The organism is Cellulophaga omnivescoria (assembly GCF_001999725.1).
GTDB classification, from domain to species: domain Bacteria; phylum Bacteroidota; class Bacteroidia; order Flavobacteriales; family Flavobacteriaceae; genus Cellulophaga; species Cellulophaga omnivescoria.
In genome coordinates this window covers 115343-172788 of the sequence record NZ_MDDP01000034.1, presented here as the reverse complement: position 1 = coordinate 172788, position 57446 = coordinate 115343, and the positions used below count along the sequence as shown (strand labels likewise).

50 protein-coding genes (1 of these 50 cut by a window edge) are annotated in these 57446 nt (G+C 32.8%); 28 read left to right on the top strand and 22 right to left on the bottom strand.

The window, feature by feature from the left end:
• Positions 1 to 161: 161 nt before the first annotated feature.
• The 6 genes from BFJ87_RS12935 to BFJ87_RS12910 all read left to right on the top strand — a co-directional run bounded on the left by BFJ87_RS12935 (position 162) and on the right by BFJ87_RS12910 (position 4944).
• Entirely contained in the window at positions 162 to 371 is a 210-nt protein-coding gene (locus tag BFJ87_RS12935) for a hypothetical protein (protein WP_171974511.1), read from the top strand.
• A 95-nt stretch (positions 372 to 466) separates the two neighbouring features.
• Positions 467 to 2059: a SulP family inorganic anion transporter gene (locus BFJ87_RS12930; RefSeq protein WP_077405308.1), complete on the top strand. Its 1593-nt coding sequence runs from the start codon at positions 467 to 469 to the stop codon at positions 2057 to 2059.
• A 5-nt stretch (positions 2060 to 2064) separates the two neighbouring features.
• On the top strand, positions 2065 to 2838 hold the full coding sequence (locus BFJ87_RS12925; RefSeq protein ID WP_077405305.1) for a universal stress protein: 774 nt from the start codon (positions 2065 to 2067) through the stop codon (positions 2836 to 2838).
• A gap of 34 nt (positions 2839 to 2872) precedes the next feature.
• On the top strand, positions 2873 to 3502 hold the full coding sequence (locus BFJ87_RS12920) for a carbonic anhydrase family protein (protein WP_077405302.1): 630 nt from the start codon (positions 2873 to 2875) through the stop codon (positions 3500 to 3502).
• Between the two features lie 195 nt (positions 3503 to 3697).
• Entirely contained in the window at positions 3698 to 4147 is a 450-nt protein-coding gene (locus BFJ87_RS12915) for a 6-pyruvoyl trahydropterin synthase family protein (RefSeq protein ID WP_077405299.1), read from the top strand.
• 29 nt (positions 4148 to 4176) lie between these two features.
• Positions 4177 to 4944, top strand: a complete 768-nt coding sequence (locus tag BFJ87_RS12910; protein WP_077405296.1) for a UDP-2,3-diacylglucosamine diphosphatase — start codon at positions 4177 to 4179, stop codon at positions 4942 to 4944.
• On the opposite strand, the gene BFJ87_RS12905 is transcribed toward BFJ87_RS12910, so the two are convergent.
• The 5 genes from BFJ87_RS12905 to BFJ87_RS12885 all read right to left on the bottom strand — a co-directional run bounded on the left by BFJ87_RS12905 (position 4941) and on the right by BFJ87_RS12885 (position 9304).
• On the bottom strand, positions 4941 to 6062 hold the full coding sequence (locus BFJ87_RS12905) for an OmpA family protein (RefSeq protein ID WP_077405293.1): 1122 nt from the start codon (positions 6060 to 6062) through the stop codon (positions 4941 to 4943). The genes BFJ87_RS12910 and BFJ87_RS12905 overlap by 4 nt on opposite strands.
• A gap of 127 nt (positions 6063 to 6189) precedes the next feature.
• Entirely contained in the window at positions 6190 to 7449 is a 1260-nt protein-coding gene (locus tag BFJ87_RS12900; protein WP_077405290.1) for an MFS transporter, read from the bottom strand.
• A 55-nt stretch (positions 7450 to 7504) separates the two neighbouring features.
• Entirely contained in the window at positions 7505 to 7861 is a 357-nt protein-coding gene (locus tag BFJ87_RS12895; RefSeq protein ID WP_077405287.1) for a hypothetical protein, read from the bottom strand.
• Between the two features lie 11 nt (positions 7862 to 7872).
• Positions 7873 to 8397, bottom strand: a complete 525-nt coding sequence (locus BFJ87_RS12890; RefSeq protein WP_077405284.1) for an FMN-binding protein — start codon at positions 8395 to 8397, stop codon at positions 7873 to 7875.
• Positions 8381 to 9304, bottom strand: a complete 924-nt coding sequence (locus BFJ87_RS12885) for a DUF6607 family protein (protein WP_077405281.1) — start codon at positions 9302 to 9304, stop codon at positions 8381 to 8383. Before BFJ87_RS12885 ends, BFJ87_RS12890 begins: the two co-directional genes overlap by 17 nt.
• A 102-nt stretch (positions 9305 to 9406) precedes the next feature.
• Here BFJ87_RS12885 and BFJ87_RS12880 point away from each other — a divergent pair, with 102 nt between their 5' ends.
• Together BFJ87_RS12880 and BFJ87_RS12875 are read left to right on the top strand one after the other, a co-directional pair.
• Complete coding sequence (locus tag BFJ87_RS12880) at positions 9407 to 11539, top strand: TonB-dependent receptor plug domain-containing protein (protein WP_077405278.1); 2133 nt, start codon at positions 9407 to 9409, stop codon at positions 11537 to 11539.
• Between the two features lie 10 nt (positions 11540 to 11549).
• Positions 11550 to 12635: an HmuY family protein gene (locus BFJ87_RS12875; RefSeq protein ID WP_077405275.1), complete on the top strand. Its 1086-nt coding sequence runs from the start codon at positions 11550 to 11552 to the stop codon at positions 12633 to 12635.
• A 106-nt stretch (positions 12636 to 12741) separates the two neighbouring features.
• Here the strand turns inward: BFJ87_RS12875 and recJ are convergent, their stop codons facing one another.
• Positions 12742 to 14430: a single-stranded-DNA-specific exonuclease RecJ gene (gene recJ, locus BFJ87_RS12870; protein WP_077405272.1), complete on the bottom strand. Its 1689-nt coding sequence runs from the start codon at positions 14428 to 14430 to the stop codon at positions 12742 to 12744.
• A gap of 81 nt (positions 14431 to 14511) precedes the next feature.
• A complete protein-coding gene (locus BFJ87_RS12865; RefSeq protein WP_077405269.1) occupies positions 14512 to 14940 on the bottom strand; it encodes an OsmC family protein in 429 nt (142 codons plus the stop codon).
• A gap of 54 nt (positions 14941 to 14994) precedes the next feature.
• Between BFJ87_RS12865 and BFJ87_RS12860 the strand changes: the two genes are divergently transcribed.
• A complete protein-coding gene (locus tag BFJ87_RS12860) occupies positions 14995 to 15597 on the top strand; it encodes a carboxymuconolactone decarboxylase family protein (RefSeq protein WP_013620767.1) in 603 nt (200 codons plus the stop codon).
• Positions 15598 to 15668: 71 nt separating this feature from the next.
• Here the strand turns inward: BFJ87_RS12860 and BFJ87_RS12855 are convergent, their stop codons facing one another.
• The 6 genes from BFJ87_RS12855 to BFJ87_RS12830 form a co-directional block, all read right to left on the bottom strand.
• The gene (locus BFJ87_RS12855) at positions 15669 to 16217 is read right to left on the bottom strand and encodes a hypothetical protein (RefSeq protein ID WP_077405266.1); all 549 of its coding nucleotides are present in this window, start codon (positions 16215 to 16217) and stop codon (positions 15669 to 15671) included.
• 2 nt (positions 16218 to 16219) lie between these two features.
• Positions 16220 to 16564, bottom strand: a complete 345-nt coding sequence (locus tag BFJ87_RS12850; RefSeq protein WP_077405262.1) for a HopJ type III effector protein — start codon at positions 16562 to 16564, stop codon at positions 16220 to 16222.
• Positions 16565 to 16634: 70 nt separating this feature from the next.
• Positions 16635 to 18389: a M28 family peptidase gene (locus tag BFJ87_RS12845; protein WP_077405259.1), complete on the bottom strand. Its 1755-nt coding sequence runs from the start codon at positions 18387 to 18389 to the stop codon at positions 16635 to 16637.
• A 28-nt stretch (positions 18390 to 18417) separates the two neighbouring features.
• The gene (gene rsmI / locus BFJ87_RS12840; RefSeq protein WP_077405256.1) at positions 18418 to 19089 is read right to left on the bottom strand and encodes a 16S rRNA (cytidine(1402)-2'-O)-methyltransferase; all 672 of its coding nucleotides are present in this window, start codon (positions 19087 to 19089) and stop codon (positions 18418 to 18420) included.
• A 14-nt stretch (positions 19090 to 19103) separates the two neighbouring features.
• Positions 19104 to 19460 carry a DoxX family protein gene (locus BFJ87_RS12835; protein WP_077405253.1) on the bottom strand — a complete coding sequence of 119 codons (357 nt, stop codon included), beginning with the start codon at positions 19458 to 19460 and terminating at the stop codon, positions 19104 to 19106.
• A 9-nt stretch (positions 19461 to 19469) separates the two neighbouring features.
• Positions 19470 to 20147 (bottom strand): hypothetical protein, encoded by a 678-nt coding sequence (locus BFJ87_RS12830; RefSeq protein ID WP_077405250.1) that lies wholly within the window; start codon positions 20145 to 20147, stop codon positions 19470 to 19472.
• Between the two features lie 103 nt (positions 20148 to 20250).
• Between BFJ87_RS12830 and BFJ87_RS12825 the strand changes: the two genes are divergently transcribed.
• The 7 genes from BFJ87_RS12825 to arfB all read left to right on the top strand — a co-directional run bounded on the left by BFJ87_RS12825 (position 20251) and on the right by arfB (position 27429).
• Positions 20251 to 20895, top strand: coding sequence for a thymidine kinase (locus tag BFJ87_RS12825; protein WP_077405247.1), 645 nt, complete (start codon positions 20251 to 20253; stop codon positions 20893 to 20895).
• Positions 20888 to 21994 carry an alanine racemase gene (gene alr / locus BFJ87_RS12820; protein ID WP_077405244.1) on the top strand — a complete coding sequence of 369 codons (1107 nt, stop codon included), beginning with the start codon at positions 20888 to 20890 and terminating at the stop codon, positions 21992 to 21994. The genes BFJ87_RS12825 and alr overlap by 8 nt, the downstream gene beginning before the upstream one ends.
• Before the next feature lie 64 nt (positions 21995 to 22058).
• Complete coding sequence (gene mscL, locus BFJ87_RS12815; protein WP_077405241.1) at positions 22059 to 22460, top strand: large conductance mechanosensitive channel protein MscL; 402 nt, start codon at positions 22059 to 22061, stop codon at positions 22458 to 22460.
• 173 nt (positions 22461 to 22633) lie between these two features.
• Complete coding sequence (locus BFJ87_RS12810; protein WP_077405238.1) at positions 22634 to 23623, top strand: aspartate-semialdehyde dehydrogenase; 990 nt, start codon at positions 22634 to 22636, stop codon at positions 23621 to 23623.
• A 219-nt stretch (positions 23624 to 23842) separates the two neighbouring features.
• Complete coding sequence (locus tag BFJ87_RS12805; protein ID WP_077405235.1) at positions 23843 to 25990, top strand: prolyl oligopeptidase family serine peptidase; 2148 nt, start codon at positions 23843 to 23845, stop codon at positions 25988 to 25990.
• A gap of 58 nt (positions 25991 to 26048) precedes the next feature.
• Complete coding sequence (locus tag BFJ87_RS12800) at positions 26049 to 27020, top strand: ABC transporter ATP-binding protein (RefSeq protein ID WP_077405232.1); 972 nt, start codon at positions 26049 to 26051, stop codon at positions 27018 to 27020.
• Between the two features lie 4 nt (positions 27021 to 27024).
• Positions 27025 to 27429, top strand: a complete 405-nt coding sequence (arfB, locus tag BFJ87_RS12795) for an alternative ribosome rescue aminoacyl-tRNA hydrolase ArfB (protein ID WP_077405228.1) — start codon at positions 27025 to 27027, stop codon at positions 27427 to 27429.
• 6 nt (positions 27430 to 27435) lie between these two features.
• Here the strand turns inward: arfB and BFJ87_RS12790 are convergent, their stop codons facing one another.
• Positions 27436 to 28785: a sensor histidine kinase gene (locus BFJ87_RS12790; protein WP_077405225.1), complete on the bottom strand. Its 1350-nt coding sequence runs from the start codon at positions 28783 to 28785 to the stop codon at positions 27436 to 27438.
• Entirely contained in the window at positions 28775 to 30145 is a 1371-nt protein-coding gene (locus tag BFJ87_RS12785; protein ID WP_077405222.1) for a sigma-54-dependent transcriptional regulator, read from the bottom strand. Before BFJ87_RS12785 ends, BFJ87_RS12790 begins: the two co-directional genes overlap by 11 nt.
• A gap of 214 nt (positions 30146 to 30359) precedes the next feature.
• Between BFJ87_RS12785 and BFJ87_RS12775 the strand changes: the two genes are divergently transcribed.
• From BFJ87_RS12775 to BFJ87_RS12725, 11 genes are all read left to right on the top strand, one after another.
• Positions 30360 to 31706, top strand: a complete 1347-nt coding sequence (locus BFJ87_RS12775; protein ID WP_077405216.1) for a TolC family protein — start codon at positions 30360 to 30362, stop codon at positions 31704 to 31706.
• A 14-nt stretch (positions 31707 to 31720) separates the two neighbouring features.
• Positions 31721 to 32971 (top strand): efflux RND transporter periplasmic adaptor subunit, encoded by a 1251-nt coding sequence (locus tag BFJ87_RS12770; protein ID WP_077405213.1) that lies wholly within the window; start codon positions 31721 to 31723, stop codon positions 32969 to 32971.
• A gap of 115 nt (positions 32972 to 33086) precedes the next feature.
• Entirely contained in the window at positions 33087 to 33788 is a 702-nt protein-coding gene (locus tag BFJ87_RS12765; RefSeq protein ID WP_077405210.1) for an ABC transporter ATP-binding protein, read from the top strand.
• A gap of 52 nt (positions 33789 to 33840) precedes the next feature.
• Positions 33841 to 36198: an ABC transporter permease gene (locus BFJ87_RS12760; protein WP_077405207.1), complete on the top strand. Its 2358-nt coding sequence runs from the start codon at positions 33841 to 33843 to the stop codon at positions 36196 to 36198.
• A gap of 29 nt (positions 36199 to 36227) precedes the next feature.
• A complete protein-coding gene (locus BFJ87_RS12755; protein ID WP_077405204.1) occupies positions 36228 to 38660 on the top strand; it encodes an ABC transporter permease in 2433 nt (810 codons plus the stop codon).
• A gap of 172 nt (positions 38661 to 38832) precedes the next feature.
• Positions 38833 to 41262 carry an ABC transporter permease gene (locus BFJ87_RS12750; protein ID WP_077405201.1) on the top strand — a complete coding sequence of 810 codons (2430 nt, stop codon included), beginning with the start codon at positions 38833 to 38835 and terminating at the stop codon, positions 41260 to 41262.
• 28 nt (positions 41263 to 41290) lie between these two features.
• Positions 41291 to 42043 (top strand): head GIN domain-containing protein, encoded by a 753-nt coding sequence (locus BFJ87_RS12745; protein ID WP_077405198.1) that lies wholly within the window; start codon positions 41291 to 41293, stop codon positions 42041 to 42043.
• A 12-nt stretch (positions 42044 to 42055) separates the two neighbouring features.
• Positions 42056 to 44470 (top strand): ABC transporter permease, encoded by a 2415-nt coding sequence (locus BFJ87_RS12740; protein WP_077405195.1) that lies wholly within the window; start codon positions 42056 to 42058, stop codon positions 44468 to 44470.
• A gap of 176 nt (positions 44471 to 44646) precedes the next feature.
• Positions 44647 to 47034: an ABC transporter permease gene (locus BFJ87_RS12735; protein WP_077405191.1), complete on the top strand. Its 2388-nt coding sequence runs from the start codon at positions 44647 to 44649 to the stop codon at positions 47032 to 47034.
• A gap of 23 nt (positions 47035 to 47057) precedes the next feature.
• On the top strand, positions 47058 to 49502 hold the full coding sequence (locus BFJ87_RS12730; RefSeq protein WP_077405188.1) for an FtsX-like permease family protein: 2445 nt from the start codon (positions 47058 to 47060) through the stop codon (positions 49500 to 49502).
• 11 nt (positions 49503 to 49513) lie between these two features.
• A complete protein-coding gene (locus BFJ87_RS12725) occupies positions 49514 to 50176 on the top strand; it encodes an ABC transporter ATP-binding protein (protein ID WP_077405185.1) in 663 nt (220 codons plus the stop codon).
• 114 nt (positions 50177 to 50290) lie between these two features.
• Here BFJ87_RS12725 and BFJ87_RS12720 read toward each other — a convergent pair whose 3' ends face one another.
• The 7 genes from BFJ87_RS12720 to dinB all read right to left on the bottom strand — a co-directional run bounded on the left by BFJ87_RS12720 (position 50291) and on the right by dinB (position 57213).
• Positions 50291 to 50677, bottom strand: a complete 387-nt coding sequence (locus BFJ87_RS12720) for a hypothetical protein (RefSeq protein WP_077405182.1) — start codon at positions 50675 to 50677, stop codon at positions 50291 to 50293.
• On the bottom strand, positions 50674 to 51093 hold the full coding sequence (locus BFJ87_RS12715) for a GreA/GreB family elongation factor (protein ID WP_077405179.1): 420 nt from the start codon (positions 51091 to 51093) through the stop codon (positions 50674 to 50676). Before BFJ87_RS12715 ends, BFJ87_RS12720 begins: the two co-directional genes overlap by 4 nt.
• Before the next feature lie 17 nt (positions 51094 to 51110).
• Entirely contained in the window at positions 51111 to 52394 is a 1284-nt protein-coding gene (locus BFJ87_RS12710) for a Glu/Leu/Phe/Val family dehydrogenase (RefSeq protein ID WP_077405176.1), read from the bottom strand.
• Positions 52395 to 52862: 468 nt separating this feature from the next.
• Positions 52863 to 54185, bottom strand: a complete 1323-nt coding sequence (locus BFJ87_RS12705) for a sigma-54-dependent transcriptional regulator (RefSeq protein ID WP_077405173.1) — start codon at positions 54183 to 54185, stop codon at positions 52863 to 52865.
• Positions 54186 to 54188: 3 nt separating this feature from the next.
• Entirely contained in the window at positions 54189 to 55280 is a 1092-nt protein-coding gene (locus tag BFJ87_RS12700; protein WP_077405170.1) for a sensor histidine kinase, read from the bottom strand.
• A gap of 94 nt (positions 55281 to 55374) precedes the next feature.
• A complete protein-coding gene (locus tag BFJ87_RS12695; protein WP_077405167.1) occupies positions 55375 to 56013 on the bottom strand; it encodes a peroxiredoxin in 639 nt (212 codons plus the stop codon).
• A gap of 102 nt (positions 56014 to 56115) precedes the next feature.
• Positions 56116 to 57213, bottom strand: coding sequence for a DNA polymerase IV (gene dinB / locus BFJ87_RS12690; protein ID WP_077405164.1), 1098 nt, complete (start codon positions 57211 to 57213; stop codon positions 56116 to 56118).
• 27 nt (positions 57214 to 57240) lie between these two features.
• On the opposite strand from dinB, the gene BFJ87_RS12685 reads away from it, so the two are divergent.
• Positions 57241 to 57446, top strand: the start of a protein-coding gene (locus tag BFJ87_RS12685) for an NAD-dependent epimerase/dehydratase family protein (protein ID WP_077405160.1). The gene runs 463 nt beyond the window's last position; only the first 206 of its 669 coding nucleotides appear in the window; it begins with the start codon at positions 57241 to 57243; its stop codon lies off the right edge, out of view.

Sequence of the window (57446 nt, the reverse complement as noted above, 5' to 3'; positions counted from 1 at the left end):
ATTTTTATTAACATTTTTTTTAGGATTAGCTATTTTTATATAGTACCTTTTAATTTATATTTGTATACTTCAGATTTTTAAAATAAATGTATAAAAAGATAATATCTATATTTTTTACTCTATTATTCTTGGCGTTTTTATCTGCGCCAACAATAATTACTATGGTAAACGATACTATAGATATTTCTGCATTTTATTCGTTTTCTGAAGAAGAAGATAATTGCGCTAAAAAGTATTTAAGCGTAGATAATTTTTCTGAAACAAACGTGTCTTACGTTTTAAAAAGGGAAACTCAAGGATATTCAGATAAAAAATATCCTAGACCACTAATTAACCTTGTTTCACCTCCTCCCGAGTTTCACGTAGCATAAGTAAACTTTAACTACGCGCCGCAGTGTAGTTGTCATTAATTTAATTAATACCCTCTTGACAAAAATAAACTCAAGAGGCAAAAAGTACTATGTATATGTTTAAAAATTTAAAAAGCGACTTACCAGCTAGTATTGTCGTATTCTTTGTTGCATTACCATTATGTTTAGGTATTGCATTAGCAAGTGGAGCGCCACTTTTTTCAGGTTTAATTGCCGGTATAATTGGTGGTATTATAGTAGGAGGCCTAAGTGGTTCTAGAGTTGGAGTTAGTGGTCCTGCTGCAGGTTTAGCAGCTATTGTATTAACTGCAATTGGCTCATTAGGAGGTTATGAAAACTTTTTGGTAGCAGTTGTTTTAGGAGGTGTAATACAATTGGTTTTTGGGTTTTTAAAAGCTGGTATTATTGGGTATTACTTTCCTTCTTCTGTAATTAAAGGGATGCTTACAGGTATTGGTATCATTATTATTTTAAAACAAATTCCGCACTTTTTTGGTTATGACGCAGAACCAGAAGGTGCAGATAGTTTTATAGAGGCTTCTGGTGAAAATACATTTTCTGCTATATTCAATATTTTTGATAATATAGCAGTTGGTCCTACAGTAGTAGGTCTTATAAGTTTAGGTATATTATTACTTTGGAGTAATGTTCTTGTTAAAAAAGGAAAGTTTTTTGAGGTAATACAAGGTCCACTAGTAGCTGTTGCCGTTGGTATTATATTTTACGCAGTAACACAAACTAACGATGCTTTAGCAATTTCAACTGCACATTTAGTAAGTGTGCCTGTGCCAGATAGTTTTGATTCTTTTCTTGGGCAGTTTAGTTTTCCAAACTTTTCGGCAATTACTAATCCTGCAATTTGGGTTACGGCTTTTACTATTGCTTTAGTTGCCAGTTTAGAAACTTTGTTGTGTGTAGAAGCTACAGATAAACTAGACCCAGAAAAAAGCGTAACTCCTACAAACAGAGAGTTGTTGGCGCAAGGTACAGGTAATATCATTTCCGGTTTAATTGGTGGTTTGCCAATTACACAAGTAATTGTAAGGAGTTCTGCAAACATACAGTCTAATGCAAAAACAAAAATGTCTGCCATTTTACACGGATTTTTGTTATTAATATCTGTAGTGCTTATTCCTAAGTTGTTAAATATGATTCCATTATCTGTATTAGCAGCAATTTTATTAATTGTAGGCTATAAGTTGGCTAAACCAGCATTGTTTGCTAAAATGTACAAATTAGGTTGGAAACAGTCTATCCCATTTTTTGTAACAGTAGCAGGTATTGTTTTTACAGATTTATTAATAGGTATAGGCTTAGGTTTAGCTGTTGGTATAGTTGTAATTTTACTTAAAAGTTACCAAAACTCTCACTTTTTGCACATAGAAGATAATAGTAATGGCAGGAACAAAATTAAAATGTCTCTTGCAGAAGAAGTTACCTTTTTTAACAAAGGAGCTATTTTAAAAGAGTTAGATAGTTTACCTGAAAACACCTATTTAGAATTTGATGTTACTAAAACCAGGTATTTAGATTATGATATTATTGAAATTTTAGAAGATTTTGCCTTTAAAGCAAAAGAACGTAATATTGATATTAAACTAATATCTAAAAGGGGTATAGTAGAAAACCCAGATAGTTTCATAGAATTTTTTAAACTAAGACCAAAATCTAAAATTAGTTTAAGCTAGTTACTATGTTAAAAAAGAAATATAAAATTCTTGTATTATCAGATTTAAAAAAGTCAACAGTATCTACTGTAAAAAGTACTGTTAACCTTGCAAAAATGATAAACGGAGATGTCTCTTTTTTCCATGTAAAAAAAGCATCTGATGTAGTTGTTAGAGACAACCAACTGTCTGCTATGCGTGCTATTAATGAGCAGTACAATAGTACAGACCGTATTATTAGTGCTATAACTAAACCAATTTCTAAAATACAAAACATTAAAATTAATCATAGTTTTGCCTTTGGGAACGTTAAAAACGAAATTGCCAGACAAATAGAAGAGCAACAACCAGATATTATTGTTTTAGGAAAAAGAAAGCCGAAAATGATAAATATTATTGGTGATCACATCACAGAGTTTGTTCTTAAAAATTACAAAGGTATAATTATGATTGCTGCTAATGATGGTGCCGTTAAGCCTATAGATACATTAGCATTAGGGGTTTTAAATAAAAATAAAGAAGAATTAAATTTAAAATTTACCCAGGATTTAATTAAACATAGTAAACAACCATTAACCTCTTTTTCTGTAGTAGAAAAAGGATACAATGTAGCGCATACACAAAGCGCTAATGATGAAGTAACCTATGTTTTTGAGCAAGGAGACAATGAAATTCAAAAGATATCTAATTGTTTGGTAAAAAGCAATGTAAACTTATTGTGCGTAAATAGGGCTACTAAAGGTTTGCATAACGTAATAGATAAAACAAATGTATCTTTAATCCTATATGCCAATACATAGTAAAAACATAAATTTTAATAAAAAAATATAATATATGAAAGCACATACTAAAGAAACGCAAGCAACAATGACCCCAGAGAAGTCTTTGCAATTTTTAAAAGAAGGAAACCAAAGATTTCAGAGTAATTTAAAGGCAAACCGTAATTTATTAGAACAAGTTAATGATACTAGTGAAGGTCAGTTTCCGTTTGCTACTATTTTAAGTTGTATAGACTCTAGAGTATCTGCAGAATTGGTTTTTGATCAAGGTTTAGGAGATATTTTTAGTGTGCGTATTGCTGGTAACTTTGTAAACGAAGATATTTTAGGTAGTATGGAGTTTGGCTGTAAATTAGCTGGTACAAAGCTAATTGTAGTTTTAGGTCATACTAGCTGTGGCGCAGTAAAAGGAGCTTGTGATAATGCAGAATTAGGTAATTTAACAGCAATGTTAAGTAAAATTAAGCCTGCAGTAGAAGCAGTATCAGAACCTGCAGATGAAAGCTTACGTAACTCTAAAAACTTAGAGTTTGTAGATAATGTAGCAGCTAAAAACGTACAACTTACTATAGACAGGATTGTTGCAGAAAGTGAAGTTTTAGCAGAAATGCAAAGCAAAGGCGAAATTAAAATAGTGGGTGCAATGTATGATATTAATTCTGGTGCCGTTACTTTTTTTGAATAGAAAATCAGAAACAAATAGCTTTATAACAGCGTTTTTTAAGCGCTAAACTAGTTGTAAAGTAAGCTTATAAATCTCTATCATTAGAAAAAAAGACAATTGTTATGGTCTTAATTAACTATTTGGTAGAGATTTTATTTGTTCTTAAGTAAAAACATCTGCCGTAAAATAATACCTTTGCAGTGCAAATAAGTAACTATGAGTAATATTAGAATAACAAAACAGTTTAGTTTTGAAACCGGTCATGCATTATATGGTTATGATGGTAAATGTAGAAATGTACACGGACATAGTTATAAATTATCTGTTACCGTTATAGGTTCTCCAATAGCAGACAATACAAATGTAAAATGGGGAATGGTTATAGATTTTGGCGATCTTAAAAAGATAGTTAAAGAAGAAATTGTAGATGTGTATGACCATGCTACGGTTTTTAATAAAAACACACCACATATAGAGTTGGCAAATGAGTTAATGCAAAGAGGACACAGTGTAATACTTGCAGATTACCAACCAACTAGTGAAAATATGGTGATAGATTTTGCAGCAAAAATTAAAGCCAGATTGCCAGAAAATATTAGTTTACACTCTTTAAAACTGCAAGAAACAGACTCTTCTTTTGCAGAATGGTACGCGGCAGATAACTAAAAAAATCTGTTTACGTATCTTTACTAGCAATGAAAAAAATTACAATTCCTAAAGGTAAAAAAGTATACTTTGCAAGTGACAATCACTTGGGTGCGCCTACTATGGCAGAAAGCAAGCCAAGAGAAAAAAAGTTTGTAGCTTGGTTAGATGAGGTTAAAAAAGATGCTGCTGCAATTTTTTTACTAGGAGATATGTTTGATTTTTGGTTTGAGTATAAAACAGTGGTTCCTAAAGGTTTTACCAGAACTTTAGGTAAGCTAGCAGAACTTACTGATGCGGGAATACCAGTGTATTATTTTGTAGGTAATCATGATCTTTGGATGGATGGTTATTTTGAAGAAGAATTAAATATACCAGTTTACCACACACCACAACAGTTTTTATTTAATAATACGTCATTTTTTATTGGTCACGGAGATGGTTTAGGACCACATGATAAAGGGTATAAAAGAATGAAAAAGGTGTTTACAAACCCTGTTTCTAAATGGTTTTACAGGTGGTTGCATCCAGATATTGGAGTGTCTTTAGCACAATATTTTTCAGTAAAAAACAAAGCAATTTCTGGTGATGATGATGTAAAGTTTTTAGGCGAAGATAATGAGTGGTTGGTGCAATATGCAAAACGTAAATTAGAAACCAAACATTACGATTATTTTGTTTTTGGACACCGTCATTTACCAATGACTATAGACCTAAACGGAAAATCTACCTACATTAACCTTGGCGACTGGATTGGTTACTATACCTACGCAGTTTTTAATGGCGAACAATTAAGTTTAGAAAAGTTAGAAAATTAATTTTCTAGCATCTTAAACTCTACCCTTCTGTTTTGTGTACGGCCTTCTTCAGTAGTGTTATCTGCAATAGGTTTGCTACTGCCATATCCTATCCATTTTACACGGTTTTCATCAATTCCGCTATCAATTAAATAGCTCGCTACAGCTTTAGCACGTTGGTTACTAAGTTCTAAGTTACGTTCTTTAGAACCAACAGCATCGGTATGCCCATAAATCTCTATAGAAAGCTTGTTATTGTTACGTAAAATAGTAGCAAGTACATTTATTTCTTCTTCAGAGGCAGTTAATAAATCGGCCTTGTTAAACTCAAATAAAACATTTTTAAACGTGTATACTTTATTGCGCTCTATTTTTGGTGTAGCATCTGCTTTTTGTGGTACAGTTTCAGCATATAAAGGAGGCAATTCTCGGTCTTTTGCTTCAACGCTAACATCATCTATGTAGTAGTATGAGAAATCTTTTTCGTTTACTTCAGAAACCTTCATTTTTTGCGTTCTACTATTACTAGCAAAATTTCCAATGGTAAAATTAGTTTCATACCCTTTAGCGGTAAAAGGTATGTAAACTTGCATCCAAATTTGTTTGCTTTTATAAAAAATAGGATCTACCTGCATGTAATGGTCGTATACCAAACCATTAATTTTAGACAGTGTTTTGTGTGTAACTAAGGTTTTTTTACTGTTTGTTATGGCAGAACCAGCAATAGGTTTGTTACTAAAAACAATACTAAAATCAGAAATTGCAAGCGTAGCATAATCCGCTAAGCTTACATAAAAGGTAACAATGTACTTTTTGTCTTTTTCTAGCTTTTCACTTAAAGAACCTTGTATGTATTCTCTATAATCTTTGTTAGAATAGGTAAAAATGCCAGCGTAAGCAAAACCGCTTCGGGCTATTTGTTTTCCGTTATGATTTAAAAAACCAACAGTTCTGCTACAAGAGTTTAAGTAATCTGTAGTGCCTTGTAGTGCAGACCAATCTAGAACGTTACCACTAAATTTACCAATGTCTTCTGGGCAATGTTTATAATCTTCAAAGCTAGAGTTTTTAACCAAATTTTGTGCAGAGCCAATTGCACTAACAAGTACTACAAAACATACCGTAAATAATATTCTCATTTTTTTATGTAGGTTGATAACTGCCTGTTTATGAGCTGTAGTGCAAATTTAGCCAGTTTTTTATCCTGTATTAAACGTAAAAATATAGGGATTTATTTTGTTTAAAGGCTAGAATATTAAAGCAAAATTATTCTTCTTTTTGGTGCTCTTCTACATCTTTACTTAGGTCTAATTTTCTAAAGCTAGGAGAAAAAATAGCAGTAGCACCTACGGTAATCAAAGTCATAGTTCCACCAAAAACCACTGCGGTTACAGTACCCATAAGTTTGGCTGTAAGTCCGCTTTCAAAAGCACCAAGCTCATTAGAAGAGCCTACAAACATAGAATTTACAGAGGCTACTCTGCCACGCATATGGTCTGGTGTTTTAAGTTGCAAAATAGTTTGCCTTATAATCATAGAAACACCGTCTACAGCACCACTAAAAAATAAGGCGGCAACAGACACCCAAAAGTAGGTAGACAGTCCAAACACAATAATACAAATACCAAAGGCAAATACAGCAAGTAGTAGTTTTTTACCAGCAAATTTGTGTAAAGGAAAACGGGTAGACATTAACATCATTAACGCTGCCCCCACAGCCGGTGCGGCTCTTAATACTCCAAAGCCTTCTGAGCCTACTTGTAAAATATCTTGTGCAAAAACAGGTAATAGCGCAACAGCGCCACCAAATAGCACTGCAATCATATCTAAAGTTAATGCGCCTAATACTGCTTTGGTTTTAAAAACAAAGGTTAGTCCTTCTTTTAAACTCCTAAAAACTGGTTCACCTATTTTAGGGTTAAGAATAGGTTTTTTAGGAATTTGGAGTAATACAATTAAAGCAAATAACGAAAACCCAAAAATTACACACATAGACCAGTGTACACCAATCCAACTTATAAAAAAGCCAGCTAAAGCTGGACCTAAAACTGATGCCATTTGCCAAGTAGTACTACTCCATGTAGCAGCATTTGGGTATATTTTTTTTGGAACAATTAAGGCAATTAACGAAAAAATAGTAGGGCCTAAAAACGCACGTACCAAGCCGCCTAAAAAAACTAAAAAATAGGTAATGTATAAAATTGTTTTGGTAGTAGTTTGTGCTATTACATTTGGCATACTAATTACAAACAAACCAAAGCTAATTACTGAAAAACCTAAAATACATTTAATTAAAAGGTTTCTTTTTTCTTTTTGATCTACAATATGTCCTGCAAATAGAGCCATAGACACAGCTGGTATCACTTCCATAAGTCCAATTACACCTAACGAAAGCGGATCTTTAGTTAAGGAGTACACTTGCCACTCTATAACTATAAATTGCATAGACCACGCAAATACCATAGCAAACCTAACTAGTAAAAAAGTATTAAATTCTTTGTAGCGTAGTGCAGCGTACGGATCCATTTTATAACTGTTTAGTTAGTGTAAATGTATTACAATTAACAAAGAGTTACTAAACTTAATTGTTACATATGTCACTTAAAAAATTATCTATGTTTAACTGAAAAATAGTGCCCTCAATTAAGTCGTTTATCGCTTTTAGCTCATTAGGGCTAACAGCCAAACTAACTTGTGGCACGGGAGTTTCTAACAACATAGCTCTGCACGATTTTTTTTTAGCGCAACAACTGCAAACGGCATTAGAGTTCATAGTGTTTTGTACATGCTCTGCAAAACGTATTAGTTCTTTATGGGTAAGTAAAAAACCAGTATCTCTAAACACCACTTGTATTTTACTTCGGTAATTTTTAGTCTCTTTTTTCCAATGAAAGGCAATTCCAAAATCATTATAATAAATAGCGTCTATGTCTCTCATAATCGTATAGGTTAAAGAAGTTTTTTATTGTTTAATTTCTGAATAGTTTCTAGAACATCTTTAACCGCAATTGTCATACTTTTTGCAGAAATAGTTGCGCCAGAAATAGCGTCTACATTTTTACCATACACCGGTTTTTTGTTTACAGATAAACCAATAAATTGTTTTAGCCAACGCTGTGCGCCTATTTGTCTGCCGTGGTCTTCTCTGTAAATTAAAACCTTTGTTTTTTTAATGCTTAAATCCTTGTTTACAAACACCACATAGTCAAATACATTTTTCATACTATTTGCTTGTCCAACGTATGCGTAACCTAGTAACTCTGTATCTGTGTTAATTTTAAAAACATAATCTTTAGGCGGAATCACATCACTTGTGATTCCGATTAAGCTAAAAGATTCTGTACCGTAAGCAAAGCTTATAGCTGCATCTACTTTTTTTTGTAATTTTTCTGGTAGTTGAGGGGTAGTAAACGCCAGTAACAAAAATGTAAATGCTGTTATAAATAGTAGGGTTCTTTTATTTTTTAGTTGCATTTTCTGTTGTTTTGGTTAATGCAAATTTTTGTATTAAAGCAAGTATTTCTTTTTCGTTAGCATTTTTCTTTTCTAACTCATAAAAATGCATAAATAATGGTTTTTTATCAACAGCTTTAGCAAGTTCTATTTCACTGTTTTTAGTGTATACTTTGTCCCAAGCAGATCTAACTTTTGCCCAAAATTTCTTATTATTTTTCCACCAATCTTTTGCAGCTAAACATTGCTCATCTGGTACTCTTACATAGGTGTTATATCCTTTTTCCTGAGCTAAAAGAACATCTTTCTTACCAGTTTCTCTAATAATTTTGTCATTATCTTGCTCGTGTAACCAGCCATAATCTGTAATTTCTTGGCGGTTGCCTCTTGCCATTACATTATAATCACTTCTTTTAGAGTACTCTCTTCTTGGTAATGGAGAATCAGATTTGTTTTCCCAATAATTTTTGCCATCTGCATGTATCCAAGTTGCAGATCCAGAGTATCTAGGACTATCATCTACTTGGTAAACTAATTGTGTCCATTGTCCTTTTACTTCATTTTCTGGTAATTCTGTAAATACCCACTTGTTGTCTTTATCGTAATGAAAAACACGATTGTTTTCATACAACCAATCTTGTCTCCAATGCTTAATTACCATAGTATCTTTTATAACCAATAGGTGCTGTATAGACAGTTTGTTGTTTTCATCTTCAATTAACTCTGCCCATTCTAAAGCTCCAGAGGTATAATCTAAATGCTTTTCATAATCAATTTCTGGTGCAAAAGTTTCTGTGTACTTAAAATTTACTTTAAAACAACCACACATATCTTTAATAGATTCTTTGTCTAATTGTTTTTTGTTTTGTGCAATTCCTTGCAAACTAAAGCCAATTATTGCTATGGCTAAAAAAAGTACTTTTTTCATAATTGTGTATTTGTATGTAATGTCTGTTTTGTTCCTACAAAAATATTAAATTTATTTAGATTGATTAAAAATAACACATATATTTGTCGAAAATTATTAGGAATGATTCTAAATAGTAAATATTTGTCTATTTATTTTATGCTTTTTTTCTCTGTTTTTGTGTTCTCACAAGAGTTAAAAAAAGACTCAATAAACTTAAATAAGTTAGAAGAAGTAGTTGTTACGGGACAATATAATCCGCAATCAATAAAAAAATCGGTTCATAATGTTATTGTAATAAACAGAGAGCAAATAGAAAACCAGGCAGCAAATAATTTGGCAGATATACTAAACTTTAATTTAAACCTAACAATAGTTCCCAATGGACAAACAGGAAAATCTACAATTTCTTTTTTTGGATTAGATGCACAATACTTCAATATTTTGGTAGACAATATTCCGCTGGTAAGTGATAGTGGACTTGGTAATAATATAGATTTAACACAAATAAACCTTGATGACGTAGAGCGTATTGAAATTGTAGAAGGAGCAATGGGTGTTGAGTATGGAGCTAATGCTGTTTCTGGAGTTATTAATATTATCACCAAAAAATCTAGTGATAGTGATTGGAAAGTACAAGCAATTTTACAAGAAGAAACAATTAGTGACGAGTATGCTTGGTTTAACAAAGGCAAGCACATACAAGGACTAAATGTTGGTCATAATATAAACAACAATTGGTTTGCTAGAGTTGGTATAAATAGAAATGAATTTGCAGGTTTTTATAATGGCAGGCAAGGCAAAGACTATTATAAAAATGATGGTTTAAGAGGATATGATTGGTTGCCTAAAACACAAATAAACACTAATGCATTATTAAATTACACTAAAAATAACTTTAAGCTTTTTTATAAGTTTGAATACCTAAATGAAGTTGTTAATTACTATGATGCAGCCGTTAGGGCTAATATAGATACACAATCGCAAACTAGTAATCCGTCTGCAACAGATAGAATTTTTACTACCAATAGATTTGTAAATAATTTAAGTGTAAACGGAACATTAAATTCTGGTGCTAATTATAAGGCTTCTGCATCGTATCAAAAACAAAAGCGCAACCTAAATGAGTTTAATAATTATATAATTACAAACCAGAGAAGTAATGAAACTGATGAGGTGTACCAGTCTAGTTCTGTCTTTTTCTCTAAAGGAAGTATTAACAACCTAATTAAAAGTGATTCTTATAATTTTCAACTGGGTTATGAGGCCCGTTTTATTAAAGGTTTTGATACCCAGGCTTCTGGAGAAGTAACAGAGCAAGACAAAGAACAGTCTCAAAGCAACTATGCAGTATTTGGATCTTCAGAAATAAATGCTTTAGATAAAATTCTTTTACGACCAGGTTTACGCTATGAATACAATTCAATTTTTAAGTCAAAACTTTTAGGTTCTTTAAGCGCACGCTACCTTATAAAAAATGGGTTTGAGTTAAGAGCAAACCTAGGGAACTCCTACCGTACACCAAATTTTGAAGAATTGTACTATTATTTTGTAGATAGCAATCATGATGTTAGAGGTAATGAAAATTTGAAGCCAGAAAACGGTTTTACGTCTTTTTTAAATTTAAAAAAACGTAGCTGGATTAAAAATACGTCGCTTTTAAACACATTAAAATTTACCTACATAGACGTAAAAGATAAAATTGATTTAGCCATTGTAAACCAAACGCCATTACAGTATCAATACATAAATGTTAATGCGTATAAATTATGGGGTGTAACATTAGATAATAGCTTAAAAGCAGATAATTGGACGTTTAATATAAGCGCTACTGTGCAAGGCATTTCTCAAGTTGCTAATGATGAGGTAAACTCAGATGATAAATTTCTGTATTCTTTTCAATTAAATACTAGTGGTACCTATCAAATAGAAAAATGGAATACCGCAGTAACTGTACTTTTAAAACACACGGGAGAACAACAAAATTATAGCGCTACAGGAACTGATGCTAACGGTAATCCAACTTTTTCCAAAACAACTACCAATGCTTACAATTGGTTAGATGCATCATTAAAAAAATCTTTTTTAGAGAATACTTTTCAGGTTACTCTAGGGGCCAGAAACTTATTAGATGTTACAACTGTAGACGTTAATGGTCCTGTAGGAGAGGGAACTCACTCTTCTGCAAGCAATGGTATTTTACTTGGTTACGGACGATCTTATTACTTAAAATTATTATATAACCTTAAATTTTAAAATTACAATTATGTTAAACAAATTTTTAACTATTACACTATGCGCTTCAGTTTTAGCTTTTACTAGCTGTAGTAAGGATGATGAGCCTGGCGAAGCTATTAAAGTTGTTATCGAAGGAGCGTCTATAGCTCCAAATGTTGGAGGACCAAACGAGCCAAACCAAGTATATGTAGATTTAAGTGCCAATACATCTTCAGTAGTGCAAAGAGACACTTGGGATTTAGGATTTTTCTCCGGTGAAGATTTTAGAGTAGTGCTTAATGGTTCTATATATATGGCAACAGCTAAACTTTCTGTAACAGATATTGATGCTATAAACTCAACATCACAAGAAATTAAAGATTTACAACCACAGGTAGCTATTGGTACTTTTGATCCTGCAAATTCTGAATTTATAGATGCTCCAGATGGTAACATTTTAGAAACTGCTGTAGATGAAATTTCTAGCACAGATACTAACAACCCAGTGTACCTTGTTAATTTAGGTTTTAAAGTTGGTACAGAAGTTCCTGGTACAGGAAGTGTAGCTGTTAGTGGAGACGCCAGAGGTTGGAAAAAAATTAGAATTTTAAGAAATGGTGATGATTATATTTTACAATATGCAGATTTAGATGATACCACACATAAAGAAGTAACCATTTTTAAAAGTACCGACTATAATTTTACATTTTTTAGTTTTGATACAGAGACAGAAGTTACTGTTGAACCTGAAAAAGAGAATTGGGATTTAAATTTTACTGTTTTTACTAATGAAATAGAAGGCTATGGGTCTTATGGGTATTCTGATTTTGTGGTTAATAACGCAAAGGCTAATGCAAAAGTATATATGATAGATACAGAAGTTGAAACTGAATTGAGTTATGACAACTTTACGTTAGCAAATGTTGATGCTTCTAAATTTATTAATGACCAAAGAGGAGTAGGAAGTAGTTGGAGAAATGGTGGTGGACCAGGAGCTCTACCTTCTTTAAAAGACAATGTTTTTTATGTGATGTCTGATACCGACGGAAACCTGTACAAAATTAAATTTTTAGCACTTACAAATGCAGATGGAGAACGTGGCCATCCTGAGTTTGTGTATTCATTATTAAAGTAAAAGAATAAACAATTATTTACCCTTAATAAAGGAGTAATAGCAAAGTTAAGTTTTGAGTTAGTTTTTTTCTAAAAAGCCCAAGCATTTAATTTGTGTTTGGGCTTTTTTATCTAATATCCCTAAGTTTTAATTGTAAGCTAACAACCCCTTGCCACTCATTTTCATCTAAAGAAAAAACAGCGCTAAAAGGCTTTTTGTTTTGTACTAAAGGCAATTTATTGCCTAAATTAAAACCAATAGCTCCAATTGGGCTAGAACCGTTTTGTACAGCAGCTAATTTTAAATGCGCTTCTTCTTGTCCTACGCCTTTTGCATAACCTGTGTCTTGTAGGTTACTTGCCATAAATACAGGCGACATATTACCAGGGCCAAAAGGTTCCATTTGTTTAATAATTCGCATTAGTTTTGGACTTATCTCATTAAAGTTAAGCTCTGCATCTATAGTAATTTCTGGCGTTAACAGATTAGGGTCTATAGTTTCTGCAACTACTTTTTCAAATGCTGTTTTAAACCCATCATATTGTGCTTCAGATAAGGTTAAACCAGCGGCATATTTATGACCTCCAAATTGTTCTATGTGGTCTGCACAAGCTTCAAGTGCATTGTAAACATCAAAACCTTTTACAGAGCGTGCAGATGCAGCTAGTTTTTTACCACTTTTAGTAAAAACCAAAGTAGGTCTGTAATACGTTTCTGTTAGTCTAGATGCTACAATGCCAATAACACCTTTGTGCCAATTTTCATTATAAACTACAGAGGTAAAATGTTTTTCTTCTTTGTTGTCTGTAATTTGTACTAAAGCTTCTTTGGTAATTTCTTGGTCTAGTTCTCGCCTATCTGCATTGTACTGTTCTATGGCAGCAGCAAATTCTTCTGCCTGTTCCAAATTTGTTTCGGTTAGTAAATTAACAGCGTGCAAACCGTGTACCATACGTCCCGCAGCATTTATACGCGGTGCAATTACAAAAACAACATCTGTAATGGTAAGTACATCTTTTTTTATCTGATTTATAATAGCTTTAAAACCTGCTCTAGGAGTACTATTTATTACCTTTAATCCAAAATAAGCTAGGACTCTATTTTCGCCAGTAATAGGCACAATATCTGCACCAATTGCCGTAGCAACCAAGTCTAAATAAGGCACTAAATCCTCTATAGTTTGTCCTCTTTTGCTACCTAAAGCTTGTATTAATTTAAAACCAACACCACAGCCACAAAGCTCGTCATACGGGTAATTGCAATCGGCTCTTTTAGCATCTAAAACAGCAACAGCATTTGGTAATGTAGCACCAGGTCTGTGGTGGTCACAAATAATAAAATCTACACCTTTTTCTTTTGCATAAGCTACTTTATCTACCGCTTTTACACCACAATCTAATGCAATAATTAGACTAATATCATTATCATCTGCATAGTCAATACCAGCATAAGACACACCATAACCTTCTTTATACCTATCTGGAATATAAGTAGTAACATTTGGGTAGTAGCTTTGTAAATAAGATGATACTAACGCAACAGAAGTTGTGCCATCTACATCATAATCGCCAAAAACCATAATATTTTCTTCATTGGCAATAGCTTGCTCTATGCGAGCAATAGCCAAATCCATATCTTTTAATAAATATGGGTCGTGTAAATCTGATAGTTGTGGTCTAAAGTATTTTTTAGCCTCTTCAAAAGTTGTTATACCGCGCTGTAATAATAGTTTAGCCACAATTTCATCAACCTGTAATGCATTTTGTAGTTCGGCTACTTTTGCAGCATCAGGTTTAGGTTTTATGGTCCAGCGCATATAGTGGTTTTTTGTTTAAGAGTTAAGAGTCAAGATAAAATATTCAAGAATTTTAAACTTGAGTATTTTTCAACAGTTAACTTAAGCGTGATGAAAAATAGTTTTAATGTCTAATGTTGCAAAACGTCTAAACATTTCCATAACACCACAGTATTTTTCAACTGATAAATCTACCGCACGTTGCAATTTTTTTTCATCTAAATTACTACCGTGAAAATGGTATTCTATAGTAACAGCATCATAATACTTTGGGTGCTCATCTGTTAAGTTTGCAATAGTTTCAATTGTAAATTCATCTACATCTAACTTCATCTTTTTCATTAAAGATGCAACGTCTAAACCAGAGCAACCCGCTAAGCCAGAAAGCATAAGCGCTTTAGGTCTGTAACCTTGCCCGTCACCACCATCTTCTTTTGCAATATCTATAGTTAGGTTATTCCCAGACGGGTTGTTACTTTCAAAAGCCATGTTGCCCAACCATTTGGTTGTAATATGATTTGTTGTACTCATAATTTTTTTTCGTTTCTTGTAGATTCAAAAATACAACTAAATATAAAAATAACTATGGCTTTAGTAAACCCTTTAGACCCTAATCACGATTCTGAAACAAAAGAATTGGCAGAATTTTTTAATGAGACCTTAGGCTTTTGTCCTAATTCTGTTTTAACAATGCAGCACAGGCCAGCAATATCAAAAGCTTTTATAAACTTAAATAAAGCAGTAATGGCTAATGAGGGCAATGTAACATCTGCCCTAAAACGTATGATTGCTTGGGTTAGTAGTAACGCTACTGGTTGTAGATATTGTCAAGCACATGCTATTAGAGCAGCAGAACGTTACGGAGCAGAGCAAGAGCAGTTAGATAATATTTGGGAGTACAGAACTCACGCTGCTTTTTCTGATGCAGAACGTGCAGCCCTAGATTTTTCTTTAGCAGCATCACAAGTGCCAAATGCTGTAAATGCAGAAATTAAAGAGAACTTGTATAAATACTGGAACGAAGGTGAAATTGTAGAAATGTTAGGTGTTATTTCTTTATTTGGATATTTAAATAGATGGAATGACTCTATGGGAACTTCTATAGAAGAAGGCGCTGTAGAAAGTGGAAATCAATATTTAGGTAAACACGGTTGGGAAGAAGGTAAACACAACGGAAGCGCTTACTAAAAAGCAACCTGAATACTATTTATAAGCCCTGCCATTTTGGTGGGGTTTTATTGTTTTAGATTGATGTATTATTAGTTTGTAACAGTAAGTTCGCCATCATTAGGAATGGCATATTCTTCACAAGAATTTTTAATTTCGTTGTAGCGTTTAGGAGTAACATCTAGCCAGAAATCATCACCAAAAAGATTAAAAAAGTATCTGTTGTCAACGTGTTTTTGATACATACTTTCTATCTTATAATTGTTTTCTGTAGTGGTAGTGTTTGTAACAGAATCTGTAACAGTTATAGGGTAGTTGTTTTTATTTACGTAGTGGATATAAATAGTGTCTTTACAAAACAAAAAGTTTTTAGGTTCTCCGCTGCCCAAACTCCAGTTAACATCTGGTTCATGTAGTAAAACATTGTATTTGTAGGTGTGCGTAGTACCGTAATTAGAGCCTGTTAATATACCTATAGATGTTTCGTCCTTATTGGTTTTTAAAACAGTTAACCGCATACCGTTAGGTAATACCAGGCTTTTTTCGGTAGTACTTTCTTGTGTATTGCTTTTACAACTAAGTACAGTTATGCTTAAAGCAATTAAACAAATACAAGTTACTATTTTAAAACGGGATTTCATCTTTATTTTTCCTTTAAGGCATCAACACTAAAAACTAAACCATTAAAGCCGGTTTGCATAAAATTCCTAATGTTTAAATGTCCATTTCCTTCTGGGTCTTGTAATACATCTTTTCTATAGTAATCTCCAAAACAAGCCAAAGTTTCTTCTTTGGATAATTCTTGTTTTAAAGCAAAAGCAAACAATTTACAAGAGCCAGAGTTTTCACCCTCTTTATTCTCTAAGCTGCCATTTTTAAAAGCCGTTGGTGTAAAGGTGTAGTTATCTTCTATAACCTGCATTGTATCTGTAAAAGCAATAGCAGTTGGGTTGTTTTTTAGTTTTTCTTTAAATTGATCTAAAGTCATATGGTAAAAGTATAATTGTTTTTTAATGTGTTTATCCCATTTTACAGTGAAAAAGTAAGCTGGTAAGTACTTATTTTTTTAGCTCAGCAATACATTGTTCGGCAGTTTGTTTTATTGTTGCTTGGGCTTTAGAGATAGTATTATTTATGGTTGACGCATTGGTAACCATATCTAAAGTAGAACTAACAGCCGCTGTATACCAATTTTGCCAAGCGTTTATAATGTCTATTTGTATTTCTAATTTATCGCCATTTGCTAGTGCTATTTTTCCTTGTTTTAATTCTTCTTGTAAACGAGAAATTGCTGCTTTTTCAGTATCCAAAATTATAGCTTTTGCTGTATCTTCATCTGCGTTTAACAGTTTGTAAGCACTAATTAAAGCTGCTGTACCTACGTTTTTAAGTGTAGTTTTAGAAACCTTATCTAGTCTGTCATTATCTGTGTGATAAAATTGATCTGTAAAATGCCAAAACAATACTCCAGGAATATCTGCCGCTAAAAACGGGGTATGGTCACTACCACCTTCATAAGGATTTGTATTTACCTCCCAGTTTGTACGTTTACCTTGTTCTTTAAATATTTTTAGTACAAAATCATTTAAATAATGTGGTTTCATTTGTTCTAAAGACAAAACACTACCACCCCATTCTGTATGCTTGTCATTTCCTCTTGTCCAAATTGCACTTGGATCTGGCATTTTTTCAATTAAAAAAGAACCACCAGTAATAGTGGTATTTTCGCCAACCATATCTAAACTAATTCCCCATTTTATATTTTTAGCTCTTGCTTTATCTTCTTGCACATACCTTTTGGTAGAAACTATTTCATCTCCCCATAAAAAGGTTAATGTTCTTTTTGGGTTTAGTTTACCTTCTTTAATAAATTTGGCTGTTAATGTGGCCATCTCTAAAGCAACGCCAACACCTGTAGCATTATCGTTTGCACCAGGTTCTTGTACGTGTGCGCTATATACAAGTCTTTGTTCTGGGGCAACTGCTCCTTTAATATCTGCAACCAATGTTAATTCTGTAGATGGGTAAATGTTGGTTTTAATATTTGCAGTAACAATTACTTTTTCTTTTTGCAATTTCTTTTTAAGTCTTTCTTTGGCGTAGTAAGACAGTGCTATTGCCCAGCCTTTAACATCTTTATTTTGTGGTATAGACCTAAACTGTATAGATGTTGTGTTTTTTTCTGGTTGTAAATAGCTTGGGTTGCTGTAAGATAATATTCCTGCTGCACCACCTTTAACTACGGCAGTATTAAAAACTCTAGCCGGACTAGTTTCTACAAAAACAATTTTACCTTTTACGTTAGTATCTTTTAGCTTAGATACATCTGCAATATAAATCACCTCTGCTGTTACACCGTTTTCTGGTGTGCTGTAAGAGTTTAAAGCAATCATAGTACTATTGGTGCTATTTTGCAATAAAGGCAAGTTTTCACCTTGTATTGTTAGGCTAGCATCTACAGACTCCCAAGTAGGTTGCTCTAAAGGTCTTTTTTCAATACGGTAAGTTAAAACAGTATTCTCTGTAGCCTTCTCTTGAAGTACAAAGCCGGCTTTTTCTAACTCATTAGCAACATAGTGTATACTTTTATTAAAACCAGTATTACCAACTACACGCCAATATTTTTCTACAAAAGCTGTAGTGTTGTAGGCTAAACTTCCTGTAAATTCTTTAGTTACTATTTCTGTGTAATCAGTATCAGCAAATTTGTTGACTACTGTATTTTGCTTTTTTATTACAGCGGTTTTAGTTAGTGTTGGCTTACAAGAAAATAATGAAACTAAAACACATATTAATGCAATTTTTTTATACATAGAGCAACTAATTTTTAAAATGAAAGTACTACTTTTTACCACCAACAATAATCACAATTTCCCCTTTAGGAGGTTTTGCTGTGTAGTGTTCTAAAACTTCTTGTGCAGTACCACGTATTGTTTCTTCAAACATTTTGGTAAGTTCTCTAGAAACAGAAACTGGTCTGTTTTCACCAAAATATTCTACAAAATGGCCAAGCGTTTTAATAAGCTTGTGTGGCGACTCATAAAATATAATAGTTCTGGTTTCTTCTGCTAATAATTTTAAACGTGTTTGTCGCCCTTTTTTAACAGGTAAAAAACCCTCAAAAACAAACTTATCATTAGGTAGTCCACTATTTACTAAGGCAGGTACAAATGCCGTAGCTCCAGGCAGACAGTCTACCTCTAAATTATTTTCTACGCAAGCGCGAGTTAATAAAAAACCAGGATCTGATATGGCAGGAGTCCCTGCATCAGAAATTAAAGCAATATTTTCTCCTGCTTGTATACGTTTAACAATGCTATCTACCGTTTTATGCTCGTTGTGCATATGGTGACTGTGCATTTGCGTATCTATTTCAAAATGATGTAATAGTTTTCCGCTGGTACGTGTATCTTCGGCTAAAATTAAATCTACCTCTTTTAAAACTTTAATAGCTCTAAAAGTAATATCTTCTAAGTTACCAATTGGTGTTGGTACCAAATATAATTTTCCCATTGTAAAAAGTATAATTAAGGTCTTTGGTTTTTATCAAAGTAGTAAGATAGTGCAGCACCTACAAAGGCAATAGCAGCAAATAGGTAACCACCATTATCTGTAATATAATGTGCGGCAAATGCCATTGATGTATTTAGGAAAAAACCAAAGTAAGCCCACTCTTTAAGTGTTTTAGAAAAATTAACCCAAATAGCTACTAAGCCCAAAATTTTAGCAATTGCTAATGGGTACACTAAATACGTAGGGTAGCCTAAGTGTGTAAAATACCCAGATATTGCGGTGTAGTTGAAAAAGTAATTGTAAACAGAAAAGCACATAATTGCTGTAAGCAATAATGTGCCAATCCAATAAAGTATTTTAGTACTATTCATAAAACAGTTTTATGCAAATTTACGTTCAATAATTGCCATAAAACGTTCTTCATACTCTTCTTTTCCTACCCAATTGTTATAATCTGGTTTTACCATATTATTTATAAATGATACTGAGCGCTCCTCGGTATCTATTGTACTTAGTTGAGATAGTACTCTTTGGTAATCTTCATTACTATTATTAAACAGGTGTTTTACAAAAGCAAGTCTGTCATTTAAACCAATTTTAATTTCGCCATTTACAATTTTACTTATTGTTTTTTCTTGCTTTACGTTAGCTTTAGTTTCTGGCACAAAAAGTTCTTGGTCGTTTTTAGCGTACTCTGGTTTTTGTGCAAACTCGTTAAGCATATCATCTGTAGGTATTGGCTCACCCATTTCTGGCATCATATCCATAATGGTGTTAATACCAGGAGTAATAATATCTTCTTGGTGTGGGTTGCTTTCTGGAACAGATGTATTCTCATAAATTACAGCGTTTGCTAATTTTTCAAACTTTTCTGCAATAATATTTTTAGTAACATCTACTTCTACATCATGTAATTTTTCTTCAATAAATTTTAGGACCGCCAATTTCTCATATAATTCTTTAGCAGTTTCGTATAAATCAGAAACATTGTCTAATTCATTGGAAGTTAGTATGTCCGTAGACATTTTCATTAATTCTTGTTTTAATTTTTCCTTCATCTCCCTAATATTTTAAAACTTTATCTGGTTAAAATTTTCAATAATTTTAATCGATCTACTAAATAAGAACGAAAAACGCTTTATTTTCGTCTAAAAATACAAAATGTTTCTTGAAAATACGGTTAACCCTAAAGAACAATTTGGCTGGATAGAGGTTATTTGCGGATCTATGTTCTCTGGTAAGACAGAAGAACTAATTAGAAGATTAAAACGTGCGCAGTTTGCGAAGCAAAAAGTTGAAATTTTTAAGCCTATTGTAGATACACGCTACCATGAAGAAATGGTAGTGTCTCATGATGCAAATGAAATAAGGTCTACGCCAGTGCCTGCTGCGGCAAATATACGGTTGTTGGCAGACGGTTGTGATGTTGTAGGTATAGATGAAGCTCAGTTTTTTGATGACGAAATTGTAACAGTTTGTAATGATTTGGCTAACAAAGGCATACGTGTTTTGGTTGCTGGTTTAGATATGGACTTTAAAGGAAACCCATTTGGGCCAATGCCAGCCTTAATGGCTACAGCAGAGTATGTAACTAAAGTGCATGCAATTTGTACACGTACGGGTAATTTAGCCAATTATAGTTTTAGAAAATCTAATAATGATAATTTAGTAATGCTAGGTGAAACTGAAGAGTATGAGCCACTAAGTAGGGCAGCTTATTACAAAGCAATGCTTAAAGAAAAGGTAAAAACTATAGACGTGGACGCAGAGCAAATAAAAGACCCAAAAAAAAATAGTAATGCCTAAGGCAACAGAAACTGTTTTAGAAATTAACTTAAAATATCTAGAGCAAAATTACAAATACCTAAAGTCAAAATTGCAGCCAAAGACAATGTTTTTAGCTGTAGTTAAAGCATTTGCCTATGGTAGTGACCAGGTACAAATTGCAAAAAAAATAACAGAACTAGGAGCAGACTATTTAGCTGTTGCATATACTAGTGAAGGTGTTGCAATACGTAAAGCAGGCATACAAACACCAATTTTAGTTTTACATCCGCAAGAAGTAAATTTTGAAGAAATTGTGGCTTATAATTTAGAACCAAGTATTTATTCAGACCGAGTTTTAAATCAGTTTATAGCATATGCTTCATCAATTAACAAGCAAAATTACCCAATACATTTAAAATTTAATACAGGTTTAAATAGGTTAGGCTTTTTAGAGGTTGATATAGATCAAATTATAAAAAAAATAACAGAAACTGAGGCTATAAAAGTGGCTTCTGCTTTTTCTCATATGGCAGCGTCCGAAGATCTAACAGAAAAAGAATTTACAGATCAGCAAATACAATGTTTTAAAACTATAAGTAATACATTAGATGGTTTACTTGGATATTCACCTATAAAACATATGTGCAATACATCTGGTATTTTAAATTATCCAGATGCCCACTTTAATATGGTACGTAGTGGTATTGGGTTGTATGGTTTTGGTAACGATGTAAAGTATGATGTGTATTTAAAACCAATAGCGAGTTTAAAAACAGTAATTTCTCAGTTACATTATTTAGAGCCAAACCAAAGCGTTGGGTATAATATGGCTTACAAAGTCACTAATAAAATGATAACAGCAACACTTCCTGTAGGCCATGCCGATGGAATAGGCAGAATTTACGGTAACCAAAAAGGGTTTGTGTTTATTAATGGTAAAAAAGCACCAATACTTGGTAATACCTGTATGGATATGATTATGGTTAACGTTACCAATATAGACTGTAAAGAAGGAGATGAGGTTATAGTTTTTAATGAAACTTACACTGCAGACGCATTGGCAACTGCAGCCGGTACAATCTCTTATGAGCTAGTAACGGGCATATCACAACGTGTTAAACGAGTTTTTAATTTTTAAGAAAATTTTAAGAAACTGTAATTTTTACTATATTGCAGCTATTAACTAAATAAATACACTAAACATGTTAAAAGAATTTAAGAATTTTATTATGACTGGCAACGTTATAGACTTAGCGGTTGCAGTATTATTAGCAGGCGCAATGGGTCTTGTTGTTAGCGGTTTTGTTAGCGATATTATGATGCCTCTTGTAGGTCACTTCTCTGGAGGAATTGATTTTGCAGATATGAAAGTTGTTTTAGATGAAGCCGTAGTTGCTACAGATGGAACTGTTACTAAGCCAGAAAATGCAATATTATATGGAAAATGGATTAATGCAATAATTAACCTTATTATTGTTGGTTTTGTATTGTTCATAATTGTAAAAGCATACAACAAAACAAAAACTCCTCCGGCTCCAGCTGCACCAGCAGGACCAACACAAGAAGAGTTATTAGCACAAATTAGAGATTTACTAAAAAAGTAATTCACTAATAACCACATACAGCCGCCAAGTTTATTACTAAGCTTGGCGGTTTTTTATGCTTTATTTCATAATGTTACAAATAAAACAATTTGTTATATTTATTTTAATCTTCTTAATGTTGCTTGGCGGTTAAACTACATTAAACTACATTTGTTATTCTAAATATTATAAAAATGAAAGTAGCCGTAGTTGGAGCCACAGGAATGGTAGGAGAAGTAATGCTTAACGTATTACAAGAACGTAATTTTCCATTAACAGAGTTATTATTAGTAGCCTCAGAACGTTCTGTAGGTAAAAAAATGACCTATAACGGCAAAGAACATACCGTTATTGGCTTAGCAGATGCTGTTGAAGCAAAACCAGATTTAGCAATTTTTTCTGCAGGCGGAGACACCTCTTTAGAATGGGCTCCAAAATTTGCAGAAGTAGGTACAACCGTAGTAGACAATTCTTCTGCTTGGCGTATGGATCCTACCAAAAAATTAATAGTTCCAGAAATTAATGCTAGTGAACTAACCAAAGAAGACAAAATTATTGCAAACCCAAACTGCTCTACCATACAATTAGTAATGGTTTTGGCACCTTTGCATGCAAAATATAAAATGAAACGCGTAGTGGTTTCTACCTACCAATCGGTTTCTGGTACAGGCGTAAAAGCGGTAAAACAATTAGAGAATGAGACGGCTGGTATAAAAGGAGAAATGGCATATCCTTACCCAATTAGCAGAAATGCGTTACCACATTGTGACGTTTTTATGGATAACGGTTACACAAAAGAAGAGATGAAACTATCTCGTGAACCACAAAAAATATTTAACGATCGCACTTTTTCATTAACAGCAACAGCAGTGCGTATACCAACAGCAGGTGGTCACTCAGAGTCTGTAAACGTAGAGTTTTATAATGATGCAGACGTTAGCGAGGTAAGGCAAATATTAAGCAAAACAGCAGGCGTAGTTGTACAAGACAATCCAGATACAAACACCTACCCAATGCCAGTTTACGCACACAATAAAGACGATGTTTTTGTAGGTCGTATCCGTAGAGATGAGTCGCAAGCAAACACATTAAATATGTGGATAGTTGCAGACAACCTACGTAAAGGAGCAGCAACAAATGCCGTGCAAATTGCAGAATACCTTAACAATAATAAGCTACTGTAACAGGCAGTTGTAGTTTTGGGTGTTCCTAACGGGCGGGCTTTACATTGCAATCTTTTTTAAGAAAAATAAAAAAGGATTTTCATTGCAATCCCTAACACAAAAAAATAGAAACCTTTAAGAAGAATACTTCTTAAAGGTTTTTTTGTATTATTTTTAAAAGCATAAAGCTCTAAATTCAATACAGTTAAGTTTTATCAACCTAAAAATAAACAAATTCTTATGAAACAATTAAGCATATTTATTTTTACTGCTATTACCTTTGTAGCCTGTAAATCACCTTCAAAAAAAGAAGCAATTATGACCTCATACCCATCAACCAATAAGGTAGACACCGTAACCAATTATTTTGGTACAACTGTAGCAGACCCATACCGCTGGTTAGAAGATGACCGTAGTACAGAAACAGAATCTTGGGTTAAAGAGCAAAATAAAATAACCTTTGGGTATTTAGATCAAATTCCGTTTAGAGAAAGCTTAAAACAAAGACTAGAAAAACTATGGAATTATGAAAAATTAGGTGCACCTTTTAAAGAAGGAGATTACACTTATTTTTCAAAAAATAATGGATTACAGAATCAATCTGTAATCTATAGAAAAAAAGATGGCGAAGAAGAGGTTTTTTTAGACCCTAACAAGTTTTCAGAAGATGGTACAACATCATTAGCAGGTTTAAGTTTTTCTAAAGATGGTTCTTTGGCAGCGTACTTAATATCTGAAGGTGGTAGCGACTGGCGAAAAATTATTGTTTTAGATGCAAAAACAAAAACCGTTGTAGAAGATACTTTGGTAGACGTAAAATTCAGCGGCTTATCTTGGAAAGGTAATGAGGGTTTCTTTTACTCTAGTTATGACAAGCCAAAAGGAAGCGAGTTGTCTGCAAAAACAGACCAGCACAAACTATATTACCATAAACTAAAAACACTACAAAGCACAGACGAGCTGGTTTTTGGAGGCACACCGGAAGAAAAACATAGGTATGTTGGCGGTAGTGTTACCGAGGATGGTAAATATTTACAAATTACAGCAGCAGTATCTACATCTGGTAATAAATTATATTTAAAAGATTTAGAAACTAATGAGGTAAAAACAGTAGTTGAACACACAAAATCTGATACTTATGTAATAGATAATGTTGGCACTAAACTATATGTAGTAACCAATTTAAACGCACCTAACCAAAAGGTAGTTGTTACAGATTTTAGTAATCCCACACCAGAAAATTGGGTAGATTTTATACCAGAAACAGATAATGTGCTTACAGCAGGTACTGGTGGTGGTTACTTTTTTGCCAATTATATGGTAGATGCTATATCTAAAGTATTACAATATAATTATAAAGGAGATTTGGTACGTACTATTGAGCTTCCGGGTGTTGGTACAGCTTCAGGTTTTGGAGGTAAAAAAGAAGAAAAAGAGTTTTACTTTTCTTTTACCAACTACAATACACCAGGATCATCTTATAGCTATAACGTAGAAACAGGCAAATACAAACAATATTGGAGTCCAAACATAGATTTTAATTCGGATGATTACGAGTCTAAACAAGTATTTTATGGTTCTAAAGATGGCACAAAAATACCAATGATAATTACCTATAAAAAAGGATTAGAACTAAACGGTAAAAATCCAACTATACTTTATGGTTACGGTGGCTTTAATGTAAGCCTAACCCCTAGTTTTAGTATTAGTAATGCTGTTTGGATGGAGCAAGGTGGTGTGTATGCTGTTCCCAATTTAAGAGGTGGTGGCGAGTATGGTAAAAAATGGCATGATGCTGGTACAAAACAACAAAAGCAAAATGTTTTTGACGATTTTATAGCGGCAGCAGAATACTTAATAGAAAATAAGTACACTACACCAGAATATTTGGCACTTAGAGGTGGCTCTAACGGTGGTTTATTGGTTGGTGCAACAATGACGCAGCGTCCAGATTTAGCTAAAGTAGCACTGCCTGCAGTAGGTGTTTTAGATATGCTGCGCTACCATACATTTACAGCAGGTGCTGGTTGGGCTTATGACTACGGGACAGCAGAAGACAACAAAGAAATGTTTAATTATTTATTAGGCTACTCACCAGTGCATAACGTTAAAAAAGGGGTAGCATACCCTGCAACTTTAATAACTACAGGAGACCATGATGATAGGGTTGTGCCTGCACACAGTTTTAAGTTTGCGGCAGAGTTACAAGAAAAACAAACTGGGGCTAACCCAACATTAATTAGAATAGATATTAATGCTGGTCACGGAGCTGGTAAATCTACCGAAGCTATAATTAATGAGCAAGTAGATGTGCAAGCATTTACATTATTTAATATGGGATATAAAGAGTTGCCAAATAAGGCAGTTTTAAAAGATTTTAAAGAATAAGAACTATTAATTTCAAAAAAATCCGTTTCTTACTAGAAACGGATTTTTTTATCTATTTATGTTACACGTAAACAATATATCATTTTCATACAACACAACGCCAGTTCTAAAAAACATAGACTTTACAGTAAATGAAGGCGAATACCTGGCAGTTTTAGGAGAAAGTGGTAGCGGAAAAAGCACACTTTTAAAAATTATATACGGACTTCTTCAATTAAAGGAAGGAACTATTTTTTGGAAAGACAACCAAGTTTTAGGGCCAGATTACAATTTAATTCCAGGGGAAAAGTATATGAAATACCTATCTCAAGATTTTGATTTAATGCCTTTTATTACGGTAGAAGAAAATGTGAGTCAGTATTTATCTGTGTTTTATCCAGAAGAATTAAAGGCTAGAACCCAAGAGCTTTTAGAAATGGTAGAAATGACCAGTTTTGCTAAAACAAAAGTGAAATTGTTAAGTGGTGGGCAACAACAGCGTGTGGCTTTGGCTAGAGTATTGGCACAAGAACCAGAGTTGTTATTGTTAGACGAACCTTTTAGTCACATAGATAATTTTAGAAAAAATAGTTTACGTAGAAGATTATTTAGCTATTTAAAGCGTAAAAAAATTACTTGTATTGTTGCTACTCATGACGAGAAAGAAGTGTTGCCATTTGCAGATAGGATATTAGTAGTAAAAGACCAAGTTGTTTTAGCAAATCAAAAAACAGAAGACCTATACAACAACCCAAAGTCATTATACATAGCAAGTTTATTTGCAGAGGCAAACCTTATCCCTGTTTCTACTATAAAAGAGGATGCAGAATCCCAAAAGTATATAATTGTATATGCACATGAATTTAAAGTATCTGAAACTTCTGGAATAAAAGTACGTGTAATTAATTGTTATGCAATGGGCGCTTATTATTTAATGGAAGGTGTAACGGAGGAGCAAAGCTTATTTTTTACGCATCCTAAAAGTATAGAAGTAGGCAAAAAAGTGTTCTTAAATGTTTCTTTAGAAACACTAAATAAAAGAATAGAATAAGGTTTTGGATACAGCACAGATAGTACAGGAGTTGCAATTTAAAGCAGTGCGTAGTAGTGGTGCTGGTGGCCAGCACGTAAATAAAGTGTCTACTAAAATAGAGCTTACGTACGATTTGCAAAACTCTACGGCAGTTACAGATAAAGAAAAAGAGCGATTGTTACTAAAACTAAGTAACAGACTCACAAAAGAAAATGTATTGTTGTTGCAATGTGATGATTCTAGGAGTCAGCATAAAAATAAAGAACTAGCAATAAAACGTTTTTTAGAACTAATAAAGTCGGCTTTAGTGGTGCCTAAAAAGCGTAAAAAAACAAAGCCATCTAGATCTGCTATTGAAAAACGATTGAACACTAAAAAGAAATCGGCCTTAAAAAAAGCAAACCGTAAAAGACCAAGTTTAGATTGATATAATTTAAAACAACAGCGTAAAAACAGTTTCTTGGTTTGGAGTACTTCTTAATTTTAAGCTTCCGCCGTGTAGCCTTAATATTTGTTTAGACAAGCTAAGGCCAATTCCGGTTCCAGTATTTTTGGTTGTAAAAAACGGAATAAAAATCTCATCTATTAACTCTGGAGGTATACCAGGGCCATTATCTGCAACGGTAATAAATTTTTCGTTTTCATCTGTAACGCCTGCAGTAACTATAATTTTCCCGTTTTCTTGTTCGCCTATAGATTGTACTGCATTTTTACACAGGTTTAAAAGCACCTGTGTAATTTGTTTTTCATCTATAAAAAAGGCTAAATTTTCTGCAGTTAAATTAGAGGCAAAATTAATATTGGTATTCTGGTTTTCTTGGTCTACCAAAACAAATACTTTGTGAATTAAATCTTGTGCTTTTACAAGACTTTTATCTGGTGATGGAATACTTAAAAAGCTACGGTAACTCTGTACAAAATCCATTAAGTTATTTCCTTGTTCTTTAACAACGGCTAAGCCTTTAGAGGTATTTTGTATGTGCTTTTCGGTTAATTCTTCAAGAGGTATTAGACCGTCTTCTTTTTTGTAATAATTTAAAATAGATTCAGATATTGATGTTATTGGCGCTATGGTATTCATAATTTCATGCGTTAAAACACGAATTAATTTCTCCCAAGAATCTGCTTCTTTTTCTTCTAACTCTCTTTGTATGTCTTGCACAACTACCAATAGTAAATTTTGGTTGTCTAGTGTAACGGTAGTAGATTTTAAAGTAAGTTGTATTCTTTCCCTTTCGTTGGTTAACTCTATTAATTTACGCTGAAAAGGCTCTAGTTTGGCAAATAAATTATACAAATTAGTATCTACTTGCTGTAATTGTTTAATGTGGTTTAGTGGTTTGTAATTTAGTAAATGCTCTACTTTAGGGTTGGCAAAAAGTATATGCCCCTTATCATTTATGGTTAAAATACCAATATCTGCGTGCTTAAGTATTTCCTGATAGTATTTTTCCTGAACCTGATTTTTTACGTGTATTTTATGTATCATAGCATTAAGCATATTAAGACTACGATTTAGTTCTTTTAAAGATTTTACATTTTCGTACTCAGGAAAACGTAGTGTAAAATCTTCATTTTTTATAGACTCAAAAAAATACGCAATTTTACGGTTGGTATGGTTTACGTAATTAATTAAAAAAACGGTAAGCAAAATCAATGCAATAAAAAAAGCACTAGAAACTATGTAATTTTTTTGTAGGCCAAAATAGGCTAGTCCAACAGCAGAAAGTGTAATAAAAACAACCCTTAACACTAATTGAAAATAGAAGCTTTTACTCGCCATTTCCTGTTTTTTTAATTTTGTTATATAATGTTTGTCTAGATATACCCAATTGGTTAGCAGCGGCACTATAATTACCATCGTGCTTTTTTAAAGCATCGTTAATCAATAGCAATTCCATTTCAGATAAGGTAACATTAGTAGTATCTAAGGTAGGAGTTCCCTTCTCATTTAAAATAAAATCTGTTGGTTTAAGCACATTTCCATCGCATAAAATAACAGCTCTTTCCATAGTGTGTTGCAATTCTCTAATATTACCAGGCCAGCTATAAGCAAGTAATTTTTCTTGAGCCTGATTATTAATACGCAAACCAAGTTTACCATATTTAGACATAAATTTATTTAAGTAAAAATCTGCCAAAATTAGTATATCTCCATCTCGTTCTCTAAGTGCAGGTACTTGCACGTGTATGGTATTAATACGGTAAAGTAAATCTTCTCTAAATAAACCATCTGCAACCATTTTTTCTAAATTGCAATTGGTAGCACAAACCAACCTAATATCTACGGGTATTGGTTTGTTAGAGCCTACACGTACTACAACACGGTTTTGTATGGCAGAGAGTAGTTTAGCCTGAGTTTGTAAGCTTAGGTTACCAATTTCATCTAAAAATAACGTTCCGCCATTGGCAGCTTCAAACTTACCAGCTCTGTCTTCTTTGGCATCTGTAAAAGCACCCTTTGTGTGTCCAAAAAGTTCACTTTCAAACAAAGTTTCAGATATAGAGCCCATATCAACACCAATAAAAACCTCATTTTTACGGTTAGATAAGTTGTGTAACTCTCTTGCAATTAATTCTTTTCCTGTTCCGTTCTCACCAGTAACTAGTACATTTACATCGGTCTTAGCTACTTTTTGCACCAAGTTTAATACAGATGTTAATGCTTTAGAGTTGCCAATAATGTAATTTTTATTTTGGTTAATAACCTGTTTTAAAGAACTTTCTTTCTCTTTTAGTTTAGAAACTTCTTTTTGAGATTTACGTAATTGGTAAGCAGATTTTAATGTTGCAAGTAGCTTGTCATTATTCCATGGTTTTAAAATAAAATCTGTAGCCCCTTCTTTTAAAGCTTGTACAGCAAGGTCTATTGCGCCATAGGCTGTCATCATAATAACAGAAATATGCGGAGCTCGCTTTTTAATTTCTCTGTTCCAGTACAAACCTTCATTACCGGTATTTACACCGGCAGAAAAGTTCATATCTAACAATACTATGTCATAGTCAGCTAAATTTTTAAAAGAAGACAAAAGGTTAGGGTTTCCTAAGGTATCTACTTTTTCATATTCAAACTGTAATAAAATTTCTAAAGCACTTAATACACTTTTATTGTCATCTACAATTAATACTTTACCTTTTTGCATTATAAAGTTGTTTGGGTTGAGGAAGGTTTATGCAATAAAACTACAAATGATATATATTACAATATTAAATGTGTAAAAAAATTAGACATTATTTGTATATATATTTTACACTTACATTTTCCTTGGGCATTAGTTTTGTTTTTAAACGCTTGTTTTTTAGGTATTTATGTTTTTGGCACAACAATGGTTTTAGTTTTGGCACACAATAAAAGTTATGAACGTAAAAATTAAACATATTCTATTTTTGGTACTCTTGGTAAGCTTACCAAGTAGTGCACAACAAAGCTGGTCTTTAGATGAGTGTATAAACTATGCTATAACGCATAATTTAGAATTAAAAAATCAGGAGTATACGGTTGCATCTAGCAAAGAAACACACAAGCAAGCCGTACGTAATTTGCTGCCAATTATAAATGGTTCTGCAAGTTATGATATTAGGTATGGTAGGTCTGTAGATCCAAATAACAATAATATCATAGACACAGATTTTTTCTCTAACAATTATAATTTAAATTCTTCTTTAGATATTTTTAGAGGTTTTCAGAGAATAAATAGTATTAAAGCAACAAAGTATATTTACAAAGCAGTGCAACAAGATGCACAGCAACAAAAATACTTGTTAGCATTTAGGGTAATGTCTGCCTTTTATGACATTCGTTTTTTTGAAGGAGCCTTAGAAATTGCCAAAGAGCAAGTAAGTATATCAGATACCAATTATGCATTTGTAAAAAAACAATTGGAGTTAGGTTTAATTGCTAAAGCAGATTTGTACGAGGCAGAATCTGTTTTATTAACAGATAAGTTAGCTGCAACACAAGCAGAAAACCAATTGGCTGCTGCAAAACTAAATTTAATTCAAGAAATGAATTTAGAAAACGTGTCTACCATAACCTTAAAAGCAAATGCCTTAGACCTTAAAAAGGAAACCGATGCTACATTACAAACTAATAGTGTGTATACAAAGGCACAAACATTTTTGCCTAGTATAAAAGCAGGGCAATTAAAGGTAAAGGCTGCACAAAAACAAGTAGCTATTGCTAGAGGAAGCTTATACCCATCATTATCTTTATTTGCTGGCTATGGCACAGGTTATTATGAGACTAATACAGACGAAATAACAAACGAGATAATATCATTTAAAAATCAAATAAGAGACAACGCATCTAGGTCTATAGGTTTGTCTATGAACATTCCTATTAGTAACAAATGGTCTGGTAGATCAGAAATTAAACAACAAAAAATAGCGTTGCAACAGGCAGAAAATAATTTAAAAATACAAGAGCAAGAATTGTACAAATTAATACAACAATTGGTACAAGAAAAAAATGCTTTAGAAGTAGAAAATTTACAAAGTTTAAAAAAATTAAAAGCGCAAGAACTAAGTTTTTCAATAGCACAAAAAAGGTACGAAAAGGAAATGATTTCTGCGGTAGAACTATACCAAGCAAAAGTACTATATACCACAGCACAAAACGAGAATTTACAAGTACAAATAAGATTAAAAGTAAACCAAAGTACATTAGATTTTTACAACGGATTACCAGTATTTAACATCAACTAATAAGAACAATATAGATGGATATTCAACTAGAAAAGAAAAAAGGATTACGCCCAAAACACTACGCATACATTGCAATTGGGCTAGTAGTAGCTTTTGCAGCATATAAATTAATAGGCAGTAGTTCTGTAGCTACGTTTAGAACAGAAAAAGACAAATTATCTATTAGTGAGGTTACGCAGGGTAAGTTTGATGATTACATAACCATTAACGGTAGCGCAGCACCAATAGCAACTATTTATATGGATGCTTATGAAGGTGGTAGAGTAACCGAAAAACTGATAGAAGAAGGTGCAATGGTTAAAAAAGGAGACATTATTTTAAAACTAGAAAACAGTAACCTTTACGAGCAAATTTTAGCTAGTGAAAGTAACTTAGCACTAAAGCAAAACGATTTAAGATCTACCAAATTAACCTTTGACTCTAGGCAAGTAGAAGGGCGTAAATCTTTAGCTACAGCATCTTACGAGCTAACACGTTTAAAACGTAATTACGAGCAAAACCAAGAACTATATAAGGACGAATTAATCTCTAAAGAGGCTTTTTTAACTGCAAAAGAAAATTACGAATTATCTTTAAAGCAGCACAACATAGTAAAAATACAAACAGAGCAAGATGATAAAATGAGAAAAACCTCATTGGCTGGTTTAGATACAGATTTAAACAGAATGCAAAAAACTTTATCTATGGTTTATGAGCGTTTAGACCATTTAAATGTACGTGCGCCAGCAGATGGTCAACTAGGGTTTTTAGATGCAGAAATAGGGCAAAGCATAAATCAAGGTCAGCGTATAGGACAAATAAACGTGCTAACAGATTATAAAATAGAAGCAGAAATAGACGAGCATTATATAGACCGTGTAAAAAGAGATTTAAACGCCTCTTTTGAGCGCAACGGCAAAACATACAACTTACGTTTACGTAAAGTGTACCCAGAGGTTCGTGGTGGTAAGTTTAAAGTAGATTTAGTTTTTACAGCAGAAAAACCAGAAAATATACGTGCAGGACAAAGTTTTAATGTAAAACTACAATTAGGAGCCTCATCAGATGCGCTTTTAATATCTAAAGGTAGTTTTTTCCAAAGTACAGGTGGCCAGTGGATTTTTGTAGTAAACCCAGATGGTACAGAGGCATTAAAACGTAACATAAGAATAGGAAAGCAAAACTCTAAATATTACGAAGTTCTAGAAGGGTTGCAAGCTGGTGAAAAAGTAATAACCTCTAATTATGACACATTTGGAGAGGCAGAAAAAATAGTTTTAAAATAGGGTGTTCCCTTCGGGCGGGCTTTACGTTGCAATCTTTTTTTAAAAAAATAAAAAAGGATTTACACTACAATCCCTAACACAAGATATAATCACATAAAAAAAATCAATCAACAAAATGATACAAATTAAAGACCTTAAAAAAAGTTTTAGAACAGAAGAAGTAGAAACCCTTGCGCTAAACAGTGTAAACCTAAATGTGGGTCAAGGAGAGTTTGTTGCCATAATGGGGCCATCAGGTTGTGGCAAATCTACCTTACTAAATATAATAGGTATGTTAGACAACCCGTCAGAAGGTAGTTACCAATTTGCAGGCCATGAAGTAGGAGGCTTAAAAGAAAACCAACGTACCGGTTTGCGCAAAGGCAACTTAGGTTTTGTTTTTCAGAGCTTTAATTTAATAGATGAACTTACGGTTTTTGAAAACGTAGAGCTACCACTTATCTATTTAAAAATGAACAAGGCAGAGCGCAAACAAAAAGTAAGAGAAGTTTTAGAGCGTATGAAAATTGCACACAGAGAAAAACACTTTCCGCAGCAATTATCTGGAGGACAGCAACAACGTGTAGCCATTGCCAGAGCAGTAGTTACAAACCCAAAACTAATACTTGCAGATGAGCCAACAGGTAACCTAGACTCTAAAAACGGAATAGAGGTAATGAACCTGTTAACCGAGTTAAACCAAGAAGGCACAACTATAGTAATGGTAACACACTCAGACAGAGACTCGCATTACGCGCACAGGGTAGTAAACCTTTTTGACGGCCAAATAGTTACAGAAAGTCACAACAAACCTTTTGAGGCAGTAGCTTCAAAATAAGTAGAGTTCATCATCAATCAAAATCATCAATCAATCAAAATAGCCAATCACCATGTTCAAAAATTATTTTAAAATTGCGTTTAGGAGTCTATTAAAAAATAAAGGCTATAGTTTTCTTAATATTTTTGGGTTAGCAATGGGCATTACCTGCGCCAGTCTTATTTTTTTATGGGTAGAAGATGAGGTAAACTACGACGCCATTTTTCCTAATAAAGAACAGGTGTATTATTTGCCAACAAATCAACAGTATAATGGTGAGTGGCGTACATTTAGCTCTACACCGGGACCTTTGGCAGAAGCTTTAAAAAAAGAAGTGCCAGGCATAGTAAATGCAACAAGAGTTAGGGATGAAGAGCATCTTTTTACCATTGATGAAAAATCGTTTTACAAAAAGGGATATTACGCAGATATCGACTTTATAAACATATTTAGTTTAAAATTTATACAAGGTAATGTACAAACGGCCTTTAGCAGTACAGATGCAGTAATACTTACTAATGAAACGGCATCACAATTTTTTGGTGAAGGTAATAATGCAGTAGGCAGAGTTTTAAAAGTAGACCAAACAACAACCTATACGGTAACTGGCGTTGTAGAAGATTTTCCAGAAAATGTTACCGTAAAGTTTAATTGGCTGGCTCCTTTTGAGCCATATGCAAAGGATAAAGAGTATTTACAAGAGTGGGAAAATAACTCGGTAGAAACTTATATACAACTTACCAAAAATGCAGATGCGGCTGTTGTAAATACTACCGTAAAAAAGTTTTTGCAAACTAAAGCAGAAGATAGTGATACCTATGCTTTTATGCATAGTATGCTAGATTGGCGTTTACGTGATAATTTTGAAGGTGGTGTACAAGTAGGAGGCAGAATAGTGTATGTAAATTTATTCTCTGTAATTGCTTGGATTATTTTAGTAATTGCCTGTATTAATTTTATGAATCTTTCTACGGCACGCAGTGCAAAAAGAGCTAACGAGGTTGGTGTGCGTAAAGTTTTAGGTGCTGGTCGTAAACGCTTAATTTTTCAGTTTGTAGCAGAATCTTTAGTCATATCTACAATTGCTACATTGGTAAGCGTACTGCTTATATTTTTGGTGTTGCCGCAGTTTAATATCATAATAGAAAAACAATTGGTAATGGGGTTAGCTAACCCTTTACATTGGTTGGTTTTACTTGGTATAACTGTTTTTTGTGGTGTTTTTGCAGGTTGCTATCCGGCATTTTATTTGTCTTCATTTTTGCCAGTAACTGTTTTAAAGGGTATAAGTAGCAATCAAAAAGGATCTGTTTTTATTAGAAAAGGATTGGTTGTAACCCAGTTTGCAGCATCCATCATATTAATAATTTGCACTATAGTGGTGTATAAGCAAGTACAACACGTAAAAAACAGACAGTTAGGCTACAACAAATCTAACCTTGTAACTATGCACGTAAGAGGTGATATGGTTAAAAATTATACCGCTATAAAACAAGATATGAAAGCTACAGGGTTCATAAGCAATGTAGGTTTAAATAGCTACAATACTTTATCTATTGGTAATAACGGGTCTGGAGCAACTTGGTCTGGTATGGCAGATGAAAATAGTGAAATGCTTATATCATTTAGATACATAAATTCAGATTTTCTATCTACTGCAGGAATGGAAATTATTGATGGTAGAAATTTTAAAGAAAATCAAGATATAGACAGCGTAAATTTTATAATAACAGAGTCATTTGCAAAACTTATAGATCCTGTTTCGGCAGTAGGTAAAAGCATTTATTTTGGAGAAGATAAATACAATGTTGTTGGTGTAGTTAAAGACTTTTTATATGGTGATATGTACGGGAAGAGCGATCCTGTAATTTTTCTTAATGCACCTACAGAGGCGCAATATATGTATGTGCGTATTGCTAAAACTGCAGACACTAAAAAGGCAATAGCGGCAATGGCAAGTGTTATGCAAAAACACAATGCAGCTTTTCCGTTTGAGTATGAGTTTGTAGACGATGCGTTTAACCAAAAGTTTAAAAGTGAAATGTTGGTAGGTACATTATCTAAACTGTTTGCAATATTAGCTATACTTATTTCGTGTTTGGGTTTATTTGGTTTAGCAGCATACACATCAGAACAAAGAAGTAAAGAAATTGGTGTGCGTAAAGTTTTAGGTGCTAGCGTAGCTAATATAGTAAACCTACTTTCTAAAGATTTTATTAGGCTAGTACTATTGTCTATTGCTATAGCCATACCGCTGGCTTGGTGGGCAATGTCTAGCTGGTTACAAAGTTATGCTTACCGCATAAATATACAATGGTGGATGTTTGCTTTGGCAGGCTTAGGGGCCATTACAATTGCTATGCTAACTGTAAGTTTTCAGGCAATAAAAGCAGCTGTAAATAACCCTGTAAAAAGCTTACGAACAGAGTAAAAAATCATCAATCAAAAAAATAAAAAGTTATGTTTAAAAATCAATTAAAAATAGCGTGGCGTAGTCTTAAAAAAAATCCGTTACAAACAGGTATAAATATTCTTAGCCTTACCGTAGGTACAATATGTTGCTTAATTATAATATCTTATGTTAACGCACAATTTGGGTATGATACGCACCATAACGATGTTGCTTCTGTATACAGAATACGTACTAAAATAAAAACAAAAGGCAATAACAGTATAAATGCAGACGTAGCTACAAGTAGTCCGCCAATAGCTTTTGCTTTAAAAGAAGATTTTCCTGAGGTGGTAGATGCTTGTAGAGTTGTTTATTTTGGTTCTGGAGAAGAAGCGCTTATTCGTAACCCCAAAAACAACCAAAGTTATTATGAGAGTAAGGGGTATGTAGCCGATTCTACTTTTTTTAAATTTTTTAATTATACAGCTGCAGAAGGTAATTTAGCCACAGCCTTAGAAAAGCCAAATAGTATTGTTTTATCTAAAAAATTAGCTTCAAAATTATTTAAAAATGAAAATCAAATTATAAATAAAACATTGGTTATTGGTGCAGGAGAAGATCAATTTAATGCAACCATTACTGGAGTTTTTAATGAACCAGCTAACCCAACTCACTTAAATCCTAATTACATACTGTGCATGAACTCGCCTGGTATTGGCGAATATGCTAATAACATAACTAATTTTGCAACACAAAACTTTGCATATACTTATATTAAACTTGGTGCCAATGTTAGTAAGGCTAGTTTAGAAAAAAAGTTGCCACAGTTTATGTTAGATCGTGGAGGAAACGATTTAGCTGATATGGGTTTTGATAAAAAATTGTTACTACAATCTGTTACAGATATTCATTTACACTCTAAAGGAATAGATAAGCAAATTGAAGAAGTTTCTAACATTGAATATTTGTATGCCTTACTATTTTTAGCCTTTATAGTACAACTAGTTGCCTGTGTAAATTTTATAAATTTAAGTACAGCCAGAGCTAGTAAAAGAGCAAAAGAAATAGGTGTTAGAAAAGCCATTGGAGCGCAAAAAAGCTCATTGGTACAGCAATTTTTAAGTGAGTCTATTTTAATTGCATTTTTAGCAGTATTTATTAGTATACCTATAGTTTTATTATTGCTTCCGGTTGCTAATGTATTAACAGGTGGCAACATAGAGCCAGAACATATATTAAACCTTAAAATTTTATTGTTGTTGGGGTCTATGGGCTTTTTAACAGGCTTAATAGCAGGTGTTTATCCGGCATTGGTATTGTCTTCATTTAAACCGTCTAAAGTGCTAAAAGGGGCAACAGAACTACAATCTAACAATGGTTTGTTAAGGCGTGGTTTGGTTGTTTTTCAGTTTGTAGTATCAATAGTTTTAACAGTAAGTGTTATAATAGTATCACAACAACTAAAGTTTGCCAAGCAAAAAGATTTAGGCTTTAACAAAGACAATTTGTTAGCAATACGTTTAGGAACCCAAGAATTACAACAAAACTATAGTGCCATACAATCACAGTTACAAGGAGTACCTGGTGTTAGTTCTGTTACAGGGAGTAACAATTATCCATCTAGATCTATTATGGGCGATTTGGCAATGCGTTTACCTAGTCAGGATGATGATAACCTAACTTCTGTATATTACAATGGTATTACTCCTAATTATTTAGAAACAATTGGCACTAAAATTATTAAAGGTCGTAAGCTTAGAGCAACAGACTCTACAGGTATATTGGTAAATATGGCAACGCTAAATGCTTTTAATATTGATATAGAAAACGCCTTAGCAGCAAAAATTATAAGTAGTTATGGTAGTGAAACAGAAGAATATGAAGTAGTAGGTGTAACAGAGAATTTTCATTTTGAAGATTTTAAACAAGCAATTTCTCCTATGCTTATATATAGTGAAACAGAACCAGATTGGATAGTTGCTAAGTTAGAAACCAACAATTTAAAAGTGCTGTTAAAAGAGTTAGAGGCTAGTTGGAAAAAAGTGAATCCGTACGCACCATTTGAGTATGTTTTTGTAGATAAAGAAACCGAAAAGTTATACGCAGAAGAACAAAAATTATCTAAAATATCTATAGTATTTACCATTTTAGCCATTTTAATTAGTTGTTTGGGATTATTTGGCTTGGTGTCTTACGTTGCAGAACAAAAGAAGAAAGAAATAGGGATACGTAAAGTTTTAGGTGCTAGTGTAAATTCTGTGATACAGCTACTTACTAAAGATTTTTTAAAGCTGGTATTGGTTGCATTTGTAATTGCAGCTCCTATAGCTTATTACTTTATGCAAAACTGGTTGCAAGATTTTACCTATAAAATAGAAATTAAATGGTGGGTGTTTTTAATAGCAGGTGGTTTTGCATTTTTCATAACAATTGTAACTGTTGGTTTTCAGTCTATAAAATCTGCAATTGCTAACCCAGTAAAAAGCTTACGAACAGAATAGTTTTTGTAGCGTATAAAATATTGACATAAGATGTAAATATTTTTTACAGTTTACTTTTTTTAAAAATCAAAACATTACGTAAGTTACTTTTAATTAGTTGTTTATGATTTTGGCACAGAATTAGAATATTAGTAAGCATCAATCAAAAAACGAACAGTAAAGAATAAAAATTATGTTTAAAAATCAATTAAAAATAGCATGGCGTAATTTAAAAAATAACCTGTTTTTTACATTTTTAAATGTATTTGGCTTAGCAGTGGGTGTTGCAGGGGCGCTACTAATTGCATTATATATTTATGATGAACTTAGTTATGATACAATGTTTGCAGATGAAGCACTAATTCATAGAATAAATGCGGATATAAAATTTGGAACATCTTCTAATAACTTAGCTGTTGTAACGCCACCAATGGCATCAGTTTTAGAAAAAGAATACTCAGAAGTGCAGCTAGCAACAAGGTTAAGAGGTTGGGGCGGTATGTTGGTGCGCCAAGCAAATTCTACTAAAAATATAAAAGTTAACGGTAATGCTTTTGCAGATCCTTCTTTTTTTAAAATGTTTGGTTTAGGCTTATTGCAGGGTAATACAGAAACAGCATTGCAAGAGCCAAATACTATTGTAATTAGTAAATCTACAGCAAAAACACTTTTTACAGAAGAGCAAGTAGTAGGTAAGCAAATTGTTTTAGATAATGATGAGGTATATATGGTAACAGGAGTTATTGAGGATTTTCCTAAAAACTCGTTTTTAAGAGATTATAGTATGCTTATGTCAATGTCCAGTAACCCAAATGCAAAAGAAGTTACTTGGGGGAGCAACAATTTTAGCACTTTTATAAAGTTAAACCCTAACACCAATATAGCTAGTTTTAATAAAAGGTTGCAAAATGTATTTACAAGTTATGTTGTACCCTATGCTCAAAAAACATTTGCACCTACAATGACAATAGAACGCTTTAAAAGCGAGGGTAATTCTTATGTTTTTAGCACTATACCGCTACGTAAAATACACTTACACTCAGACCGTGTAGCAGAATTAAATCCAAACAATAACATACAAAACATTTACATTTTATCATTTATAGGCTTGTTTTTAGTGGTCTTAGCAAGTGTAAATTTTATGAATCTTTCTACAGCTCAATCTCTTAAAAGAGCTAAAGAAGTTGGTGTGCGTAAAACATTAGGCTCCTCCAAATACCATTTAATAAAACAATTTTTAATAGAATCTGGTTTGGTATCTTTTATAGCTTTAATTTTTGCTGTTTTACTCACCTATTTAGCATTGCCATATTTTAATGCTTTAGCAAATAAAAGTATAGAAATTCCTTTTATAAATCCGTTTTTTTGGATTTCACTTTTGGTTTTTACACTGTTTTTAGGATTACTTTCTGGTAGTTATCCAGCATTTTTTATGTCTAAATTTAAACCAGTAAAAGTATTAAAAGGAGGAGGTAAAACAACAGGTACTGGCGGAAAACTAAGAAACGGATTGGTAGTTTTTCAGTTTGCAATTTCGGTATTTTTAATGGGCAGCACATTGGTAGTTTTTCAGCAATTACAATACATAAAAGGGAAAGATATTGGTTACACCAAAGAACAGGTTTTGGTTATAGATGATGTATATGCTGCTGGTGACCAAGTAACATCTTTTAAACAAGAAATAGAAAAACTAGCAAGTGTAAAAAGTGCATCACTTACAAGTTTTTTACCAACGCCATCTAACAGAACAGACCAATCTTTTACGGCAAAAGGAAGAGCTGTTGAAGATGCTGTAGTACAAATGCAAAAATGGGATGTAGATGAAGATTATATTTCTACATTAAATATAAATTTAGTTGCAGGAAGAAATTTTAACCCTCAGTACAAAACAGATTCTACTGCTATTATAGTAAATGAAACAACATTAAACAGATTGGGAATTAACCCAACGGATGCTATTGGAATGGCATTGGTAGATGATTCTGATGCTATAGAATATAAGGTTATTGGCGTGGTTAAAGATTTTCATATCTCTACATTACGTAACACAATAGACCCAGTTAGCTTTAGGCTAAGTCGTAGAGTAAGTAGCAAATTAGTAGTAAAACTAAGTCAAGGAGATTTTGCTAAATCTATAGCAAGCATAGCAGGTTTATGGGCTAATGTAGCCTCAGAACAACCATTTAATTATTATTTTTTAGACGATTCTTTTAATGATGTTTATAAAGCAGAAGAGCGCTTAGGTAAAATATTTATTGCTTTTACCATTTTATCTATACTAATAGCTTGTTTGGGACTATTTGGCTTAGCAACATTTAATGCAGAAAAGCGAATAAAAGAAATAGGAGTACGCAAAGTGCTAGGAGCAAGTATAAGTAACATTGTATACAAATTAACTTTAGATTTTTTAAAGCTAGTAGCAATAGCTATAGTAATTGCTATACCATTGGCTTGGTTTGCAATGACAAAATGGTTAGAAGATTTTTCATACCGAATAGAAATTAACGGATGGTCTTTTATTTTAATTGCAGTGTTGGTGCTTGCAATTTCAATTATTACGGTAAGTTACCAAAGTATAAAAGCAGCAATATCTAACCCAGTAAAAAGCTTACGAACAGAATAAATTCATCAATCAAAAATAATTAGAACAAATGAAAATCAATCAAATTAAAAAACTAACAACACTTTTTTTAGTAGTGATGACTATGAGTGTTACGGCACAAAATAATGTAACCAAAGTAGCAACATTTAACAAAGTAATTATAAGTCCGCATATACAAGTAACTTTTGTAGAAGGAGAAACAGAAAGTGTAACAATAGAAAGTAGCACTGTAGCAGAAAACAAAATAAATGTTGAGGTTTCTGGAAAAACTTTGCGCTTGTATTTAGAAGGGGCAAAAGAGTTTACAAAAAGCGAAAAAATAAATAAAAACGGATACAAACAACGTAAGTCTATTTACAAAGGCACCGTTGTAAAGGCAATTGTTACCTATAAAAAAATAGAAGAATTGTCTTTAAGAGGAGAAGAAACTATAGTATGTAAAAGTCAGTTTGCCCAAAACAAATTACGATTAAAAATATATGGCGAATCACAAGTGTTTTTAAATGATACAGATCTTAAAGAATTACACGCTACTATATACGGAGAAAGTTTTTTAGAACTAAAAAAAGGTAGTGTAGAAAACCTAAAAATTACCGCATACGGAGAAACTAAAATTAATACTTTAGGCATAAAAAATGACAACACAAAAATTACAGCTTACGGTGAGGGTAGTTACCGCGTACAGGTTTCTAAAAAATTAAAAGTTACAGCTTACGGTGAGGCAACCGTTGCTTACCAAGGCAATCCGGAGTTAAATAAAGGGCTAATTATTGGCGAAGCAACTATTCAGCAAATACAGTAAAGACTAAAAATTATGTTTAAAAACCATATTAAAATAGCGTGGCGTAGTCTTAAAAATGAAAAACTTTTTACAACAATTAAAGTTGGAGGTTTTGCTGTTGGTATTGCAGCTTGCTTGCTAATAACTCTTTTTATTAAAGATGAATTAGGATATGATCAACACTATAAAAACAAAGATGTAATATACAGAGTTGTTTTGGAAGGAAAATTTAACGGTGAGGTAATGAAAAGTGTTCATTTTCAATTGCCATTTGCAGATGCTTTAGTATCAGATTTTCCAGAAATTAAAAAGGCAGCAAAAGTAAATGCCAGTGAGCTTTTTGGAGCAGGAAAAAGAGGCCTTAAAATTGCTGGTGAATCTCAAAATAAGTTAGAAGACGGTTTTATATTTGCAAATCAAGATTTAATAGATGTTTTAGAAATTGATATAGTACAAGGTAATAGTGGTACTGCATTAAGCGCCACAGAAAACTTGGTGATTTCAAAAAGTAAAGCCGATATTTTTTTCCCTAATGGAGATGCATTAGGAAAAAATATTATTTTAGACAATAACACCTATAAGCCATATACTATTAGTGCTGTAATGGCAGATAGACCCCCAAACACCCACTTAAAATTTGATTTTTTACTACCTATTGAAGATACAAATATGAGCTGGACAAACCAGAACTATTTTACATATATCTTGGTAGATGAAAAAACAAATATAAAAGAACTAGAAAAGAAGATGTTTTCTATAATGGAAAACTATGTAATACCAGCGCAAAAAGAAAGAGGAAGAGCACCAGATTTTTTAGAAGTATTAAAAACTATAGAATATAAACTACAACCTGTAGAGGATATATATTTAAAGTCCGACCTAAAAATGGGAGACGGTTTGCAACACGGAGATATTAGATTTGTATGGCTTTTTGGGGCTATTTCTGGCTTTATTTTAATATTAGCATGTATTAACTTTATAAATTTATCTACAGCAAAATCTGCTAACAGAGCTAAAGAAGTTGGACTACGCAAAACTATAGGAGCTTATAAAAGTAACTTGGTTTCTCAATTTTTAACAGAGTCTGTTTTATTTAGTGTTATTTCATTTGCGTTAGGAGTGCTTTTGGCCTGGGTATTATTACCTTCTTTTAATGCTATAGCATTAAAAAATGTAAGTATGCCTTGGCAATCTATTTGGTTTATACCAATAATAGTTTTGTTTGCGGTTATAGTAGGTTTGCTGGCAGGACTTTATCCTGCATTCTATTTGTCTGGTTTTAGACCAATAGCAGTATTAAAAGGCAACCTAAGTATAGGTAGTAAAAGCGGAAAATTACGTAGCGGGTTGGTTATTTTTCAGTTTGCAACATCTGTAGTACTAATAATAGGTACGCTAATTATTTACAAACAAATGAACTTTATACTAACTAAAGAACTAGGGTATAATAAAGAGCAAATAGTTGTTTTAGAAGGAGCATCAATATTAGGAAATAAAACAGAGAGCTTTAAAAATCAATTGGTACAGTTACCTTCTGTAAAAAAGGCTACCGTTAGTAGTTATTTGCCTATTGAAGGAACAAAAAGAAATGGAAATACATTTAGAAAATCTACAGCAGGTAATGAAGAAAAAGGAATTGCGGCACAAATATGGCGTGTAGATTATGATTACATTTCAACGCTAGGTATGCAAGTAAATAATGGTAGAGATTTTTCTGAAGACTATGCCTCAGATGCTATAAATTCTATTATTATTAATGAAAAAATGGCAACTGAACTTGGGTATAAAAATCCAATAGGGAAGCAAATTTCTAATGGTGAAAATTGGACGATTGTTGGTGTCGTTTCAGATTTTCATTTTAAATCATTAAAAGAAGATATTACACCTTTAGCACTTGTTGTTGGTAAAGATACAGGTATAATTTCTTTAAAATTAAGCGGTACTACTGTTAATGAAGCTTTAACCGAAATTGGTGCAGTTTGGGATAAAAATGTACCCAACCAAGCTTTTGATTATACTTTTCTAGATCAGAAATTTGCTCAAATGCACCAAGATGTTAAACGTATGGGTAAAATTTTTAACAGCTTTGCCTTATTTGCCATTATGGTTGCTTGTTTAGGGCTATTTGCCTTGTCTGCTTTTATGGTAGAGCAACGTCAAAAGGAAATAAGTATAAGATTGGTTCTAGGCGCTCCTTTTAAAAGCATTTATAAATTAATTACACTAGATTTTTTAAAGCTTGTTTTTATAGCTATGCTAATAGCTACACCAATAGGCTGGTATTTAATGAGCAACTGGTTGCAAGATTTTGCTTATAAAATAAATTTAAGTTGGGAAATTTTTGTTGGTGCTGGCTGTATTGCTTTATCAGTTGCAGTAGTAACCATAAGTTATCAAGCAATAGGCGCCGCTTTATTAAAGCCGTTAAAGAGTTTAAGAGCAGAATAGTTCTTTTTTTAACGTACAAATAATGGACAGGTTGTGTAAAATATTTTTACAATTTAATTTTAGTTAACTTTATTTTTGCAGTATAAATAACTGCTAATTAAGCTATTGTGTTTTTGGCACAGAATTAGAAAACCATATTGTATCAATCAAAAAACAACAGTTAACAATTTAAAATTATGTTTAAAAACCATATTAAAATAGCGTGGAGAGGTCTTAAAATGGATAAAATGTTTTCTGCATTAAATATTTTGGGGCTATCTATAGGCTTAACAATAGCAATACTACTTTTTTCTTTTATTTCTTTTGAAAAAAGCTTTGATAAACAATATAAAAGCTACTCGGATATATACAGAGTGTTGGTTAATACAACAGGAGATGCTTTTGATAAAGAAATTATGGCAACAGCGCCAGCGGCAGTTGCACCAGCTTTAAAAGAAGAACTGTCTGCTGTAAAATATGCTGCCAGAATGTTGCAACACAGCTTTGGCGAAACAGCCTTTATAAAAGCAAACAATAATAATTTTATAGAAAAAAGATTGTTTTGGTGTGATCAAGAATTGTTTTCAATTTTTGATACTAAATTTATAAAAGGAGATCCTGCTTCTGCAATTACAAGACCAAATACTGTGGTTTTATCTAAAAGTGCAGCAGAAAAATACTTTGGAACTATAGACCCTATGGGGAAAACCATAAAAGTTGATGATAAAACAGAATTAGAAGTAACGGGTGTTTTTGAAGATTTTGCTAAAAACAGTACTATAGATTGTAATTTAATAGCATCATTTAGCTCTACATATTTTTCTAAAGAACCAAGTTGGAGCAACTCTAGTTTTGAAACGTATGTTCAGTTAAAAGACAATGCATCTAAAGTGGCTTCTGAAAATCAAATGCAGCAAATTTTAGATAAAAATGTAGATAAGCAAGGACAATGGTATACACTTTCATTACAACCATTATCAGAAGTACATTTATATTCTAAAGATTACACAAGTACATACACATCTAGAATTGGTAGTATTTCTGAAATTAAAAACTTATCGTTTTTAGCATTACTTATTTTACTTATTGCCTGCGTTAATTATATGAATTTAATGACAGCACGTTCTCAAAAAAGAGCAAAAGATGTAGGTATAAATAAAACACTTGGTGCATCATCTAAAAGCTTAGTTGGCAGGTTTTATGCAGAAACAGGTTTACTAACTTTAATTGCATTGTGCATTGGTGTAGTATTATCTATTGCAATTATTCCTATTTTTAATACTATAACAGGTGCTAGTATAGATTATAAATTTCTTATGGCTCCAAGCTTTATAATTGGTGTATGTATTGTTTGGTTGGTTACTACCTTGGTTGCGGGTTCTTATCCTGCTTTTTATTTGTCTGGTTTTTCACCTAGCGCTATATTAAAATCAGCAAACAGAACCGTAAGTAACGCAGTTATTAGAAAAGCATTGGTTGTATTTCAGTTTACAGCTTCTGTGGTTTTAATTGTAGGTGTATTAGTTGTATACCAACAGTTAGAGTTTATGAAAAATAAAGACTTAGGGTATAAGCCACAAAACGTTATAGCTGTTTCTACGGCTGCAATTAAAACTTACAATAAAAAACAAGCTTTAGCAAACGAGGTTAAAAAATTAAGCTCGGTTATAGAAGTTGGTTCTGCTCAAGGTTTTCCTGGTATGGATGTTAGCGGAAGATCTTTGCATAAAAACGACCAAGATGAAAACGGTAAAAATATACAGACCAACGTAGCAGACGCTAGTGTGCTAGAGGTACTACAACTAAAACTTTTGGCAGGTAAAACATTACCAAGTGTAAAACAAGAAGGAGATACGCTTGTAGATGTGGTTTTAAATAAAAAAGCTATTACCTATTTAGGATTAACACCAGAAGAAGCAATTGGTAAAAAAGTAGATATGCAATTGGGAGACAATGCTACAATAATTGGTGTTGTAGACGATTTTAATTTTGAGTCTTTACACAAGCCAATTGGTGCATATGCTTTTCATAATAGTAGGTTTGAGGGCAAACCATATTTATTGGTACGTTTTAATAGTGCTTCGGTAGCAAATACTATGAGACAATTAGAGAGCGCTTACAACAAAGTTGCTACAGACTCTAGTTTTGATTATACTTTTTTAGATAAAAATATGGAGCAATTGTATGAGCAAGATCGAAAAACAGCAAAAGTTGGACTCTTATTTTGCTTGCTTGCCATTTTTGTTGCTTGTTTGGGTTTATTTGGTTTGGCTGCCTTTACAGCAGAACAACGCAAAAAAGAAATAGGTGTACGTAAAGTTTTAGGTGCAAGCGTACTGGGAATTACACAAATGTTATCGGCAGATTTTTTAAAGCTAATAGCTGTATCTATTATAATTGCTTTTCCTGTTGCCTACATTATAATGCAAAAATGGTTAGAGACCTTTGCTTTTAGAATAAGTATTGGCTGGCTAGTCTTTTTTGTTGCAGGTATGTGTGCTGTTATTATTGCGCTAATAACAGTAAGTTTCCAAGCTATTAAAGCAGCAACAGCAAATCCAATAAAAAGTTTACGAACAGAGTAAATTGTAACCTATAAATAATAATTATGATTAAGAATTATTTTAAAATAGCGTTTAGAAACCTATGGAATAACAAGCTCTTTTCTTTAATTAAAATTAGCAGTTTAGCCATTGGTTTAAGTGTGTCGTTTGTTATTGGTTTAATGGTGTATTACGATTTTACTTTTGATAAATTTCATCCAGATAAAGAACATATTTATAGGGTTACAACAGAGTTTGTAACACCAGAAGGTAGCTTTTATAATCCGGGAGTTTCAGTTCCTTTGGCTGACGCACTAAAACAAAACTCGGCTAGTTTGGCTGCTGTTGCTCCTTTTTTAACTACGTATCCGTTACACATAAAAAACACAGCTACAAATAAAACATTTAAAAGTCCAGATTATGTAATTTATGCAGATAAAGGTTTTTTTAATGTGTTTAAATATAAATGGTTGGCGGGCTCTAAAGAAAATGCTTTAGAAAGTCCAAATCAGTTGGTGTTATCGGAAAAAAGAGCTAAAAAATATTTCCCAAATACTGCTTTTACAGATATAATTGGTGCTCATATGGTATATAATGATACCATAAATATGCAAGTAACTGGCGTGGTGGCTAATTTTACAGAGCGTACAGATATTGTTTTTGAAGAGTTTATATCGTTAAAAACAGCGCACCAGTCAGATATGACAAGTGCTGTATTGAGCAGTAATTGGAACGGTACAAACTCGGCTTCACAATTGTTTATAAAAATAGCTAAAAATTCTAGTGCTAAAAATGTACAGCTCACACTAAATAAGCTAGCAAAAGAACATAAAGACCCTAATGAAGAAGAGTTTGGTAATGAGCGCAAGTTTTATATGCAGCCATTACAAGAAATGCATTTTGATACCAACTATTATACTTTTGATTTTGACTCGGAGCCAGCAAGTAAATCGGTATTAGTAAGCTTAGGTTGTATTGCTCTTTTTTTACTGCTGTTAGGTAGTATTAATTTTATAAATTTAAATACAGCACAGGCAACGCAAAGAGCAAAAGAAATTGGCGTTAGAAAAACACTAGGAGGCTCTAAAAAACAACTAATTTATCAGTTTTTAGGAGAAACTTTTTTACTAACCATTTGTGCTGCAATTGTGTCTATAGCACTTTCTTTTTGGCTGTTAAATATATTTGCAAACTATATACCAACAGGTCTAAGTTCAGAGTTATTTGCAGAGCCAACAGTTATTGTATTCATTATTTTATTGCTTTTAGTTGTTACAGTATTATCTGGGTTTTATCCGGCAGTAGTACTCTCTCATTTTAAACCAATAGCAGTATTAAAAAATCAAATTGTAGCGTCTAATGATAAAACATCATTACGTAAATACCTAACTGTTTTTCAGTTTATAATAGCACAGATTTTTATAATAGCTACCCTTTTGGTGGGCAAACAAATATCCTTTTTATTACAAAAAGATATGGGTTTTAAAACCAAAGCCATAGCATCTGTTAGAGCGCCTTGGTATACTATGACACCAGAAAAACAACAACGCTTGTTAACAAAAATAGAGGCAATACCAGAAGTAAACAAAGTTAGTTTGGCAGAATACCCGCCAGCATCCTTTAGTACTAGCGCAACAAATACTAGTTATTTTGATGAAAACAATGCACCTGTGCATACAGAATTGCAATTGCTGTATGGCGATAAAAACTATTTAGACATTTACGGAATAGAATTATTAGCTGGTAGAAAACAAAATAATGATAGTATTACAGAATACGTAATAAACCAAACCTATATGCGTATGCTTGGCTTTAAAAAACCAGAAGATGCTTTGGGTAAAATAATAAAAGCTGATGGTGAGCAAAATCCAATTGTTGGTGTTATGAAAGATTTTAATCAGCGTTCTTTAAAAACAGCAATTAAGCCATTGGCTTTTGTAGGTACAGGCGGTGCAAACAGAAAATTTAAAACGTTTCATATATCTTTTGCCAATGTTAACGGAGAAAACCTAAAACACGCTACAGATAAATTAAAAAATGCTTGGAATACAGTTTATACCAATGAGCCTTTTGAACTTATTTTTATGGATGATACTATAAAACGTTTTTATAGTCAGGAACGTAAAACAGCAGTGTTACTTAATTGGGCTACTGGTTTAGCAATTGTAATTAGTTGTTTGGGGTTATTAGGTCTTGTAGTTTACACTACAGAACGCAGAACCAAAGAAATAGGTATACGTAAAGTGTTGGGGGCATCTTTATTAGAGCTAAATGTATTGCTAAGTAAAGAGTTTTTAGGCTTGGTATTAATTGCATTTATAATTGCTGCGCCAATAGCCTATTTTGGTATAGATTATTGGTTGCAAGACTTTGCTAATAAAACAAAATTAAGTTGGTGGGTTTTTGCAATTAGTGGTGTTATTATGCTAATAGTTGCAATGTTAATTATGGGCGTGCGCACCTACATATCATCAACACAAAATCCTGTAAAAAGTTTACGAACAGAATAAAAAAATATAATATGTTATTAGAATTAAACCATATATACAAATGGGTACAGTCTGGCGGGCAAAAAATATTTTTGTTAAAAGACATCAATTTAAAAGTAGAAGAAGGCGAGTTTATTTCCATAATGGGGCCGTCTGGTTCTGGAAAATCAACCTTGTTAAATATTATTGGTATGTTAGATGTATTTAATGAAGGTGAATATAATTTTTTAGAAGACTCCGTTCATAATTTAAAAGAAAAACACCGCTCTAATTTGTATAAGCAATACATTGGTTTTGTTTTTCAGGCCTATCATTTATTAGATGAACTTACGGTGTATGAAAACTTAGAAATGCCTTTATTATATAAAAAGTATAGCTCGTCTGAGCGTAAAGCATTGGTAGCAGATATGCTAGATAAATTTAATATTGTAGGCAAGCAAAACCTATTTCCAAGTCAGCTTAGTGGTGGTCAACAGCAGTTGGTAGGTATTGCTAGGGCATTAATATCTAATCCAAAACTTATTTTAGCAGATGAGCCAACAGGCAACCTAAATTCTAAGCAAGGCGAAGAAATTATGGAGATTTTTAAAGAGTTAAATAAAGAAGGCGTAACAATAATACAGGTTACACACTCAGAAAAAAATGCAGCATACGCCTCCAGAACAATAAACTTATTAGATGGTAGGCAAGTGTAAAAAAGTTTAAAAAAAAGAACACAACAGCCCCCACCGTTGTGTTCTATCTAGGCCTAAATGCAAAAACCTAGTTATAGTAAGAAGGGTTAACTTATAAAAACCTTCTTATATAATTTATGCGGTTTTAAGTAAAATCAAAGAAAAAGTCTTGGTTTTAGTTAGCCTATATTTTTGTATAAAAGCTAAGTATTCGGTTCTTTTTTTTTCGTGATTTTCAAGATAAAAGGCATCACACTCTACAGTGTCACATTCTAACTTACCAAGTGTAGTATTGTTATATCTGCGCATTTCTACTACCATTTCTGTATTTTCTTTTTGTAAGTTATACAGCTCTTGTTTTATGGTTTTTTGATTGGCAATACGGCTTTCTATCTCTATTAAATACCTTAATTCTTTAGCAATAAACTCTAAATTATTTATCCAATTACGCAGTTCTTCTTTGTCTTTTTTCATCATTATACTGCGGTCTTCCTCGTGGTTGTAAAACAATTTTGCACTCATACCAATGTATTTATATCTATGTAATTATTTTTTTGTTTTACATTGGTTACCGTGAGGTTTTTTTCTCCTGATGGGAACTCCCATAAAAGAGTATCACCTTTTGCATAGCCAATTACAGCAGCGCCCATAGGAGTTAAAATTGATAACTTTTGGTTTTTTAAATCACTATCTGAAGGCTTAACTAGCTGAAAACTCTTTTGCCATCCTTCTTCTGCTGTAACTGTAACAATAGAGTTAAACCTGATTACATCTGTAGGCATATCTTTATCGTCTTTTACAATAGCAGTCTTTAGCTCCATATTAAGCTTAGCAATAGATTTTTTGTATGTTGTATCTTTATGATAACCAGACAGGGTCATCAATTTTTTAAGCAACACATATTCTTTTTTTTCAATAATTAAGCCTCCGTATTTCATCATCTCTTTTCTGTTATTTATGGAAAAATTCCTCTTTGTACATAAGCTTGTTCTAAACGTTCTATGGCAATGTTAAAGGCGGCAGTACGCATGTCTATATCTTTTTCTAAAGCAGTTTTCATTACCTTATTAAAAGATTCTTTTAGTTTTTTATGCATTTTTTCTAATACTTCATCAAGCTGCCAAATTTCTCCGTTTCTATTTTGTAACCACTCATAATAACTACCAATTACACCACCAGAATTACATAAAATATCTGGTATAATAGCTACACCTTTTTCTAGTAATATTTTTTCAGCTTCAACATCTGTTGGTCCGTTTGCACCTTCAGCAATTAAAAAGGCTTTAATACTGTCTGCATTGTTAGCTGTTATTTGGTTACCCAAAGCAGCTGGTACACAGATATCGCAATTAATACCAAAAAAGTTTTCGTTTAATATTGGCGTGGCATCCTCAAACCCAGCTATGGCACCTTTGTGTTCTATTGTATGTTTAAATAAATCTTCAACAGAAATTCCGTTTTCATTCATAATAGTGCCAGATGCATCTTGTACACCAACTAAAATTGCACCTTCATTTTCTAAAAAATGAGAAGTCCAGTAACCAACATTACCAAAACCTTGTACAATGTATTTTTTATCTTTTAGACTTACTTTTTTACTTTCTGCCCAAAATTTTATACTTAAAAACACACCATAACCCGTAGCTCTGTCTCTACCTTCAGAACCGCCAGCGCCCACAGGCTTACCTGTAACCACGTGCATATTTTTAGAACGTTCTGATGGTGCTTTTGTAGACATATAAGTGTCTAAAATCCACGCCATTGTTTGCGGATTTGTATTAACATCTGGTGCAGGAATATCTAATTCCGGACCAATATTATCTCCTAAAGCAAAGGTAAATCTCCTAGTAATACGCTCTAACTCTGCTTGGGAGTACTTGCTAGGGTCTAACTGTATACCACCTTTTGCACCACCATAAGGTAAGCCAGCTAAAGAGGTTTTCCAGGTCATCCACATAGCCAAAGCTCTTGCGGCATCTATATCTACAGTTGGGTGATAACGCAAACCACCTTTATACGGGCCAAGTGCATTGTTATGTTGTACTCTATAGCCTGTAAATACTTCTACATCTCCATTATCCATCTTTACAGGAAAATGTACAACTAGCTCGTTGTTAGTGATGCTTAATATTTTTCTAATATTAGGATTTAAGTTTATGTTGTCTGCGCTATAATTAAATTGTCGCATAACATTATCTAGCATCCCTTGCTTCAACTTTTTCTGCTGTTTTGTTATCATTATATTTAATTTAAAACTAATTCTGTTTTATCTTCTTTTTTTAGATCAAAGTCTTCATTTGTCCCTTGTTGATAATCGCTACAGTTGTATATAGAATTTTTATTTTTTGTTAGTACACAAAGTCGCTCGTGCTCACAAGTATTGCAAAGGCTCTTTTCAATTATTTTTATCATTACCTTGTATTTAGACTATTAAAATGCTACTTGACTTTCACAAAAAAACCACACCACTTGAGTTAAACATTTAGAAAGCCAAGTAGACAAATCAATCAATCAACTATAAAAATCTAATATCATTTTTATAATAACTTACTTGTGTATGTATTGGCAAGCTGTGTGCCTAAAAAGATTTAAAAATGCAGATTTATTTTAAGTAGTTGATTACTAGTTAAATAAAAGAGGTAAATTAATTTTAAAGAAAAGATGAGGTGGGGAGAAATGCCCCAGCCGGGGAAAAATACCCCAGCGTTTACTTTAATTTTTGACGTAAAGTTTTACGGTCTATTTGAAGAATTTCTGCAGCCTTTGTCTTATTGTTATTTGTAGCTGCTAATACTTTTAAAATGTATTCTTTTTCCATTTGCTGTAGGCTTGTAAAAGAAGCGTCTGGAAACTCTATTTTATACTTTAAATAATCAGGGAAATCTTTTGTGTCAATTATACCATCGCTCATAATAACAGCGCGTTGTATTACATTTTCTAGCTCTCTAATGTTGCCTTGCCAATGGTATCTTTGTAGCATTTTTAAAGCATTATCTGTAATTTGTAATAAACGGTCTTTGTATTCTACACCGTATTTCTTTAAAAACTGCTCTACCAGTAACGGAATATCAGATTTTCTTTCTCGTAATGGTGGCACGTTTATTTGCACTACAGTTAGCCTGTAATAAAGATCTTCTCTAAAGGTTTTGTTGGCAATATCTTCTTGTAAGTTATTATTTGTTGCAGCAATGATGCGCAAGTCTACTTTTTCTGCTTTTTGTGAGCCTACTTTTGTAATTTCTTTTTCTTGTAAAGCACGTAGTAATTTGGCCTGTACCGCAGTAGAAGCATTGCCAATTTCATCTAAAAATAATGTGCCGTTATTTGCAGCCTGAAAAAAACCATTTTTATTTTCGTTAGCACCTGTAAAAGCTCCTTTTGTATAGCCAAAGAGCTCAGATTCTAATAAGTTCTCGGGTATGGCACCACAATTAACAGCAATAAAAGGTTGCTTGGCAAACTTACCCGAAAAATGAATAGCCCTAGCCACAAGTTCTTTACCAGTGCCACTTTCTCCTTCTATTAAAACTGTAGCCTTGTTGTCTTTTACACGTTCTATAATTTGAGTTACTTTTTTAAAGGCAACAGATTGCCCAATCATTTGTCCGTAACCTGTTGTTATTAGTGGTTTTTTTTGTTGTGTTTGTTTTGTTTTTTTGGCTGCTTCTAAAGACCTATTTACGGCCTGTTTTAATTCTTCTTTTGTAAATGGTTTGGTAAGGTAATCTGTAGCGCCAGTTTTTATTACGCTCATTGCATCATCTACAGACGGGTAACCTGTAATTACTAGTTTAGGAATTTCTGGATAATGTTCTGCGGTATATTTTAATAGTTGCAGGCCATCAATCTCTGGCATTTGTATATCTGTTATTAACAAATCTATAGCAGAGTCATGCAAAACATACAATGCCTGTTTTACAGACACTGCTTTGTAAACGTGGTAGTTTAAAGCTTGTAAATGACGTTGTAAAAGTTCTAGTATATGAATGTCATCATCTACAATAAGTATGTTCTCTTTTTCTAATCCCATTTTTTACAATTTAGGAATTGTTACAGTAAATATAGTGCCCTTTGGTGTATTGGCACTAAAACTTATGTTTCCTTTATGACTTTTAACAATACCGTGTACTACGCTTAGTCCTAATCCAGAGCCTTCGCCTACTGGTTTGGTGGTAAAAAATGGTTCAAAAATTTTATCACCTAAATTAGTATCTATACCAGTACCTTGGTCTTTTATATGCATTTCTACTGCGGCAGATTTATCTTTTATATCTAATACAATAAAACCATTTTCTTCTGAAAAATAAATAGCATTTATAACCAAGTTAAATAGCACTTGGGTAAGTTGTATGCGGTCTATTTTTAAAGCAATTTCAGGATTGCTAGAGGTAATATTTAGAGTAATACTTTTTGTTTTTAGTATTGGTTTTAAAAGTTCAATAGCTTCTTTACAAATAGGAATAATATTAACCAAGCTTTTTTGTTGTGGCATTTCACAAGCAAAAAACATTAGTTTTTTTACCACTTCTCTAGAGTAAATGGCACTATTTATAATTTTATCTACATCTTTTGTTGCTTGTGCATCTTCTTTTGTACGGTCTTTTAAAAGCTCTGCAAACCCTAAAATATTAGCCAGAGGTGTATTTAGTTCATGAGCTATGCCTGCCGTAATTTCTCCAAGTATACGTAACCTGTCTGATTGTTCTACTTGCCTTTTAATTAAAATTTCGTTCTCCTTAATTTCTTTACGCTCCAGTAAGTTGCCAACCTCCAAACACACATTATTTAGCAGTTGTTGTTCTTCTTCAAGAAAATCTAAAATACTGTATTTTTTAGATGGGTAACCAACTTTTATAGTCCCAATTTCTTTATTAAATAACGTAATAGCAGAGGTTAAAAAAACATAGTCTTTATGCTCTTTTTTAGTTTCAATATGGTACTCATCGGTTTTAAGTACAACATACGTATCATTTATGTATTGCCAAGCATTTTTTAAGCAAGCTACAATAGCTTGTAAACCAACTTCAATTTCATTATAATCGCAATTAACAATTATAGAAGTAACGTCATACAAACAAGTGAGTTCTTTAATACGCTCTCTAAGTTTTTCTTCTGCTGTTACCATAGTTATAAAATTAAGGGAAGATAAATGTACTATAAAAAAATAGCTCTAGTAAACAAAACGTCTACTAGAGCCAGGTTTTATACAAACAACTTTGTTAGGCAGTAGGGTCTGGTGTCATCCTTAAGTAAGGTTTAATTTCTTCTACTCCTTTAGAGAATATTTTTTCTGCATCGCTAGTAGCAATAGCCGGACTAACAACTACTTTTTCGCCATTTTTCCAGTTGGCTGGTGTAGCTACTTTGTGGTTAGCTGTAAGTTGTAAAGAGTCTATTACGCGTAACAACTCATAAAAATTACGGCCTGTAGATGCTGGGTAGGTAAGAGTTAATTTTACTCTTTTATCTGGTCCAACAATAAATACAGAACGTACTGTTAAGTGGTTGTCTGCGTTAGGGTGTATCATATCATATAAGGTAGACACTTTTTTGTCTTCGTCTGCAATTATAGGAAAAGTTACTGTAGTGTTTTGCACCTCATTAATGTCTTTAATCCACTCGTTATGAGAAGCTGCACCATCTACACTCAATGCAATCATTTTTACGTTACGCTTATCAAACTCATCTTTAAATTGTGCGGCAGTACCTAACTCTGTTGTGCAAACAGGAGTAAAGTCTGCAGGGTGAGAGAAAAGAATTCCCCAACTATCTCCTAAATAATCGTAAAAATTTATTGTTCCTACAGAACTGTCTGCAGTAAAATCTGGTGCTTCATCACCCAATCTTAAACTTGCCATATTATAGTGTTTTAAAATTAAAAATCTGTTTACCCTACAAAATTAGTAGATTATTTACTTTTAAAGCGTTAAAATAGGTTAAACTTTGTGTAAATTAAGTAGTTAAAACTGAAACCTTAGCTGAACACTAATACTTTCTTGTTCTGGCTTTTTTTTATCTGGAGTATTTAAATTAGCTAAAGAAATGCCCAATAAACGTACAGAGTTTTCAAGCTTTTCTTGGTACAATAATTCTTTTGCTATTTCTAGTATTAGGTCTTTATCTGCTATAAAATAGGCTATGGTTTTGCTTCTGGTCTGCAAAGTAAAATCGCTATACTTAATTTTTAAAGTAATTGTTTTGCCTGCAATTTTACTTTTTTTAAGTCGGCGTTCTAACTCACTAGCAATATTTTCCAATCGTTCTAGCATAAAAATTTCACTACTTAAGTTTTCATTAAAGGTACGCTCTGCACCAACCGATTTTGGTATTCGGTTGGGTTTTACAGGACTATTGTGTATGCCTCTAACAACGTGGTAGTAATATGCTCCACTTTTACCAAAATTATTTTCTAAAAACTCTAGTGATTTGTTTTTAAGATCTAAGCCAGTAAAAATACCCACTTTGTACATTTTTTCTGCTGTAACCTTACCTACGCCATAAAATTTACGAATTTCTAAAGCTTCTAAAAAGGCTAAAACTTCTTCTGGATTAACCGTTTTTTGTCCGTTTGGTTTGTTGTAATCACTTGCAACTTTTGCAATAAATTTATTTATAGATATGCCTGCAGAAGCCCTTAACCCTAACTCATTAAAAATACGCTCTCTAATTTCTTTGGCAATTAAAGATGCAGATGGGTTTCCCTTTTTGTTTACCGTAACATCTAAATAAGCCTCGTCTAAAGAAAGTGGTTCTACTAGGTCTGTATAATCAAAAAAAATGGCTCTAATTTTTTGCGATATTTCTTTATACCTGTCAAACCTTGGTGGCACAAAAATTAAATCTGGACAATTACGTTTTGCCATATAACCACTCATAGCAGAGCGTACACCAAATTTACGAGCCTCATAACTAGCGGCAGAAACTACACCTCTTTTTTCACCACCACCAACTGCCAATGGCTTTCCAATAAGCTCAGGATTATCTAACTGCTCTACAGATGCGTAAAAGGCATCCATATCTACATGAATAATTTTTCGTAAAGGTAAATCCTTGGTCATACACAAAATTACGGTATATTTAGGTTGATGAAAACAAAAGAAAAAACGGCTATTGTATTAGGCGCAACCGGTGTAACGGGTAGTGCCTTAGTATCTTTATTAACCAACCATAAGTCTTATGCAAAAATAAAGCTATTTTCTAGATCTTTAAGTGGATTTACGCATTCTAAAATTGATGAATATTTGGTAGATTTACAAGATTTAGAAAAACACAAAACTAGCTTTACTGCAGA

Bases quoted from the DNA above. Each gene is read 5' to 3' on its own strand.
- BFJ87_RS12895 (WP_077405287.1), bottom strand. From the start codon at position 7,861: ATGAGAGACATAGACGCTATTTATTATAATGATTTTGGAATTGCCTTT.
- BFJ87_RS12905 (WP_077405293.1), bottom strand. From the start codon at position 6,062: ATGAGAATATTATTTACGGTATGTTTTGTAGTACTTGTTAGTGCAATT.
- BFJ87_RS12925 (WP_077405305.1), top strand. From the start codon at position 2,065: ATGTTAAAAAAGAAATATAAAATTCTTGTATTATCAGATTTAAAAAAG.
- BFJ87_RS12755 (WP_077405204.1), top strand. From the start codon at position 36,228: ATGTTTAAAAATCAATTAAAAATAGCGTGGCGTAGTCTTAAAAAAAAT.
- BFJ87_RS12910 (WP_077405296.1), top strand. From the start codon at position 4,177: ATGAAAAAAATTACAATTCCTAAAGGTAAAAAAGTATACTTTGCAAGT.
- BFJ87_RS12705 (WP_077405173.1), bottom strand. From the start codon at position 54,185: ATGGGATTAGAAAAAGAGAACATACTTATTGTAGATGATGACATTCAT.
- BFJ87_RS12805 (WP_077405235.1), top strand. From the start codon at position 23,843: ATGAAACAATTAAGCATATTTATTTTTACTGCTATTACCTTTGTAGCC.
- BFJ87_RS12875 (WP_077405275.1), top strand. From the start codon at position 11,550: ATGTTAAACAAATTTTTAACTATTACACTATGCGCTTCAGTTTTAGCT.
- BFJ87_RS12900 (WP_077405290.1), bottom strand. From the start codon at position 7,449: ATGGATCCGTACGCTGCACTACGCTACAAAGAATTTAATACTTTTTTA.
- alr (WP_077405244.1), top strand. From the start codon at position 20,888: ATGCCTAAGGCAACAGAAACTGTTTTAGAAATTAACTTAAAATATCTA.
- rsmI (WP_077405256.1), bottom strand. From the start codon at position 19,089: ATGGGAAAATTATATTTGGTACCAACACCAATTGGTAACTTAGAAGAT.
- BFJ87_RS12730 (WP_077405188.1), top strand. From the start codon at position 47,058: ATGATTAAGAATTATTTTAAAATAGCGTTTAGAAACCTATGGAATAAC.
- BFJ87_RS12740 (WP_077405195.1), top strand. From the start codon at position 42,056: ATGTTTAAAAACCATATTAAAATAGCGTGGCGTAGTCTTAAAAATGAA.
- BFJ87_RS12850 (WP_077405262.1), bottom strand. From the start codon at position 16,564: ATGACTTTAGATCAATTTAAAGAAAAACTAAAAAACAACCCAACTGCT.
- mscL (WP_077405241.1), top strand. From the start codon at position 22,059: ATGTTAAAAGAATTTAAGAATTTTATTATGACTGGCAACGTTATAGAC.
- BFJ87_RS12860 (WP_013620767.1), top strand. From the start codon at position 14,995: ATGGCTTTAGTAAACCCTTTAGACCCTAATCACGATTCTGAAACAAAA.
- BFJ87_RS12760 (WP_077405207.1), top strand. From the start codon at position 33,841: ATGTTCAAAAATTATTTTAAAATTGCGTTTAGGAGTCTATTAAAAAAT.
- BFJ87_RS12765 (WP_077405210.1), top strand. From the start codon at position 33,087: ATGATACAAATTAAAGACCTTAAAAAAAGTTTTAGAACAGAAGAAGTA.
- BFJ87_RS12915 (WP_077405299.1), top strand. From the start codon at position 3,698: ATGAGTAATATTAGAATAACAAAACAGTTTAGTTTTGAAACCGGTCAT.
- BFJ87_RS12745 (WP_077405198.1), top strand. From the start codon at position 41,291: ATGAAAATCAATCAAATTAAAAAACTAACAACACTTTTTTTAGTAGTG.
- BFJ87_RS12865 (WP_077405269.1), bottom strand. From the start codon at position 14,940: ATGAGTACAACAAATCATATTACAACCAAATGGTTGGGCAACATGGCT.
- BFJ87_RS12830 (WP_077405250.1), bottom strand. From the start codon at position 20,147: ATGAAGGAAAAATTAAAACAAGAATTAATGAAAATGTCTACGGACATA.
- BFJ87_RS12920 (WP_077405302.1), top strand. From the start codon at position 2,873: ATGAAAGCACATACTAAAGAAACGCAAGCAACAATGACCCCAGAGAAG.
- BFJ87_RS12890 (WP_077405284.1), bottom strand. From the start codon at position 8,397: ATGCAACTAAAAAATAAAAGAACCCTACTATTTATAACAGCATTTACA.
- BFJ87_RS12810 (WP_077405238.1), top strand. From the start codon at position 22,634: ATGAAAGTAGCCGTAGTTGGAGCCACAGGAATGGTAGGAGAAGTAATG.
- BFJ87_RS12825 (WP_077405247.1), top strand. From the start codon at position 20,251: ATGTTTCTTGAAAATACGGTTAACCCTAAAGAACAATTTGGCTGGATA.
- BFJ87_RS12855 (WP_077405266.1), bottom strand. From the start codon at position 16,217: ATGAAATCCCGTTTTAAAATAGTAACTTGTATTTGTTTAATTGCTTTA.
- BFJ87_RS12845 (WP_077405259.1), bottom strand. From the start codon at position 18,389: ATGTATAAAAAAATTGCATTAATATGTGTTTTAGTTTCATTATTTTCT.
- BFJ87_RS12800 (WP_077405232.1), top strand. From the start codon at position 26,049: ATGTTACACGTAAACAATATATCATTTTCATACAACACAACGCCAGTT.
- BFJ87_RS12935 (WP_171974511.1), top strand. From the start codon at position 162: ATGGTAAACGATACTATAGATATTTCTGCATTTTATTCGTTTTCTGAA.
- BFJ87_RS12695 (WP_077405167.1), bottom strand. From the start codon at position 56,013: ATGGCAAGTTTAAGATTGGGTGATGAAGCACCAGATTTTACTGCAGAC.
- BFJ87_RS12770 (WP_077405213.1), top strand. From the start codon at position 31,721: ATGGATATTCAACTAGAAAAGAAAAAAGGATTACGCCCAAAACACTAC.
- BFJ87_RS12785 (WP_077405222.1), bottom strand. From the start codon at position 30,145: ATGCAAAAAGGTAAAGTATTAATTGTAGATGACAATAAAAGTGTATTA.
- BFJ87_RS12930 (WP_077405308.1), top strand. From the start codon at position 467: ATGTTTAAAAATTTAAAAAGCGACTTACCAGCTAGTATTGTCGTATTC.
- BFJ87_RS12775 (WP_077405216.1), top strand. From the start codon at position 30,360: ATGAACGTAAAAATTAAACATATTCTATTTTTGGTACTCTTGGTAAGC.
- BFJ87_RS12725 (WP_077405185.1), top strand. From the start codon at position 49,514: ATGTTATTAGAATTAAACCATATATACAAATGGGTACAGTCTGGCGGG.
- recJ (WP_077405272.1), bottom strand. From the start codon at position 14,430: ATGCGCTGGACCATAAAACCTAAACCTGATGCTGCAAAAGTAGCCGAA.
- BFJ87_RS12700 (WP_077405170.1), bottom strand. From the start codon at position 55,280: ATGGTAACAGCAGAAGAAAAACTTAGAGAGCGTATTAAAGAACTCACT.
- BFJ87_RS12735 (WP_077405191.1), top strand. From the start codon at position 44,647: ATGTTTAAAAACCATATTAAAATAGCGTGGAGAGGTCTTAAAATGGAT.
- BFJ87_RS12710 (WP_077405176.1), bottom strand. From the start codon at position 52,394: ATGATAACAAAACAGCAGAAAAAGTTGAAGCAAGGGATGCTAGATAAT.
- BFJ87_RS12880 (WP_077405278.1), top strand. From the start codon at position 9,407: ATGATTCTAAATAGTAAATATTTGTCTATTTATTTTATGCTTTTTTTC.
- BFJ87_RS12750 (WP_077405201.1), top strand. From the start codon at position 38,833: ATGTTTAAAAATCAATTAAAAATAGCATGGCGTAATTTAAAAAATAAC.
- BFJ87_RS12720 (WP_077405182.1), bottom strand. From the start codon at position 50,677: ATGAGTGCAAAATTGTTTTACAACCACGAGGAAGACCGCAGTATAATG.
- BFJ87_RS12835 (WP_077405253.1), bottom strand. From the start codon at position 19,460: ATGAATAGTACTAAAATACTTTATTGGATTGGCACATTATTGCTTACA.
- BFJ87_RS12790 (WP_077405225.1), bottom strand. From the start codon at position 28,785: ATGGCGAGTAAAAGCTTCTATTTTCAATTAGTGTTAAGGGTTGTTTTT.
- BFJ87_RS12885 (WP_077405281.1), bottom strand. From the start codon at position 9,304: ATGAAAAAAGTACTTTTTTTAGCCATAGCAATAATTGGCTTTAGTTTG.
- BFJ87_RS12715 (WP_077405179.1), bottom strand. From the start codon at position 51,093: ATGAAATACGGAGGCTTAATTATTGAAAAAAAAGAATATGTGTTGCTT.
- dinB (WP_077405164.1), bottom strand. From the start codon at position 57,213: ATGACCAAGGATTTACCTTTACGAAAAATTATTCATGTAGATATGGAT.